Raw genomic sequence first — 56,439 nt, forward strand, 5'->3', positions numbered from 1 at the left:
GATACGCGCGGCGCTCCGAGTGCCCGACGATGGCAAACGTCGCGGCAAAATCCGTCACCATTTGCGCCGAGACTTCGCCGGTGTACGCGCCTTGCGTGAACGCGGAAACGTCCTGCACGCCCCACATCACCCGGCTGCCATCGAGCAACGACTGCGCTTGCGCGAGATACGGCGTCGGCACGCACACACCTACGCGCACATCAGCCGGCAGTTCACCCGCGCCTTTCGCTACGGCCTGCAGCAGCGCCGCGTTTTCGGCGAGGCGCCCATGCATCTTCCAGTTACCGACTACCAGTTTGGCTCGTTGTGTCGACATCGTCTCGTCTTGTCTTGGCGGCGGGCCGTATTGCGCTAGTCGTTCGCGCTTACAGTCCGCCTATCGGATTCATGCGGCGCGCGCAAAACGCGCAATTTTACTTCGTGGGGGAGATCGGGTCAAACAAACCGGCGCGCACCGACTCCCGCCGACGGCCGCGCATCAGGCGTCGTCGCCCCAGCTCAGCACGATCTTGCCGACGTGCGTGCTGCTCTCCATCAGCGCGTGGGCGTCGGCGGCCTGCGCGGCCCGAAACACGCGATGCACGACAGGCTTGATCCGCCCGCCCTCGAGATGGGGCCACACCTGCTCCTTGAGCTGTGCGGCGATTTTCGCCTTGAATTCGATTGGCCGCGGACGAAGCGTCGAACCGGTCACGGTCAGACGGCGGCGCAGCACCTCGTTCAGATTCAGCTCCGCCTTCGCGCCGCCCAAAAGGGCAATCAGCACGATGCGCCCGCCGTCCGCCAGCGCGGTCAACTCGCGCGACACATAGCTGCCCGCCACCATGTCGAGGACCACGTCGACGCCGCGGTCGTTGGTCAACGACTTGATGACTTCGACGAAATCTTCCGTCTTGTAGTTGATCGCCCGCTCGGCGCCCAGCGCTTCGCACGCGCGGCACTTGTCGTCCGAGCCGGCGGTCGCGAACACACGAAAGCCCAGCGCATGCGCGATCTGGATCGCGGTCACGCCGATGCCGCTCGAGCCGCCCTGCACCAGCAAGGTTTCGTTCGGCCCGCCCTCGCCCTTGCCGAGCTGCGCGCGATCGAACACGTTGCTCCAGACCGTGAAGAAGGTTTCCGGCAGCGACGCCGCCTCGACATCCGACAAACCGCCCGGCACCGGCAAGCATTGCAATAGGGGCGCGACGGCATACTCGGCATAGCCGCCGCCCGCCAGCAGCGCGCACACGCGATCGCCGATTTTCAGACCGAACGGATTATTCTTCCCGTCGATGTCGCCGCCGACGATTTCCCCCGCCACTTCCAGCCCGGGCAAGTCCGACGCGCCCGGAGGCGGCGCATACGCGCCCTTGCGCTGAAACACGTCGGGACGGTTGATGCCGGAAGCCGCCACCTTGATCAGCACCTCGCCCGCTTTCGGCTGCGGCGTGGGCCGCTCCGCGAGCTTGAGAACTTCCGGCGCTCCGAATTCCGTGATTTCGATCGCTTTCATCTGCGTCAACTCCAAGATTGGATTGCGTTGCCTACTGCGTTCGTCCGCGCTTGCCGGGACCTCATTCGCATTGTCGCCGGATCGCGGCAATCACGTGCGACACGCGCGAAAAGCGCGATTTTCGCGAGGCCGCGCGATGCAAGCAGCGTACCCCTTGCACCACGCTTCAGCATCCATTTGCAACGCAATCCACCCTGTCCACCATGAAAAACGGCCGGCGCGCATTCGCGCTGCCGGCCGTTGTCCCGCTACCGCTTTACTGCGGCGTCGGTTCGCCTTGCGGCGCGCTCGACGCGCCGTCGTTCAGCAACGCCTTCGCCGACAAACGCACACGACCCTTCTCGTCCGTCTGGATGACCTTGACCTTCACTTGCTGGCCGTCCTTCAGGTAGTCGTTGATGTCCTTGATGCGCTCGTTCGCGATCTCGGAGATATGCAACAGACCGTCCTTGCCCGGCAGAATGTTCACAATCGCGCCGAAATCCAGCAGCTTCAGCACCGTGCCTTCGTACACCTGGCCCACTTCGACTTCGAGCGTGATGTTCTCGATACGCTTCTTCGCTTCGGCCATGCCTTCGCTGCTCGTGCTGGCGATGGTCACAACGCCGTCGTCGGAAATATCGATCGTCGTGCCGGTTTCTTCCGTCAGCGCGCGGATCACCGAACCGCCCTTGCCGATCACGTCGCGGATCTTTTCCGGATTGATCTTGATGGTGATCATGCGCGGCGCGAACTCGGACAGTTGCGTGTTAGCACCCGACACGGCCGACGTCATCTTGCCGAGAATATGCATGCGGCCTTCCTTCGCTTGCGCGAGAGCGACCTGCATGATTTCCTTCGTGATGCCCTGGATCTTGATGTCCATCTGCAGCGCGGTCACGCCTTGTTCCGTGCCCGCCACCTTGAAGTCCATGTCGCCGAGGTGATCTTCGTCGCCGAGAATGTCGGTCAGCACGGCAAACTTGTTGCCTTCGAGAATCAGGCCCATCGCGATGCCGGCGACGTGCGCCTTCATCGGCACGCCGGCGTCCATCAGCGCGAGGCAGCCGCCGCACACTGAAGCCATTGACGACGAACCGTTCGATTCCGTGATTTCCGACACGACGCGAATCGAGTAGCCGAATTCGTCGGCGCTCGGCAGGCATGCGGCCAGCGCGCGCTTGGCGAGACGGCCGTGACCGATTTCACGGCGCTTCGGCGAACCGACGCGGCCCGTTTCGCCGGTCGCGAACGGCGGCATGTTGTAGTGGAGCATGAAGCGCTCGCGGTACTCGCCTTCGAGTGCGTCGATGTTCTGCTCGTCGCCCTTCGTGCCGAGCGTGGCCACCACCAGCGCCTGCGTTTCGCCGCGCGTGAACAGCGCCGAACCGTGGGTACGCGGCAGCACGCCGGTACGGATTTCGATCGGGCGCACGGTGCGCGTGTCGCGGCCGTCGATACGCGGTTCGCCGTTCAGGATCTGCGTACGGACGATCTTCGCTTCGATGTCGAACAGCACATTGCCGACCGTTGCCTTGTCGGCCGCCACGGTGCCGCTTGCCGCGGCGTCTTCTTCCAGCTTCGCCGAAACGGCTGCGTAGACTTCCTTCAGCTTGCTCGAACGTGCCTGCTTGTCGCGAATCTGGTAAGCCGCGAGCAGTTCGGCTTGCGCCAGTTCCGTCACGCGTGCGATCAGCGGCTCGTTCTTCGCGGCCGGCTGCCAATCCCATTCCGGCTTGCCGCCTTCGCGGACCAGATCGTGGATCGCGTCGATCGCGATCTGCATTTGCTCATGGCCGAACACCACGCCGCCGAGCATCACCTCTTCGCTCAGTTGCTGCGCTTCCGATTCCACCATCAGCACCGCGCGTTCCGTACCGGCGACGATCAGGTCGAGCGCCGATTCCTTCATTTGCGGACGCGTCGGGTTCAGCACGTATTCGTTGTTGATGTAAGCCACGCGCGCTGCGCCGACCGGGCCGTTGAACGGCAGGCCGGACACGGCGAGTGCCGCCGACGCGCCGATCAGCGCGGGAATGTCAGCGGGAACGTCCGGATTCAGCGACAGAACGTGAATCACAACCTGGACTTCGTTGTAGAAGCCTTCCGGGAACAGCGGACGCAGCGGACGGTCGATCAGGCGCGAGATCAGCGTTTCGCCTTCCGACGGACGGCCTTCGCGGCGGAAGAAACCGCCCGGAATCTTGCCGGCGGCGTAAGTCTTCTCGAGATAGTCGACGGTCAGCGGGAAGAAGTCCTGGCCCGGCTTGGCGGTCTTGGCGCCGACCACGGTCGCCAGGATAACGGTGTCTTCGACGTCGACGATCACCGCGCCGCTCGCCTGGCGAGCGATTTCGCCGGTTTCCAGGCGAACGTTATGTTGTCCCCACTTAAATTCTTTGACGATCTTGCTGAACATAGTCATTGCTTTTCCTCATCGTAATGCCGCGCGGACCAGAAGCGGCGCGGCAACGCCAGAACCGGCGCCGCATGGGAAGAGGTGTGTTATGCCATTCCAGAGAGCCACGCGCCGCGCCGCCTGCATGGCGAACGCGCGCGAACCGCTGGAATGACACAAAGCTCCGCCCTGAAGCCCGGCCATGTTTCTATTTCTGCTTCTTCTGCTTGCTCTACTGCTGCTTTTCTACTGCATTTATGCTGCTTATTGCTGCATTTACCGCTTCCTGCCCCGCCGCGCGAACCAGCACGCCGCCGAGGAATTCAGGCAGTGCGCGTCACACGAAGCGCACCGTGCAAAAACAAAATGCCTGCATCAGCGGAACTGACACAGGCATCTTGCTGAACGACTGGCCGATTACTTACGCAGACCCAGCTTCTCGATCAGTGCGCGGTAACGATCCGCGTCCTTACCCTTCAGGTAGTCGAGCAGCTTGCGACGGCGGCTCACCATGCGCAGCAGACCGCGGCGGCTGTGGTGATCTTTCGCGTGTGCCTTGAAGTGAACGGTCAGTTCGTTGATGCGGGTCGTGAGCAGCGCGACCTGAACTTCGGGGGAGCCGGTGTCGTTAGCTGCGCGTGCGAATTGCGCGACGACTTCGGACTTCTTGCTTGTATCAACTGCGGACATGTCGATTTCCTTGAGAACTAGACAGGCGGTCACGGAAGAAAGGCCGTGCCGTGGGTTACCCGTGCAACCGGCGCCGCAAAGCGCTCTTTTGGAGAGCTTGCCGACATCCAGCACCGCAACGGGACGCGTATTGTAGCACAGTGCGATCCCGCCGCGAATCCCGCAGCGCCGGGCTCAGTGGCGGTTCCAGACGGCCTCGCGACGACGCAGCGCAGCGGCCGATCTGGCCGCTCACGGCCTTTTCATCTTGCAGACGGTCGGCGGCACCGTGCGTTCCGCCGGCAACGCGAGCACCGTGCGAAACCCGAAACCCGAGCCTTCGTTATCGAAATGCACGCCGCGCGTGCCGGCTTTATCCATCTCCATCACGTAAAGGGGCTGGATCAGTTGATGATCGTCCGCCCTCATCCACGATGCGTGAAAGCCGTTGTCGAAGCGGATGCCTTCGAGCGCCCGCGCAACCGCCGTGGGATCGGCGCTCTGCGCGCGGTTCATCGCGGCGGCGAGCGTTTCGATCATCAGCGGCATGCGCAATACCGGGTAGTCGTCCTGCGCGGCCGGGAAACGCGCGCGGAACGCTTCGTACCACGCATCAGAGGCCGCGCCGCCCGCGTTCGGATGCCAGTCGGCCACGGCGATCACGCGTCCCACGCCCGCCTCGCCGAGCGCCGCCGGCGCGCCGAGACTGTTGCCATAGAACGTGTAGAACTTCGCATCGAAACCTTGTTCGCGCGCCGCCTTCACGAGCAGCGTCAGGTCGTTGCCCCAGTTGCCGGTGATCACCGCGTCCGCGCCGCTCGCGCGCATTTTCGCGACGTACGGCGCGAAGTCCTTGACGCGGCCAATCGGATGGAATTCGTCGCCGACCACGGCGATGTCCGGGCGCTTCGCTCTCAGCGCGGAACGCGCGAGGCTGCTGACGTCATGGCCGAAGCTGTAGTCCTGGTTCAGCAGATATACCTTCTTCACGGCCATGTCGCGCTGGATCACGTCGGCGAGCGCGTCCATGCGCATGCCCGCGTGCGCGTCGAAGCGAAAGTGCCAGAAACTGCAGTTGGCGTTGGTCAGCGCGGGGTCGTCGGCGGAATAATTGAGGAACAGCTCGCGGTTGCCCGGCTCGCGGCTGTTCTGCTTGTCGATCGCGCCGATGAGCGCCGCCGCCACCGCCGAGCTGTTGCCCTGCAGGATGTAGCCGATGTGACGATCCGCCGCCGCGCGCAGTTGCGTGAGCGCCTCTTCGGTGCCGCCCTTGCTGTCGAGCACGACGAGTTCCAACGGATGCGCGCCGTCGGCGAGCTTCACGCCGCCGCGCGCGTTGACCTGCTCGACGCCAAAGCGCAGATTGCGCTCCACGGCCGCGCCGGCGTTCGCGAACGGACCGGACATGCCCTCGATCAACGCGAGCTGGATCGGCGCGCCGGCTGGCCTGGGCGCGGTTTCGGCCGCGACGGCGCAGGTTGCCGACATCGCCGAGATCGCCGCCATCGCCACCGACATTGCCACCGATACCGCCGCCGTCTTGCTGTGCCAGTTCGCCATCGTCCGCGTCCGTCTGATTCGTCAAAGCGCGGATCATAGGGCGCGCGCGATGGAATAAGCAAGCCGCGCGAGCCGTTATCGTGCAAGCCGGCCAACCAGCGCGCGGGCGGGCACATGTTCCCGGCGCCGCGTGTCAAAATGTTCTGTATCGACAAGAAAAACCGCCACTCAAGCCATTGGAGGAAGTCATGTTCAACCGCCATCACCGCAAGGCGGCCTCGACCGGGGCGCCCGCTGACGCGCGCGGGCGCGTGCGCCGCGCGGCGCTCGTGTGCCTGAGCGTGCTCGCGCTCGCCGGCTGCGCGCAGCCCTGGCAGCAATATCAGGCCGGCGCGGATGAATCGACGATCGTCGCGCGCCTCGGCCCGCCGCGCGAAAGCTACGACCTGCCGAACGGCGGCAAGCGGCTGATGTGGCCCACGCAGCCGATGGGCGAAACCACCACCGCGGCCGACATCGACGCGTCCGGCAAGATCGTCAATGTGCGCCAGGTTTTGCAGCCGAACGAGTTCTACCGCGCCGAAGTCGGCAAATGGACGAGGGGCGAGGTGCTGGTGAATTTCGGCCGCCCGGTCGAAACGTCCTACTTTCCGTTGATGAAGCGCGAGGTCTGGACCTATCGCTATCTCGAGGACAACTACTGGTACATGATGTTCAGCTTCTATTTCGACGACCAGGGTGTGCTGCGTCTCACGCAGAAAACGCCCGATCCGCTGCACGATCCAGATCGCCGGAACCTGTTCTAGCCCGCGCTGTCATTCACTACGCACGAATCTCCAAAAGCCGCTCACCCAAGCGGCTTTTTTTTATTTATTTCGCATCACGACGAATTTTATTTCACACACAGACGATTAATTTTTTGATAGAAAGGCTTTTGTAAGCATTGAACCGGTGCTGGTCGATCTGCCCAACGACGAGCGCGACCACACGGCACGGCCGTGATTCCTGCACCGGACGATGCGCCCCTTTTTGGAGCCGCTATCGATGAATCGTCCTAAACGTCTTCTCGTCGCCAACGTCGCGTGGGCACACGACACCGCCGAGCGCAACCCCGAGTTCTTCCGTGAACTGGCGCGCGGTCAGAATCCGCATGTGCTGTGGATCGGCTGCTCGGACAGCCGCGTGCCCGCCGAAACCATCACGCATTGCGAGCCGGGCGACCTGTTCGTCCATCGCAATATCGCCAACCTCTTCAATCCCGACGACGACAACTCCGCCAGCGTTCTCGAATACGCGGTGCGCGTGCTGAAGGTCGCTCACGTGATCGTCTGCGGACATTACGGCTGCGGCGGCGTGCGTGCGTCGCTGCTGCCGCCCGATCCGAGCCTGCCGCATGTGAACCGCCGCATCGCGCCGCTCTGCTCGCTCGCGAGGACCCATCACGACGAACTGGACGCGCGCGCAAGCGAACGTGAGCGCGTCGACCGCCTGGCCGAACTGAACGTGCTCGAACAGGTGCGCCAGCTTCGCGCGAATCCGATCGTGCGCGACGCAGAGCAGGCGCCGCTTGTGCACGGCTGGATCTTCGCGCTCGAAGACGGACGCCTCAAAGTGCTCACGTCGGGCTACGAGGCCGACGACGCGATGACCTGCGAGACAGCCGCCCACAGCGCGGCGTAGCGCACAGCGCAAGCGTCGCACGCGTCCGTGCCGCCGCCGCGCGCATGCCTATCCGGTTCAGCCTTCGCCTCTTACCAGGCCTCACTTATTTCTGCACCGACACCATGAATCTTCGAGCTTATTTTCGACATTTCAGCGCGACATGCTTGCGGGCATCGTCGTTTTTCTGGTGGCTCTACCGCTATGCCTCGGCATTGCGAACGCGTCGGGCGTCGAGCCGTTTGCCGGGCTCGTCTCGGGCATCGTCGGCGGGCTGGTCGTCGCGGTTCTGAGCGGCTCGCGCCTCAGCGTGAGCGGACCGGCGGCGGGTCTTGTCGTGATCGTCGTCGACGGAATCGCGCAGCTCGGCAGCTTTTCCGCGTTCCTCGCGGCCGTGCTGTTGTCCGGCGCGATCCAGTTCGGCTTCGGCGTGCTCAAGGCGGGGCGCTTTGCCGCGTATGTGCCGTCGCCGGTCATCAAGGGCATGCTTGCCGCGATCGGTATCCTGCTGATCGTCAAGCAGTTCCCGCTCGCGCTTGGGCTCGTCAACGGCCAAGCGCCGGGCGCCGCGCCAGCAGGCGGCACGATCATGGCGCCGTTCGGCGCGGTGTCGCTGGTCGCGTGCGTGATCACGCTGCTGTCGCTCGCGATCCTGATGGCCTGGGAAACACGGCCGATGCGCCGCTTCGCGCTGGTGCGCATCGTGCCCGCGCCGCTTGCGGTCGTCCTGCTCGGGATCGGCGCGACGTTGCTGCTGACGATGCTCGCGCCATCGCTCGCGCCGGCCGCCGAGCATCGCGTGGCGTTGCCGTCGCTCGAATCGTTCGCGGCGTTGAGCGTCGCGCTCGAGTGGGCCGATTTCGGGCCGCATTTCGCGCAGCTCGTCAATCCGGACGTGTGGCGCGTTGCAATCACGCTCGCCATCGTCGCCAGTCTCGAAACCTTGCTGAGCCTCGAGGCGGTCGAGCAGATCGATCCCGAACGCCGTCCCGCGCCGCCGGATCGCGAGTTGAAGGCACAAGGCGTGGGCAATCTGATTGCCGGCGCGATCGGCGGACTGCCGATCACCGCAGTGATCGTGCGCAGTTCCGCGAACGTGCATGCCGGCGCGCAAAGCCGCCTGTCGGCGATCATTCACGGCGTACTGCTGCTGGTCAGCGTGTTTGCGTTGACGAGCGTCATCAACCTGATTCCGCTCGCCTGTCTCGCGGCCATTCTTATTTTCACGGGCGTGAAGCTCGCCAAGCCGTCGCTGTTCGTCGCGGTCGCGAAGCAAGGGTTCGCGCCCTTCGCACCGTTTATCGTCACGCTGGTCGGCGTGCTCGCGACCGACCTGCTGATCGGCATCGTGCTCGGCATTCTGTGCAGCGTGCTGCTCGCGCTGTATGCGAATCTGCGCCGCCCTATCGTGCTCGCGCAACACGGCGATCATTTTCTGCTGTCGTTTCGCAAGGACGTGTCGTTTCTCGGCAAGGTGCCGCTCAAACACTACCTGCAGCAGATTCCCGACGGCGCCACGCTGATCGTCGATGCGACGCGCGCGGATTTCGTCGATCACGACGTGCGTGAACTGCTCGACAGCTTCGTCGAGGATGCGCCTCGCCGCGGCATTTCCGTCGAAGTGCGGCATCAGGTGCGCACGCAGGCACGCGCGGCGCGCGGCTGGTCGATGCGGCGCCCGGCCACGGAGTAACGTGGGGAGACCGCGGCGTGCGAGCTGCATGCGCACGCCGCATTAAAAAAGCCCCGCGCCATTGAAGGCGCGGGGCTTCATCTTTCTATCTATCGACAAGCACTCTGTGCGAGCTCACTCCGACCGCTGCGGATTCAGCTTGTCCGAGTTCGAATGCAGTTTGTTGAGCGCCGAGATATACGCCTTCGCCGACGCAGCCACGATGTCCGGATCGGTGCCGACGCCATTGACGATACGCCCGCTCTTCGAAAGCCGCACCGTCACTTCGCCCTGCGCCTGCGTGCCGGTGGTGATCGCGTTCACCGAGTAAAGCAGCAACTCCGAACCGCTGCCGACTTCGGTTTCGATTGCGTTGAGCGTGGCATCCACGGGACCGTTGCCGCGCGCCTCGCCGGTGATCTCCTTGCCGTCCACCGCGAACACGATTTTCGCGTGCGGCTGCTCGCCGGTCTCCGAATGCTGCGACAGCGACACGAACTTGTAGTGCTCTTTCTGCTGCGCCGCAGCCGATTCCTCGGTGACGATCGCAATGATGTCCTCGTCGAAAATCTCCGACTTGCGGTCGGCGAGTTCCTTGAAGCGTGCGAATGCCGTGTTGAGTTCAGATTCGCTGTCGAGCGCGATACCCAGTTCCTGCAGACGCTGCTTGAACGCATTGCGGCCCGACAATTTGCCGAGCACGATCTTGTTCGCACTCCAGCCCACGTCTTCCGCGCGCATGATTTCGTAGGTGTCGCGCGCCTTCAGCACGCCGTCCTGGTGGATGCCCGACGCGTGCGCGAACGCGTTTGCGCCGACCACGGCCTTGTTCGGCTGCACGACGAAACCGGTGATTTGCGACACCAGCTTGGAAGCCGGCACGATCTGCGTCGTATCGAGGCCGAGTTCGAGCCCGAAATAATCCTTGCGCGTTTTCACGGCCATCACGATTTCCTCGAGCGACGTATTGCCCGCCCGCTCGCCGAGACCATTGATCGTGCACTCGACCTGACGCGCGCCGCCGATCTGCACGCCCGCGAGCGAATTGGCAACCGCCATGCCGAGGTCGTTATGACAATGCACCGAGAACACCGCCTTGTGCGAGTTCGGAATGCGCTCGCGCAGCGTCTTCACGAGATTGCCGTACAGCTCCGGCACGCCGTAGCCGACGGTATCGGCGATATTGATGGTGGTTGCGCCTTCCGCAATCACCGCTTCGAGCACGCGGCACAGGAAGTCCATGTCCGAGCGGCTGCCGTCTTCCGGCGAAAACTCCACGTCGTCCGTGAATTTGCGTGCGAAGCGCACGGCAAGCTTCGCTTGCTCGAACACCTGGTCGGGCGTCATGCGCAGCTTCTTTTCCATGTGCAACGGCGACGTCGCGATAAACGTGTGAATGCGGAAACGCTCGGCGGGCTTGAGCGCGTCGGCTGCGCGCTGGATGTCCTTGTCGTTCGCGCGGGCGAGCGAGCAGACGGTGCTCTCCTTGATCAACCCGGCGATGGTCTGGATCGAGTCGAAGTCGCCGTTCGAACTCGCCGCGAAGCCTGCCTCGATCACATCCACTTTCATCCGCTCGAGTTGCTTGGCGATGCGGATTTTTTCTTCTTTCGTCATCGATGCGCCAGGCGATTGTTCGCCGTCACGCAGCGTAGTGTCGAATATGATCAGTTTGTCGGACATGAGGAGTCTCCTGCGGAGTCGTTCGATTGTGGGAGTCGGATATTGGAATGGATGCGGTCGCCGTTAGCGCTCCGAGGCACTCGACCGGACCGCAGACCGCGAGCCGCGACTCTAGCGGTTGGCGCGTCGACACACGGCGCACGCACGGTTAGCTGACTTTATTCTGCGATTCAAACTGCGGCTTGCATTACGCTCGGCGCGCACTGCACTGCCATTCGCCGAACTACTGCCTGGCCTCGCGCCGTTGCTGCGGAAGAAAGCATCGCCGGCACAGTCATCCAACGACTATAGCGGCATTCCACCCGCCGTGCAATTCACGCCAGGCGCGGCTGGCAAGCGCCTCGCCGGTGTCCGCGGACAGCATCGCAATGGTGGCTTGCCAAAGAACAAACGGCGCCCCGAAGGACGCCGTTCTCTCATGCAGCACAAGCTTCGAGCGACAAGCGCGCGAGGCAGCGCGCTACCTGTCGTGCGCGACCGAACGAGCGGGATTGCCCCGGCCACGCAGCACCTGGTAACCCCAGAACACATACCCCGACAAACCGTACAGCACGAACAGGCCGAACAGCATCAGCGGCGGATCGGACGAAACCAGCACGAACGCGACCACCACGAGCAGAATCACGCCGAACGGCACGCGATGCCGCACGTCGAGCGCCTTGCCGCTATAGAACGGCGCGTTCGACACCATGGTCACGCCCGCGTAAATGGTCAGCACGAACGCGACCCACGGCAGCCAGACGAGTTTGAGCGGCACGCGGTTGTCGGTGGCGAGCCACACGAAGCCCGCGATCAGCGCCGCCGCCGCCGGGCTCGGCATGCCCTGGAAGAACCGCTTGTCGACCACGCCGATGTTCGTGTTGAAGCGCGCGAGGCGCAACGCCGCGCCCGAGCAATAGACGAACGCCGCGAGCCAGCCCCATCGGCCGAGGTCTTTCAGAATCCATTCATACATGACGAGCGCCGGCGCGACGCCGAACGACACCATGTCGGACAGACTGTCGAACTGCTCGCCGAATGCGCTTTGCGTATGCGTCATACGGGCGACGCGGCCGTCCATGCCGTCGAGCACCATGGCCACGAAGATCGCGATCGCCGCGATTTCGAAGCGCACGTTCATGGCCTGCACGACGGCGAAGAAACCGCAGAACAGCGCGGCCGTGGTGAACGCGTTCGGCAGCAGATAAATGCCGCGCTTCCTCAGGAATTGCTGACGCTGCGCGCGCCGGCTGTCCACGGCCGGCGACTCCGCGACAATCGGCTTGTTGCGACGGAACGGACGCGGCAGCGGTCCACTGTTGCGCGGTCGGCGCGGTTTGAATGCGGCCATTCGGACAATCTCCTTTGTGCCGCTTTACAGGTCAGCGAGAATCGTGGACGACGCCGACACCTTCTCGCCGATCGACACACGCGGACGGCTGCCCACCGGCAAATAAACGTCGACACGCGAGCCGAAGCGGATAAAGCCATACCGTTGACCGCGCGTAAGCGGCTCGCCTGCACGGACGTAGCAAAGAATACGCCGCGCGATCAAACCGGCAATCTGCACGGACGTCACCGTTTGCCCGCCGGCCATTTCGATCACGATTGCATTGCGCTCGTTTTCGAGCGAGGCCTTGTCCACCGCGGCGTTCAGATACGCGCCGGGGAAATATTCGACCTTCGAGATCGCGCCGTCCACGGGCGAGCGCTGCGAATGCACGTTGAATACGTTCATGAACACGCTGATTTTCAGCGCTTCACGATTGGCATACGGATCGTGTGCGGTTTCCACTGCGACGATGCGGCCGTCCGCGGGACACAGCACGGCATTCGCCTGAGTCGGAATCGGGCGCGCCGGGTCGCGGAAGAACTGCACGACGAAGATCAGGATCAGCCAGAAGATCCAAGCAAAGCCGAACCCCGCGAAAGCGTGAACCAGTAAGGCAACAACGGCCGCGATGGCGATAAACGGCCAGCCTTCTCGCGCGATGATCGGATGTGGGTAATTCATGGATGGCTTCGATATTTTTGTAAAACCGTAGGATAGCAAAAGCCGCCCGGGGTTCAGCACCCTCGGGCGGCTTTTTGCATGACCGGCGCATGCGGCGGTGCGCCGCGCCGGTTTCAGGCGATAAAACGGACTTCTTAGTTCTTCGACTGGTCGACCAGCTTGTTCTTCGCGATCCACGGCATCATGGCGCGCAGCTTCGAGCCGACCTGCTCGATCTGGTGCTCGGCCGTCAGACGGCGGCGCGATTGCAGCGTCGGTGCGCCGGCCTTGTTTTCGATGATGAAGCTCTTCGCGTACTCGCCCGTCTGGATGTCGGTCAGCACGGCCTTCATCGCCTTCTTCGTTTCAGCCGTCACGATGCGCGGACCCGTCACGTACTCGCCGTATTCGGCGTTGTTCGAGATCGAGTAGTTCATGTTCGCGATGCCGCCTTCGTAGATCAGGTCGACGATGAGCTTCAGTTCGTGCAGGCATTCGAAGTACGCCATTTCCGGCGCGTAGCCCGCTTCCACCAGCGTTTCGAAGCCGGCCTTGATCAGGTCGACCGTACCGCCGCACAGCACGGCCTGTTCGCCGAACAGGTCGGTTTCCGTTTCTTCGCGGAAGTTCGTTTCGATGATGCCGGCACGGCCGCCGCCGTTCGCCGCCGCATACGACAGCGCGATGTCACGTGCTGCGCCCGACTTGTCCTGCGCAACCGCGATCAGGTGGGGCACGCCGCCGCCTTGCGAGTAGGTGCCGCGAACCGTGTGGCCCGGCGCCTTCGGCGCGATCATGATGACGTCGAGGTCGGCGCGCGGAATCACCTGGCCGTAGTGCACGTTAAAGCCGTGCGCGAATGCCAGCGCAGCGCCTTGCTTGGCGTTTGCGTGCACTTCCTTTGCGTAGACTTCTGCGATCTGCTCGTCGGGCAGCAGCATCATGACGACGTCCGCGCCCTTCACGGCTTCCGCCACTTCCTTCACTTGCAGGCCGGCATTCTCAGCCTTGCTCCACGATGCGCCGCCCTTGCGCAGACCGACCGTGATGTTCACGCCGCTTTCCTTCAGATTCAGCGCGTGCGCATGGCCTTGCGAGCCATAGCCGATGATGGTGACCTGCTTGCCCTTGATGAGGGAGAGATCGGCGTCCTTGTCGTAGAAAACTTTCATGTCGGTTCCTTGGCTAAATTCGATGATTCGAGAGATTCAGATACTGCGAATGTTGTGCTGCAAGGCCGGATAGTGATGAGCGCCACCGGCCAGGATCGGACGCTGCGCGTTACACCTTCAGAATGCGCTCGCCGCGGCCGATGCCCGAACTGCCCGTGCGGACCGTTTCGAGAATTGCCGTGGAGTCGAGTCCTTCGATGAAGGCGTCGAGCTTGTCGCTCGCGCCCGTCAGTTCGATCGTGTAGGTCTTTTCGGTGACGTCGATGATGCGGCCGCGGAAAATATCCGACATCCGCTTCATCTCTTCACGTTCCTTGCCGACCGCCCTCACCTTGATCAGCATCAGCTCGCGCTCGATGTGGGCGCCCTCGGTAAGGTCGACCACTTTCACCACCTCGATCAGGCGGTTCAGATGCTTCGTGATCTGTTCGATCACGTCGTCCGAGCCAATGGAGACGATGGTCATGCGCGACAGCGAACGGTCTTCGGTCGGAGCCACCGTCAAGGTTTCGATGTTGTAGCCGCGTGCCGAGAGAGACCGACGACGCGCGACAACGCGCCCGGTTCGTTTTCGAGCAGACGGAAATATGTGTCTCATGATCGCTTCTCCAGATGTTTGTCGATGTCTGCGACAGTCAGCGCCGCTCGTCGACTGCGTCTTTTTGAGACGTTCGTGACGAAGCCGGCGCTACAAACCGTCGTTATAGATCTTCCGAACCCATGAGCATCTCGGTGATGCCCTTGCCGGCCTGGACCATCGGCCAGACGTTTTCGGTGGGGTCGGTCTGGAAGTCGAGAAACACGGTGCGATCTTTCAGGCGCAGCGCTTCCTTGAGCGCCGGCTCGACGTCGGCCGTGCGTTCGATACGCATGCCCACGTGACCGTACGCTTCGGCGAGCTTCACGAAATCGGGCAGCGCGTCCATGTACGAATGCGAATAGCGCTTGCTGTACTCGATCTGCTGCCACTGGCGCACCATGCCCAGATAGCGGTTATTCAGCGAGATGATCTTCACGGGCGTCGCGTACTGCTTGCAGGTGGACAGCTCCTGAATGCACATCTGAATGGAGCCTTCGCCCGTGATGCACAGCACGTCGTCGTCCGGGTGCGCCATCTTCACGCCCATCGCCGCCGGCAGGCCGAAGCCCATCGTGCCCAGGCCGCCCGAGTTGATCCAGCGGCGCGGCTTGTTGAAGCGATAGAACTGCGCCGCCCACATCTGATGCTGGCCGACGTCGGAGCAGACGAACGCGTTGCCGTCGGTCAACTCCCACGCCTTTTCCACCACGTACTGCGGCTTGATGATGTCGCTCTTGCGGTCGAACTTCAGGCAGTCTTTCGCGCGCCAGGCTTCGATGTCCTTCCACCAGTCGGCGAGCGCCGCGGTATCCGGGCCATGCTCGGCTGTTTGCAACTGCTCGATCAGTTCCTTCAACACTTCCTTCACGTCGCCGACGATAGGAATGTCGACCTTGACGCGCTTGGAAATGGAAGAAGGATCGATGTCGATATGGATGATCTTGCGCGGACGCGACGCGAAGTGCGCCGGGTCGCCGATCACACGGTCGTCGAAGCGCGCGCCGATGGCGATCAGCACGTCGCAGTGCTGCATGGCCATGTTGGCTTCGTACGTGCCGTGCATGCCGAGCATGCCGAGGAATTTCTTGTCGCTCGCGCGGTAGCCGCCCAGACCCATCAGCGTGTTGGTGACCGGATAGCCGAGCAGATCGGCGAACTGGTTCAACTCACGCGATGCGTCCGCGAGAATGATGCCGCCGCCAGTGTAGATGTACGGGCGCTTCGCCGACAGCAGCAGCGACACGGCCTTGCGAATCTGACCGGAGTGGCCCTTCGTGACCGGGTTGTACGAGCGCAGCGACACGCTCTTGAGCGGCTCGTACTGGCAAGGCGCTTTCGACACGTCTTTCGGAATGTCGATCAGCACCGGGCCGGGACGGCCGGTACGGGCAATATAGAAAGCTTTCTTGACGGTGGCGGCGAGGTCGCGCACGTCCTTCACGAGGAAGTTGTGCTTCACGCAAGGACGCGTGATGCCGACCGTATCGCACTCCTGGAACGCATCCTGGCCGATCGCGGCAGTCGGCACCTGGCCGCTGATCACGACCATCGGGATCGAATCCATATAGGCGGTGGCGATGCCGGTCACCGCATTGGTGACGCCGGGGCCGGAGGTCACGAGGCACACACCGACCTTGCCGGTGGAACGCGCATACGCGTCGGCGGCGTGAACCGCGGCCTGTTCGTGGCGCACGAGGATGTGCTCGAACTTGTCCTGCTTGTACAGCTCGTCGTAAATGTAGAGTACCGAGCCGCCGGGATAGCCCCAAACAAATTCGACGTCTTCGTCGGCCAGTGCCTTCATGAGCACGGTGGCGCCGATAGAGTCAGCTTCGTGTTGTGGAGTGGTATCCGACGTGGAGAATTCCGCGCTGGGCATATTCATTTGATTCACCTTTCGAATTTTCGGCAAAAAATTGATCGGGTGCTCTCTGCCGGGCTTGTGGCTCGGGTTCAAGCGGCGCGTCCAGTTGACAGGTGAGCTTCTTGGGCCACACCTCAATGAGACAAGTCACTTATATTGCGAACCAGCGACGATAGCGGCAGACGTCCGCGCGGTCAAGCAAATATTGCCCCAACGCCCGCCGGGACGCCCTTTAATGACCGACGCGCCGCCTCGCGACGACAGCGGCGGTCCCACGTTTCGCCCCTGCTCGCGCAAAAATTTGTTAGCATCCGCGGGTTTTACGACATTTTTCGACCGATTACGCGCACGCTCGCTGCGCCGACCCCCAAACGGATGGCATCAGACAAGGAACTCGCCGACTTTCTGGCGGGCGTCGAAAGGCGCGCATTCAAGCAGACGGTCTACGCCGTGCGGGACGACGACGCCTCGCTGGATATCGTGCAGGACGCGATGATCAAGCTCGCCGAAAAATACGGCGACCGTCCCGCGGCCGAGCTTCCGCTGCTGTTTCAGCGTATTCTGCAGAATGCGATGCACGACTATTTCCGTCGTGCGAAAGTGCGCAATACGTGGGTGAGCCTGTTTTCGTCGTTCGGTAATGCCGACGACGACGAATTCGATCCGCTCGAAACCTTCGAGGCGCAGCAAGGCTCGGCCGGCGCCGAGAGCAACGAGCAGAAACTCGAGCGCGAACAGGTCTTGCAAATGATCGACGACGAGATCCAAAAGTTGCCGGCACGTCAACGGGAGGCGTTTCTCATGCGTTATTGGGAAGATATGGATGTCGCCGAGACTGCCGCCGCCATGGGCTGCTCCGAAGGCAGTGTGAAGACGCACTGCTCGCGGGCCACCCACACGCTGGCGCAAGCGCTCAAGGCCAAAGGAATCACGCTATGAGCTCCCTCGAAACAAAAGAACTTGAGTTCGCCCGCCAGGTGCGCCGCGCGCTCGACGAAAACGCGGCCGGCATTCCGTCCGCCGCCGTCGACCGGCTGGCCGCCGCCCGCCGTGCCGCGCTTGCCCGCAAGAAGCCCGAAACCGCCGCCGCGCCGGTGTTCGTCCCGTCGTTCGCGGGCGTGCCGTCCGGTCTGCCGGATGAACAACGCCCAGAGCGCCGCCGTTCGCCGCTGCGCCGCTTCGCGCTGGCGTGGCCGCTCGCCGCGCTGGTCGTGAGCCTCGTCGGCATTGCCTACTGGGAAGACCAGCAACGCACGGCCGAACTCGCCGATATCGATGCCGCCATGTTAAGCGACGACCTGCCGCTCAATGCCTATCTCGACCACGGCTTCAACGCGTATCTTTCGCGCGCCCACTGAGCGGGAGATCGTTCGGGTGAGCTACAAGCGCGGTCTGGCCGTTGTTTTCGGATGTGCGATAGCGGCGCTCGTGTCGTTTGCCGCCACGTATCCGCGCTTCTACCCGAGCCCCTCGCCCGCCGGCGCGCCCGTTGCGAACAGCAACGGCGCGGCGCCCGCGCCCGCACCCACGCTCGGCGTCGAATTGCCGAGCCTGCCCGGCAGTAAAAGCCCGATGGCCTGGTCGCGCCTGAGCGCGGCCGAACATATCGCGCTCGCGCCGTTCGAGGCGCAGTGGGATTCGTTCAGCGACGAGCGCAAGCGCAAGTGGCTGAAAATCGCGTCGCGTTACTCGAAGCTGTCGCCCGAAGCACAAAAACGCCTGCACGACCGGATGACCGAATGGGTCCGCATGACGCCCGATCAGCGGCGCGTTGCGCGCGAGAACTATCAGGTCTCGAAGCAGTTGCCGCGCGAAGCGCGTCAGAACGCGTGGAAGGCGTATCAGGAACTGCCCGAGGAACAGAAGCAGCGGCTCGCCGCAAGTGAGCATAAGCGGCGTCCGAGCGTGGTCAGCGCGCCGCCGTCGGGCCGCAGCGAGATCAAGGGACTCGACCGGCTGGTGAATGCACGTGAGCGCGCCGCGAGCGGCACGCCGTCGGCCAGCGCGGCCGCTGCGGCCGCGTCGTTGCCGAGCCCGGCGTCGCTGCCGGGCATTCCGGCGGCCGGCAGCTTCGTGCCGGCCACGCCGCTGCCGGTTTCGCCGGCGGAAGCGCCGTCCATCTTCAACGGTTCGTAAGCGGCGCTGCCCGTGTCCGAGTCGCGCGCCACTTCCGCCACCGTCAATCCCGACTCGGGCACCGCGTCCAGCGCGAGTTCGCCCGTTGCCGTGTCCACTTCACCAGGCAATTCCCCGAGCGTTCGCCGCCGCCTCGCCGCGCTGCTTTACGAAGCGCTGCTGCTGTTCGGCGTCGTGTTTATCGCGGGGTATCTGTTCAGCACGCTCACGCAGCAGCGCAACGGGCTCACGCATCACAACGTGATGGCGGCGTGGATCGGGCTCGTCGTCGGCCTGTATTTCGTCTGGTTCTGGACCCACGGCGGCCAGACGCTGCCGATGAAAACCTGGCGCCTGCGCGTCGTCACAGCGAATGGCGCGCCGCTCTCCGCGTGGCGCGCCGTCGGCCGCTATCTGCTGGCGTGGCTATGGTTTCTGCCGCCGCTCGCGCTTCATCCGCTGCTCGGGTTGCGCTTACCGCAAACTCTTGCGATCGCCGGAATCTGGTTCGTACTGTGGGCGGCCACGGGGCGCCTCGGCGCGAGCCGCCAGTTTCTGCATGACCGGCTCGCCGGCACGCGCGTGATCGAAGTCGCGCGCTAGACATTGCGAGCCGCGCGTCGCGCAGTCAACGGCGCACCGAACCGCGCATCCACCACGCGAAGCAAACGCTTCGCTATCGCCTCATCTCGCATCACATCGCCTCACCTCCCATCGCTCCCGCAGTAATAAGAACTTCTCGTGACTGTCACGGCACCGTCACGCGTGGTAGGCCCAATACGGGCACTGCAACTCGACGCGTGAGCCATGGACTCCAAAACGTCCGCGACTTCCCTGTTCCGCCAGACCGGCCCGAGCGTCGACCCTGTCGCGTTCCGTCCGGAATCCAGCCCGAGCCACGGCTTTGCGCTGCCCGCCGTGCCCCAGCCGATCGACACCGAGACGCCGCAACACGACGACGAGCACGCCGAGCCGCACCGCTACCGCACGATCTGGCTGTCGGACATCCACCTCGGCTCGAGCGGCTGCCAGGCGCCGTATCTGCTCGACTTCCTGCGCCATAACGAGTCGGAATACCTCTATCTGGTGGGCGACATCATCGACGGCTGGCAGTTGAAAAAAGGCTGGTACTGGCCGCAGGCGCACAACGACGTCGTGCAGAAGGTGCTGCGCAAGGCGCGCAAAGGCACGCAAGTGATCTACGTGCCCGGCAATCACGACGAAGCCGCGCGTCAGTTCTGCGACCTCGCGTTCGGCGACATCCACGTGCGCGGCGAGGCGTTTCACACGACGCTCGCCGGCAAGCGCCTGTGGATCGTCCACGGCGATCTGTTCGACGGCGTGATCCAGCACGCGAAATGGCTCGCGTATCTCGGCGACACGCTCTACACGATGATCCTGATCCTGAACCGCTGGTTCAACCGGATCCGCAGCCGGCTCGGCTTTCCATACTGGTCGCTGTCGCAATACCTGAAGCACCAGGTCAAGAACGCGGTGAACTTCATCTCGTCGTTCGAACGTGTGATGACCGACGAAGCGCGCCGCCGCGGCTGCGACGGCGTGGTCTGCGGACACATCCACAAAGCCGAGATTCGCGACATCGACGGCGTGCTGTATTGCAACGACGGCGACTGGGTCGAAAGCCTGTCGGCGCTCGTCGAAACCTATGAAGGCGAACTCAAGGTGATCTACTGGACCGCGATGCGCAGCCCGCAAGCCGGCGTGCAAAAAGCCCGGGCGACCGCCTGACGCAACGCCGCTCTCCAGTCCGCTGGGCCGAATCGACGAACCATCCGAGGAGCAAACCGATGAAGATCATGATCGTCACCGACGCATGGGAACCGCAGGTCAACGGCGTCGTGCGCACGCTCAAGAACACCACGCGCGAGCTGACCGAACTCGGCCATCGCGTCGATCTGCTGACGCCGCTCGAATTCAGGACGATTCCGTGCCCGACGTATCCGGAGATCCGGTTGTCGCTGATGCCGCGCCGCAAGCTGCGTCAGCGTATCGGCGAGTTCGAACCGGACGCGCTGCATATCGCCACCGAAGGTCCGCTCGGCATGGCCGCGCGCGCCTACGCGATCCAGCACAAGCTGCCGTTCACGACCGCTTATCACACGCGCTTTCCCGAGTATGTGCAGGCGCGCTTCGGCATTCCGCTCGCCGCGACGTACAAGTTCCTGCACTGGTTCCACAAGCCGTCGCTCGCGGTGATGGCGCCGACGCCCGTGGTCAGGAACGACCTCGAGAAATTCGGCTTCACGAACGTCGTGCTGTGGACACGCGGCGTCGATCTCGAGATTTTTCATCCGATGGACTCGAAGGTGCTCAACACCGCGCGGCCGATCTTTCTGTATGTGGGGCGTGTGGCCGTCGAGAAAAACGTCGAGGCATTCTTGAAGCTCGATTTGCCGGGCTCGAAGTGGGTCGCCGGCGAAGGCCCCGCGCTCGCGGAACTGAAGTCGCGCTATCCGCAAGCGAATTATCTCGGCGTGCTCTCGCAGGCTGAACTCGCAAAAGTCTACGCGGCAGCCGATGTATTCGTGTTCCCGAGCCGCACCGACACGTTCGGTCTCGTGCTGCTCGAGGCGCTCGCCTGCGGCACGCCGGTAGCGGCGTATCCGGTCACCGGCCCGATCGACGTGCTCGGCGACGGCGGCGCCGGCGCGATGGACGAAGACCTGCGCGAAGCCTGTCTCGAAGCGCTGAAAATCGACCGCGCGCATGCACGCGCGTGGGCCGAGCGCTTCTCGTGGGCCGCGGCCTCCGAGCAGTTCGCCGCGCATCTAAAGCCGTTGCCGCGCGCGTCGTATCGCGAGGAAAGCGCAGCCGCGTGACGCGGCGCGCCGGGTTGTCCATGCGAAGCCGATCTTCTCCTGCAAGCCGCGCGTCCGTGAACGGCGCGCTGCGCGCCGCGCACGCCGGCAGCGATGCTCACGACGCTCGCGTCAACCATGATGACCGCGACGACCACGAAGCCGCGAGCGTCGAGCCGTTCGATAGCATTAGCGAGTCCGCCGTCATGAACCATGCAGAAGCCCATCGCATGAGCGGCCACGAAGGCCACGCTCGCCACGGCCGCCTTGACGGCGAAGGCGACGAAAACGCCGGCATCAACCGGCACGGCTCACACGCCGCAGCCGAGATCCAACACGAGCCGCTCAGCCCCGACGATCCGCTCGCGCCGCTGCCGTTCAATCCGTACAAGGGCAATCGCGGCCTCACCCGCGCGTGGCACGCGATGAAAAACTCGCTCGCGGGTTTTCGCGTGGCGATCCGCGAGGAAAGCGCGTTTCGTCAGGAGCTGACGCTGGCCGCGATTCTGCTGCCGTGCGGCGTGCTGGTTCCGGTTGAGCCCGTCTCGCGCGTGTTGCTGCTCGGCTCGGTGCTGCTCGTGCTGATTGTCGAACTGCTGAATTCGAGCGTGGAAGCGGCCATCGACCGTATCTCGCTCGAGCGGCACGAGCTGTCGCGCCGTGCGAAAGACCTGGGCAGCGCCGCGGTGATGGTCGCGCTCGGCATGTGCGTGATGACGTGGGGGCTGATCGTCGGCCCGCTCGGCGTTGATTGGGTAAAAGCGTGGCTGTGAAGCTCATGGAAACCCTGAGTACCCGCTAGAGATTCGAACGCTCGGTTTATAATCGTCCGGCAGTCTTAAAAAACAGCAACCGCGTCCGGGTGGACCTACAGCAGCGGCACGCCGCCGCGCGCCCAACCCGGCGTAACCAGGGCCGGACGACATGGAAGCCAAACCTCCCCGCCGCACGCGCGAACGGATACTCGAACTGTCGTTGAAACTGTTCAACGAAATCGGCGAGCCGAACGTCACGACGACGACGATCGCCGAGGAAATGGAAATCAGTCCAGGCAACCTGTACTACCACTTCCGCAACAAAGACGACATCATCAACAGCATCTTCAGCCAGTTCGAGCAGGAGATCGAAAAGCGTCTGCGTTTTCCCGACGACCATCGCGCGACCATCGACGAAATGTGGTCCTATCTGCAGTACATGGTCGATTTCACGTGGCGCTACCGCTTCCTGTATCGCGATCTGAACGATCTGCTCGCACGCAACCGCACGCTCGAAACGCACTTCAAGCAGATCATCAGCCATAAGGTGCGCTTTGCGAGCCAGTTCTGCGATCAGCTCGTGGCCGACGGCGAAATGGTCGCCACGCCGGACGAGTTGCAGGTGATCGCCACGAACATCGGTGTGATCGCAACGTACTGGCTGTCGTATCAGTTCGTGATGAATCCGCGCAAATACAACGAGCAGGAGACGATTCGCGCGGAACTGCATCAGGTGAGCGTGCAGATCGTGTCGTTGATGGCGCCTTATCTGCGCGGCCGCTCACGGCAAATTTTCGACGATCTCGTATCGGGCAAGCTCGAGAAACGCGAGTTCTACGACTATCTGCCGCCGAAGGAAGGCGCCGCGCCTCGCAACGAATAGGACGTTTTTCATGAAGTCGGTGTGTGTGTATTGCGGCTCCGCGAATGGAGCCAAACCGTTGTATGCGGAGGCCGCGCGTGCGTTCGGCCGCGCGCTGGTCGAAGCCGACCTGGCGCTTGTGTATGGCGGCGGCAAGGTCGGGCTGATGGGCGTGATCGCCGACACGGTGATGGCCGAAGGCGGCCGCGCGATCGGCGTGATTCCCGAGCTGCTGGTCAACAAGGAAGTCGGTCATAACGGCCTGACGGAGTTGCACGTCGTGCCCGACATGCATCATCGCAAGAAGATGATGGCCGATCTCTCGGATGCGTTTGTCGCGATGCCGGGCGGCGCGGGCACGCTCGAAGAGTTCTTCGAGGTCTACACGTGGGCGCAGCTCGGCTACCACCACAAACCGGTGGCGCTGCTCAATATCGACGGCTTTTACGATCCTTTGATGAAGCTCTTGCAGCACACCGTGGACGAAGGCTTCATGCGGCAGACGTATGTCGATATCCTGCAGATCGACTCCGATGCGGCCACGCTGATCGGCAAGCTGCAACGGTATCAGCCGCCGGTTGCGGATAAGTGGGCGGTTAAGCGGGAAGCGGTTTGAGCGGGGGCGGTTGCTGCGGCTGCGGCTGCGGCTGAGAGCGCCGCGGGTTTCTCCGTGCGTTCTCCGCTTTGCTCTCGTTTTTTGGCTTCGCTTTCTGCCTTGCTTTTCGTTGGGTTTTTCCCGCTGCGTTTTTTCCCGCTGCGTTTCCAGCGCTCACTCTGCTTTGCATGTCGAGGTTGCGATGACTCAAACCGTTCTCATCACTGGCGGCAGCCGCGGCATCGGCCGCGCGACCGCGCGCTTGCTCGGCGCGCGCGGCTGGTCGGTGGGCGTGAACTACGCGCGGAATCTCGCGGCCGCCGAGGAAACCGTCGCTGAAGTCGAGCGAGCCGGCGGACGCGCGCTGCCGATTGCCGGCGACGTCGCAAACGAAGCCGACGTCATCGCCATGTTCGACGCGGTCGTGCAGAAATTCGGCCGGCTCGACGCGCTCGTCAACAACGCGGGTATCGTCGCGCCGTCCATGCCGCTTGCCGACATGGATCTCGCGCGCCTCACGCGCATGTTCGACGTCAACGTGCTCGGCGCCTATCTGTGCGCGCGCGAAGCCGCGCGGCGCATGTCGACGGATCGCGGCGGCGTGGGCGGCGTGATCGTGAATGTGTCGTCGGCGGCGGCGCGTTTGGGTTCGCCCAACGAATACGTCGACTACGCAGGCTCCAAAGGCGCAGTCGATACGATGACGCTCGGCCTCGCGAAGGAACTCGGGCCGCGCGGCGTGCGTGTCAATGCAGTGCGGCCTGGTCTCATCGATACCGAAATCCACGCGAGCGGCGGCAAGCCCGAGCGTGCGGCGCAACTCGGCGCGGCGACGCCATTGGGCCGTCCGGGCCGGGCTGACGAAGTGGCTGAGACCATCGTGTGGTTGTTGAGTGACGCCGCGTCGTATGTCACTGGGGCGCTTGTGGATGTCGCTGGGGGGCGTTAGGCGGCGGGGGTTGGTCTGCTGTTGTTCGGCGTTCGTTCTTTCGCCTTCGTTCTTTCGCCTTCGTTCTTTCGCGTTCGTTCTTTCGCCTTCGTTCTTTCGCCTTCGTTCCGCATTTCTTCCGCGTTTCGTTGCAATCTTTCCGGTTTTTTTTCGCCTTACTTCGGCGCTCTTTCTGCAATGCATCCGGCTTTTCTCCGCCTCCGTTAAGCGCTCCTTCCTCATCCCTTCCGCCCTCTTTCCGCTCTCCGTCCGTCGGCTCACGCGGCGCTCCTAGATAAGCCTCGCGTTGCTTCCACTGCCCGCTATATCCACCGCCACGGCAGGCGCAATCGCCGCATCCGTGCGCCGTCGCACGTGTAATCGGTCGTAATAATCGGAGACTACAATCGCGGGAATCGCGCGGCCTCGTGCGACGCAAGCCAGAACATCGTGCGCGCGATGCTGCCGCGCACCGCGACCAGAGATTCGTTTCATGCAAGAAAAACCTTCCGCACCGTGGCGCAACGGGAACGCCGCGGCAGCGGTGTCCGCGCCGGCCGGCGTTGTCGATAGCGCGCAGCAAGCGCGCGTGGCCGGCCTGATCGATAGCGCGCCGCAAGCGCGCGTGGCCGGCCTGATCGATAGCGCGCAGCAAGCGCACATGACCGGCGCCATCGACAGCGCACAGCAGGCGCACATGGCCAGCCTCATCGACAACGCGCCGCAAGCGCACATGGCCGGTCTCATCGACAGTGCCGAGCATGCGCGCTCGGCCGACCTTGCCGCAAACAGTCCCAATACGGCCCAAGCCCTGACCGCCGAGGCCGCGGCCCCAGCCCGACCAGCCAAGCCCTCCAAACCTCACGCACCCGCCGCAGGCAACGAACCCACCATCGGCTCACCGCCTGCGGACCACTCAAACGACAGCAACAGCAACGGCAACAGCCGCGCCCCGCGCTGGCACGCGCTCAGCGCCTCACGCCCGCTAACGTACCTGATCGCGCTCGCCATCCTCTGCGCGTGGCTGCTGCCCGGCACCCTGGGACACGATCCCTGGAAACAGGACGAGACGTACACGTTCGGCATCGTCCAGCACATGCTCGACACCGGCGATCTCGTCGTGCCGACCAACGCCGGGCAGCCGTTCGTCGAAAAACCGCCTGTCTACGACTGGGTGGCCGCGGGCCTCGCATGGATGTTCGGCCGCTACCTGCCCTTGCACGACGCGGCGCGGCTCGCGAGTGCGCTGTTCGCGGGCCTGACGGTCTACTACACGGCCCGCGTCGCGCGCCGCGCGGTGAATGCGCCGAGCTGGTTCGACCTGCGCGTGATCGGCACGCTGGCGCTGTTCGGCGGCACGCTCGTCGTCGTCAAGCACGTGCACGACATGATGACCGATGTCGCGTTGATGGCCGGCGCGGCGATCGGCTTCTGCGGATTGTTCGAACTCGTGCTCGCGCATCTTCGTTACGACGGCCATCAAGAGCGCCTTTCCGCCCACGCCGCACGCGAGCGCCGGCACGCGATTCTGAGCGGCGCGGCGATGTTCGGCGCGGGCGTCGGCGTATCGTTTCTCGCCAAGGGCCTGTTCGTGCCGCTGGTTTTCGGCGCGACCGTCTGCGCGGTGCTCGCGCTCTATCCAGTTTGCCGCAGCCGCAGTTTCGCCGCCGCGCTCGGCGTCGCCGCGCTCGTCTGCGCGCCGTTCGCGCTAATCTGGCCGATCTGCTTCTATCTGCGCTCCGAGGCGCTCTTGAAGGTGTGGCTGTGGGATAACAACGTCGGCCGCTTTTTCGGTTTCTCGGTTGCCGAACTCGGCTCCGAAAGCGAAAGCCGGCTGTTCGTGCTGCGCACGGTCCTAAGCGTCGGATTTCCGGTCGCACCGCTTGCGCTGGCCGCGCTCGGCGGCGGCGCATGGCGGCGCTGGCGCGATCCGCGCGTCGCGCTGCCGGCGATCTTCGCGGGTGTCGGCTTCGCCGTGCTGCAAAGCTCGGCGACGATCCGCGAGCTGTACATCCTGCCGTTCATCGCGCCGCTCGCATTGCTGGCGATGCAGGGCGTCGAGCGCCTGCCGCCGCGTCTGCATGTAGTGTGGGACATGGCGAGCCGCGTGCTGTTCGGCAGCGTGGCGGCGCTCGCGTGGATCGTGTGGTCGATCATGAGCAGTCCGGCGAACACGCATGCTTCGCTGCACCGGCTCGGCCGATGGCTGCCGCTCGACTGGGTATTGCCGATGAAACCCGCGCTGATCGCGGCTGCCTTGTTGATGACGCTCGGCTGGCTATGGCTGCTGCCCGCCTTCAAGTACGCGGGCAAATGGCGCGGTGTGCTGAGCTGGTGCGCGGGCGCGATCGTCGCGTGGGGACTCGTGAGCACGCTGCTGCTGCCGTGGCTCGACTACGCGAAAAGCTACCGCTCGGTGTTCGAGAACCTCGGCGCCGCGCTGAGCGCGCAATGGAACGACGGCGATTGCATGGCGAGCGTCGGGCTCGGCGAATCCGAGGCGCCGATGCTCGACTACTACACGGACATCGAGCATCAGCCGACCGCGAACCCGCGCACGACTGAGTGCACATGGCTGATCGTCGAAAGCCGCCGCAACAACGCACTTCAACCGACGGGCGACTGGCGGCTATTCTGGTCGGGCGCGCGTCCCGGCGATACCGACGAGTTGTTGCGCGTCTTTGTGCGCACGCCGACGGTGCCGGCTGCGGTTGACGGTCGGTAACCAGACGCCGGGCGGCGCTGTGCGGCACGCCGCTAACTACCGCGCGCCCGCTTCCTCGCCCGCCGCGACTGAAACGACGATCCCGGCTCGCGCAAAAACGCGATTTCCTCCGCCGTCGATTCCCGTCCAAGCAGCGCATTGCGATGCGGAAAGCGCCCAAAGCGCTCGACGATCTCCGCATGCCTCACCGCGAACGAATAATACGACTCGCCACCGGGCTCCCCGGCGAGCGCTTTAAAAAGATGCAGCGACTCCCGCTGGCTCGCCGGCGCCTCGTCGTGTTCGAACGGCAGATAGGCAAACGCGCGATGATGCGCGCTCGGCAACTGCCGATCCGCGCCGCTCGCCACCATCTGCTGCGCGATCTCCAACGCTTTGTGATCGGCGGCAAACGCACGCGCCGTGTCGCGATGGCAGTTGCGCGAAAACTGATCGAGCACGATCACGAGCGCAAGCGCGCCGAGCGGCGTGGCCGTCCAACTGTCGAGGCGCGAGTCGCGCGCCGCATCGATAAGGGTTCCGAAACGTTCGCGCAGCATTGCGTCGAACGATTCGTCGGCGGAAAACCACTGCTTGCGCGCCTCGCCGAAGCCCGGCGCATCGGGCGCGCCGAACCAGCAGTCGAGCACCTCGCGCGCTCGCGGATCGAGCGCGCTGTAAGCGGCGAGATCCGCCGGCGTGCGAGGCGGCGCCGCGCGTTCAGCGTCAACCATTGCGGTTGCGCATCCAGTCGGCCGTCTCAAAGAACGAACCAAGCAGGCGCTCTCTGAGCGGCTCGTCAAGCCCGATGTCTTCCATCGCCCAGGCCATGCAGCGCAGCCACTGATCGCGTTCGCTCGATGCAATCGCGAACGGCAAATGCCGCGCGCGCAACCGCGGATGCCCGAAGCGGCTGATGTAATGATCGGGGCCGCCCAGCCATCCGCACAGAAACCAGAACAGCTTGTCGCGCGAACCGTCCATCGATTCGGGATGCAGCGCGCGAATGCCGGCGAACTCTGCTTCAAGGTCCATCAGGTCGTAAAAACGGTCGACGAGTTCGCGCACGCGCGCTTCGCCGCCGACCAGTTCGAAGGCCGTCGGCTGCGCCGCGGAGACTTCGTTGTCGATCTCACTCATAACCACTCATCAACGGAAAATAATCAGGCGTCGCGCAGCGATTGCAACGCGGGACGCGACAACACATGCCGCAAGCTCAGCCAGCCGCCGACCGCCGCACACGCGATGCCGGCCGCGACTCCCGCCGGCAGCAGCCACGGGTTGAAGTCCAGATAGAACTGGAACACGCGCGTGGCCAGAATCCAGCCGATCACCTGCGCGCCGATCGCGGCCATCAGGCCGGCAAGCGCGCCGACCGCGACGAACTCGGCGATCTGCACCGCGCGCACCTGACGATGCGACGCACCGAGTGCCCGCAGCAGCGCGGATTCTCGCATACGCTCGTCGCGCGTGCCGGCGAGCGCGGCGTACAACACCAGCACGCCCGCGGCGAGCGTGAACGCGAACAGGAACTGCACCGCGCCGATCACCTGCTGCAGCACGCGCTGCACCTGCGCGAGAATCGGACCGGTGTCGATGGCCGTGAGGTTCGGATAGGCGGCGATCAGACCGTCGATGGTCGCGCGTTTTTCCGGGGGCAAATGGAAACTGGTGATGAACGTAGCCGGGAAATCCTGCAACGCGGCGGGCGGCATCAGCACGAAGAAGTTGACCTTGAACGAACCCCAGTCGAGCTTGCGCACACTCGTCACCGGTGCATCGATCTGCAAGCCGGTCACGTCGAAACGCAGCACATCGCCGGGCTTCACGTTGATGAGCTTGGCGAGCCCCTCTTCGATCGAAATCTGCGGAGCCTTCGTGTCGCCATACCAGGTGCCGGCGGAAATGCGATTGTCGTCCGGCAACTGCGTCGTGTACGACAGATTGAATTCGCGATCGACGAGCCGTCGCGCGTCGTCGCCCTTGAACGAATCCGGGTTGACCGGCTTGCCGTTGATCGCGGTCAGCCGGCCGCGCACCATCGGCGAGAGCACGGTGCCGGGCACGCCGTGCGTGTCGAGATAATGCGTGACGGCTTCGCGCTGATCCGGCTGAATGTCGATGATGAATTCGTTCGGCGCATCGGGCGGCGTCGATTTGCGCCAGCCGGCCACGAGGTCGTTGCGCGTCATCGCGATCAGCAGCAGGCACATCAGGCCGATGCCGAGCGCCGTGATCTGCAACGCGCTCGCGCCGCTGCGCCGCTCCAGCGACGCCAGCGCGTAACGCCAGCCGATTCCCGCATTCACGCGCTCGCTGCGCACCGCGCGCGCCGCCGCCCACAACGCGAGCCGCGCGATGCACGCAAACACCAGCAGCCCGCCCGCGAACCCGCCCGCGACGATGCCGCCGAGCTTCAGCTCGCCCGCCGCGACGATCAGCAGCGCCGCGAACAACACGATGCCGAGCGCGTACGCGGCCCACGCGGTGCGCCCCGCTTCGCCCCACTCGCGGCGCAGCACGCGCACCGGCGGCACGCGCGTCAGCGGCAGCAGCGGCGGCAGCGCGAAACCGAGCAGCAGCACGAGACCGGCCGCAATGCCCTGGAGCGCGGGCCATGCCGTCGGGTACGGCAATTCGACGTCGATCAGACTGCCGAGCGACGTCAGCAACGCGAGATGGCCGAGAAAGCCGAGCGCCACGCCGAGCGCGCCGCCCGCCACGCCGACACCGACGAATTCCAGCGTAAACAGCGCCCGCAGTGTGGACTGACTGACGCCGAGACAGCGCATCGCCGCACAGCCGTCCAGATGCCGGCGCATGTACCGATGCGCGGCCATCGCAATCGCCACGGCCGCGAGCAGCGCGGTCAACAGCGACACGAGCGTGAGGAAATGACCGGCGCGATCGAGCGTCTGACGCACTTGCGGCTGGCCGTCCTGCAACGATTCGAGCGCGACGCCGCGCATCTTGCCGCCGTCCACCCTGCCGTGCGCAAACTGCGCGAAACGTGCGACCGATGGATCCGCACCGGCCACCAGCAGCCGGTACGTCACGCGGCTGCCGAACGTGATCAGGCCGGTGGACTGCACGTCATCGGCGCGCATCATCAGGCGCGGCGAAAAATTGACGAACGAGAAGCCGCGGTCGAGTTCGCGCGTGATCATCGCGCCGATCGTGAAGCTGCGGTTGCCGACCTTCACAGTGTCGCCAACGCGCACCTTCAGCGCGTCGAGCAATTGCTGATCGACCCAGACGGTGCCAAGCGGCGGAATGGATTGCGCGGCTCGATCCGGAGCGCCCGGCCCGGGCGCGATGCGCAGCGCGCCGCGCAACGGATAACCCGGCGACACCGCCTTGATCGCGGCAAGCCGCGACACCGGCTGCGCGCCGCTCGAGTTGATCATGCTGGGGAAAATCGCCGTGGTGGCGGTGTTCAGGCCGAGCGCCGCGGCCTCGCGCGCGAACTGCGGATCGACCGGATGATCGGCGCGCACGATGAAGTCGGCGGCGATCATGCGTCTCGCGTCGCGCTCCAGGCCCTGATGCAAGCGGTCGGCGAGAAAGCCGACGCTCGCGAGCGCCGCCACGGCGAGCACGAGCGCGAGCAGCAGCATCGTGAGTTCGCCGGCGCGCCAGTCGCGCGCCGTCATGCGCAGCGCCTGGCGCAGCAGATCGCCGACGCTAAAGCGGCGCGCCGCGGGGACGGCGACCCGCGCCGTGGAACGTCCGGCTGTATCGCTCAATCGTGCCTGCTCCTCGCAAGGCGCGACACCATATGCGTCGCCATGCCGCGAAAGCCGCCCTGCACGCCGCGCCACAGACGCGGCAAGACCCAGCCGGCGAGCACCAGAAAGCCCACGATCAGCACCAGAAACAGCAGCGGCACGAACAGCGCGAGCAGAATGCCGCCGAACACGAAACCGTCTTCAGCCGTCGACGTGACGACGTTCGACACCGGTTCCGGCGACAGATTGATGAGCGCGCGCGTGCCCGCTTTCGTCAGATGCGCGGTGCCCGCCAGTGTGCCGCCCGCGAGCGCGGCGACCGTCAGCAGCGCCGGATCGGCATGGCCCAACGCGCCGGCTGCGAGCACGGCGCCGGCCGGAATGCGGATGAAGGTGTGAATCGCGTCCCATAGCGAATCGAACGCGGGAATCTTGTCGGCGAGAAATTCGGTGACGGTCAGCACGCCCGCCACGCCGATCACCCACGGCGAGGACAGCGCGGACAACGTATCGGGAAGATGAATCAGACCGAGGCGCTCGAACACGCCGGCCAGCAGGACCGTCAGATAGAGGCGCAGGCCGCTGCCCCATGAGAGCCCCGCAGCAAGCGAAAGTGATTCAAGCATGGCCGCCTCCAGGCGCGCTGTGCGTGCCGGGCGCTTCGGGGGCAATCAGGGATGAGCCGCCGCACCGAAGTCGTCAGACCCGCGCCAAGCCGGCCGCGCCGGGCAGGCCGCGGGCAATTTCAGATTGGTTTCCATCTCATTATAGCCACGTTAATTCGCAGAACGCAGAGTGGCTTGCAAATTGGCGGACTATGCAGCAGAGGCAAAGGCCGCGCCGGTAGCGACCGGCGCGTGAGTATGCCGATGCGCGTGCTGATGCCGCGCGCTTAATGCCCGGACGAGAGCTTGAGCCCGATCAGCCCGACGACGATCAGCGCCGCGCTCGCCACGCGCGCGGCCGTCAGCGCTTCACCCATCATCACGATGCCGAAAACGAAGGCGCCGACGGCGCCGATGCCGGTCCAGACCGCGTAGGCCGTGCCGAGCGGCAACTGCCGCATCGCCATCGCAAGCAGGATAAAGCTGCCGAGCGCCGTGACGATGGTGAAGACAGAAGGCCACAGCCGGGTGAAACCGTCGGAACTCTTGAGACCGGCCGCCCACGCGACTTCGAGCAGACCGGCGATGAACAGAAGAATCCAGGACATGAAACAGCTCCATGATCAGATGGGGCCGTCCCCGTTTGTAAATGCCGTAAGGTCGTCCTTACGCTCCGTAATTATAACGACGCCTGCACCATCTTGCTGCGCCCTGCTCACACGACGCCGACCAGCCGATAGCCGACGCCCGTCTCCGTGACGATATGCTCGGGCTGCGCCGGATCGCGCTCGAGCTTGCCGCGCAGATGCGCCATGTAAATGCGCAGATAGTGATAACTCTCGACGTGCGACGGCCCCCACACGTCGCGCAGCAGTTGCCGGTGCGTCAGCACGCGGCCGGCGTGGCGCACGAGCGTCGCGAGCAGCCGGTATTCGATCGGCGTCAGATGGATCGCCGCGCCGTCGCGCGTGACCTGGCGCAACGCGAGGTCCACGCTCACCGCGCCGAAGCGCACTTGCGACGATTCGTTCGCGCCGCCCTGATTGCGCCGCCGAAGGTGCGCGCGAATCCGCGCGAGCAGTTCCGAGACGCCGAACGGCTTGGTCAGGTAATCGTCGGCGCCGGCATCGAGCGCCGCGACTTTCTCGCTTTCCTGCGTGCGCGCCGACAGCACGATCACCGGCAGTTCGCTCCAGCCGCGCAATTCGCGGATCACGTCGAGGCCGTCGGTATCGGGCAGGCCGAGATCGACGATCACGAGGTCGGGCTTGCGCGTCGCGGCCTCCACGAGACCCTGCTTGCCGGTCTCCGCGTCATGCACGACGATGCCCTCGTCTTCGAGCGCCGTCCGCACGAAACGGCGGATCTGCTTTTCGTCTTCGATCAGAACGACGGTGATGCTCGGGTCACTCATGGGTCGGTTTGGCAAGCGGGTTCGGGTTCATGTTGTCGGCGGATTGGTCTTGCAGCGCATTTGGCGCGTCGGCGGCGTCGGCGGCTTCGGGCAGGTCGGGCACGTCCGGCGGCGTTTCAACCGGCAGCGTAAACCAGAAACGCGCGCCTTCGACGCGGCTTCTAGCCGCCTCGTCCGTTGCTGCCGACATGCGATTCACCGCCCCGATGCTGCCGCCATGCGCTTCGACAATCGCGCGGCAAATCGCGAGACCGAGCCCGATGCCCGGCTTCGCCGATTCCTTCTCGCCGCGCGTGAACTTCTCGAACACGCGAGTCTCCATGCCGGCGGGCAAACCCGGCCCATTATCGTCGATGGTCACGCGCACGAACGACTTGCCGTCCGCGTCGAAACGCTGCGCGCCGATCGTCAACGGCGTGCCCGTCGACGTATATTTGGCCGCGTTCTCGAAGAGGTTCGAGAAGAGCCGCTCCATCAGCACGGCGTCGAGCTGCAGCAGCGGCAAATCCGCGGCGAGTTCGACCCGCACCGGATGCCCGCTCAGCACGCGCTTGCACGCACGCAGCGCGGCGCCCACGGTTTCCTCCAGCAGCGTCCATTGCCGGTTCAATTGCAGACTGCCCGCCTGCAAGCGCGCCATGTCGAGCAGATTGGTCACGATGCCGGTCATGCGCAGCGCTTCTTCATGGATCGCGTCCACGAGCTCGTCGTCGCGCCGCGCGTCGGCCGCGTGTTCGCGCGATTGCGCCAGCATCGACGAAAAGCCGACGATGGTCGTGAGCGGCGTACGCAAATCGTGCGAAATCGCGGACAGCAACGAGTTTCGCAAACGTTCGGATTCCATATTGACGAGCGCGTCGCGTGCGATGTCCACGTAATGCACGCGCTCGAGCGCGAGCGCGATTTGCGCGGCGAACGCGTCGAGCATGCGCTGCTGCTCGGGCGCGTTAAGCTCGCGCTCGTCGCGCAGCACGGCCGCGAGCACACCGCGCGTGCGCATCGGCGCCTTCAGCGGCAGATACAGCGCGGCTGCGGCCGGCAGCGTGTCGGTGCCGTGACCGGCCGGCTTCTCGTGATCGTAGACCCACTGGCCGACGTCGGTATCGAGCAGTTCGCCTTCGAGCGTGATGGCCGCGTCCGGGTCCTCGATCTTCTGCTTCACGCGGTCCGCGCTGTCCGGCAACAGGATCGCGACGCGCGCGCCGAACACTTCGCTCACGTGACGGCTGCCGATGCCGACGATCTGCTCGGTAGTCAGCGCCGCCGCGAGTTCGCGCGCCATCGCATACATCGCGCCGGTGCGCTGCTCGCGACGCCGCGCGATCCGCGCTTCGCGCCGCAAGCTCGACGTGAGATGGCTGATCACGAGCGAAGTCAGCAACATGCCGAAGAACGTCAGCAGATATTGCGTATCCGATACCGACAACGACAGGCGCGGCGGCACGAAGAAAAAGTCGAACGCGGCGACGCTCATGAACGACAGCAGCACGCCTGGCCCTCGCCCGAGTTTCACCGCCGCGAAGATCACGCCGAGCAGATACAGCATGACGAGGTTCGTCAGATCGATGCGCTCGTTCAGTTGGCTCGCCACCGCGGTGATGCCCGCGCATATCGCGAGCGCCCAACCGTACGCACGCGGCGGCGAGCGGCGCTCGCGCGCGGCGCTCAACGCGTCGCGCCATGCGTTGGCCGTCGTACTCAGCAGGCGGCGCTCGTGGTCGCCGCCGCTATCGGACGAAGCGCGGATCAGCGTGACGTCCGCATGACCGCCGTGTTCGGCGAGACGCTCGCCAAGCGGCCGGCGCAGCCAGCGCCGGATGCCGGTGCGTGCCGATGCGCCCGCCACCAGCTTCGACACATTGCGCGCCTGCGCATAACCGGTCAGCGCGGCCACGGCGTCCGCGCCCGCGAGCGTCGCCGTTTCCGCGCCGAGTTCCGCGGCGAGCTTCAATGCGTTGAGCGTGCGTTCGCGGCGCGCGTCGGGCAAACGCTGCAACGCGGGCGTTTCGACATAGACGGCGATCCAGTCGGCCTTGAGGCTCGCGGCAAGACGCGCCGCCGCGCGCACCAGCATCGGCGCTTCGGGACCGGGGCCGACGCACGCCAGCAAGCGCTCGCGCGCCTGCCAGATTCGCTCGATCGAACGGTCCGCGCGATATTCACGCATTTGCGCGTCGACGCGATCGGCCGTACGGCGCAAGGCAAGCTCGCGCAGCGCGATCAGATTGCCTTTGCGAAAGAAGTTGCGCACCGCGCGCTCGGCCTGCTGCGCGAGATACACCTTGCCGTCGCGCATGCGATCGAGCAATTCCTCGGCGGGCAGATCGACCAGCGTGACTTCGTCGGCGCGATCGAACACGCGGTCAGGCACCGTCTCCCACACGCGAATGCCGGTGATCTGCCCCACCACGTCGTTGAGACTCTCGAGGTGCTGAACGTTGACGGTCGTGTAGACATCAATGCCGGCGTCGAGCAGTTCATACACGTCCTGCCAGCGCTTCAGATGCCGCGCGCCTTGCACATTCGAATGCGCGAGTTCGTCGACGAGTATCAGTTGCGGCTTGCGGGCCAGCGCCGCGTCGAGATCGAACTCGCCGAGCTTGCGGCCGCGATACTCGATGTGCGCGAGCGGCAGCACGTCGAGACCTTCGAGCAGCGCCGCCGTTTCGCCACGCCCATGCGTTTCGGCGATGCCGACCACCACGTCCGCACCTTCGTCGCGACGGCGACGCGCCGCCTGCAACATCGCATACGTCTTGCCGACGCCCGCCGATGCGCCGAAGAAAATCTTCAGCTTGCCGCGCTGACGCTTTTGTTCGTCGCGCTGCAGCTTGTCGAGCAGTTCGTCAGGATCGGGGCGGTTCATGCGTGAATGCTTTGATGTTTTGATGGTGGGCGCGCGGCGGTGCGTGCAATGGTGGCACGGCGGCGGCCCGGCCGCAAATCAGATGCGAATGGGCTTGGGCGACGCCGCGTGCAACCGCCGGCATTGTGCTTCAGCGACGCGCTCAGCCGCGCTTCATCTCATCCAGCGCGAGATTCAGTTGCAGCACGTTCACGCGCCGCTCGCCGAGCATGCCTAATTGCCGCCCGCTCGTATAACGGTCGACCAGCGCCTCTACTTCGTTCGGCGCAAGTCCGCGCGCTTTCGCGACGCGTCCGATCTGATACGCGGCAGCCGCCGGGCTGATCTCAGGATCGAGTCCGCTTCCCGACGATGTCACGAGATCGACCGGCACAGGTGCCGACATGTCGGTGCCCGCTGCCTTCAACGCGTCGATGCGGCCTTTGACTTCATCGAGCAACGCCGGATTCGTCGGCCCGAGATTCGAGCCGCCCGAAGCCTGCGCGTTATACGGCATCGGGCTGGTCGCCGACAGACGTCCCCAGAAGTACTGCGGCGCGTCGAACTGCTGACCGATCAGCTTCGAGCCGACGACCTTGCCGTCGCGCTCGATCAGACTGCCGTTCGCCTGGTCGCGAAAGAGCGTTTGACCGACTGCGGTCATCACCGCCGGATAAGCGAGACCGGTCACGGCGCTCAGCACCGCAAAAATAACGAGCAACGGACGCAACAAATTTTTCATGACGATCACTCCTTCAAGACAAGCCGCTTCAAACCCAGCCGAATGCGGCCAGCACCATATCGATCAACTTGATGCCGATGAACGGCACCACGATTCCGCCGAGTCCGTACACGAGCAGATTGCGTCGCAACAGAACGGCCGCGCCGAGCGCGCGATAGCGCACGCCCTTTAGCGCGAGCGGAATCAGCAGCACGATGATCAGCGCATTGAAAATCACCGCCGACATGATCGCGGACGCGGGCGTCGCGAGATGCATGACGTTCAGCGCATTGAGCGCCGGGTAGGTGGTCGCGAACGCGGCCGGAATGATCGCGAAGTACTTCGCGAGATCGTTCGCAATCGAGAACGTGGTGAGCGAGCCGCGCGTCATCAGCATCTGCTTGCCGATCTCGACAATCTCGATCAGCTTGGTCGGATTCGAATCGAGGTCGACCATGTTGCCCGCTTCTTTCGCGGCCTGCGTGCCGGTGTTCATCGCGACGGCGACGTCGGCCTGCGCGAGCGCAGGGGCGTCGTTGGTGCCGTCGCCGTCATCGCGACGAGCCGGCCTTCCGCCTGGTGCGCGCGAATCGTCGCGAGCTTCGCCTCGGGGGTGGCTTCCGCGAGGAAATCGTCGACGCCGGCTTCCGCCGCAATCGCCGCAGCCGTCAGCCGGTTGTCGCCCGTCACCATCACGGTCTTGATGCCCATTTTGCGCAGCTCGGCAAAGCGCTCCTTGATGCCGCCTTTGACCACGTCCTTCAACTCGATCACACCGAGCACGCGCGCGCCCTGCTCGCCTTTCTCCGCGACCACGAGCGGCGTGCTGCCGCGCCGCGCGACTTCGGCCACCGCCTGACTCACTTCGTTCGGAAAACGGCCACCGTTGGCTTCGACGTAATGCTTGACCGCGTCCGCGGCGCCCTTGCGAATCTCGCGGCGCGACGTGTCCGAAGACGTTCCCTTCGGCGCAAGATCGACGCCGCTCATCCGTGTTTGCGCGGTGAACGCGAGAAACTCCGCGTGCAGCGAGGCCATATCGCGTTGCCGGATATTGAAGCGCTGCTTCGCCAGCACGACGATGCTGCGGCCTTCAGGCGTTTCGTCGGCCAGCGACGAAAGCTGCGCCGCGTCCGCGAGCGCTTCTTCGGTCAAACCCGGCGCAGGAATAAAGAGCGACGCCTGACGGTTGCCGAGCGTGATCGTGCCGGTCTTGTCGAGCAGCAGCACGTCGACGTCGCCGGCCGCTTCGACCGCGCGGCCCGAGGTCGCGATCACGTTCGCCTGCATCATGCGGCTCATGCCGGCCACGCCGATGGCCGACAACAATCCGCCGATGGTGGTCGGAATCAGGCACACGAGCAGCGCGACCAATGCGGTAATCGTCACCACATGGCCCGCCGAATTGGTCAGATGCGCGGCTTCCACGGAGAAGATCGAGAACGGCAACAGCGTCGCGGTTGCGAGCAGCATCACGATCGTCAGCGCGACGAGCAGAATGGTCAGCGCGATTTCGTTCGGCGTCTTCTGACGCTTCGCGCCTTCGACCATTGCGATCATGCGGTCGAGAAACGCCTCGCCGGGATTCGCGGTGACGCGCACGACGATCCAGTCGGACAGCACGCGCGTGCCGCCCGTCACCGACGAAAAGTCGCCGCCCGACTCGCGAATCACGGGCGCGGATTCGCCGGTAATCGCGGATTCGTCGACGGATGCGACGCCGTCGACCACTTCGCCGTCGGCGGGAATCACGTCGCCGGTTTCGATCAGCACCACGTCGCCGCGGCGCAAGTCCGAGGCCGTGACAATGCGGATCGGCGACTTCGGATGCGGCTCGTTGAGCTTTTTCGCCATCACGTCTTTCTTCGCGCTGCGAAGCGACGCGGCCTGCGCTTTCGAGCGGCCTTCCGCGAGGGCTTCGGCGAAGTTCGCGAACAGCACCGTGAACCACAGCCACAGCGTGACCGCGAGAATGAAACCCGCGGGCGCCTCGGCCTGGCCGGCGAGCGCGGCGATCCAGAGAACCGTCGTCAGAATACTGCCCACGTACACGCAGAACATCACCGGGTTGCGGAATTGCGTGCGCGGCGTGAGCTTCCTGAATGAATCCGCGATCGCCGGGCGCAGCAGCGCCGGGTCGAACATGGACATCGTTGCATTGTGTTCAGTCATTGAATCCTCGAATGTCGCGTTGACTCATGGCCGCGTCAATGCGCGCCCATCATCATCAGATGTTCGACGCCGGGCCCGAGCGCAAGCGCGGGCACGTACGTCAGCGCGCCGACCAGCAGCACCGTGCCGAGCAGCAGCACGACGAAAAGCGGCCCATGCGTCGGCAATGTGCCGCCCGTCACGCCGATGCGCTTCTTTGCGGCGAGCGAGCCGGCAATCGCGAGCACCGGAACGATCGTGCCGAAGCGGCCGAACCACATCGCGATGGCGGTCAGCCAGTTGTAGAACGGCGTGCCCACCGTGAGGCCCGCGAACGCGCTGCCGTTGTTGTTCGCCGCCGAGCTGAACGCGTAGAGGATTTCGGAGAAGCCATGCGGGCCCGGATTGGCGATACCGGCCTTGCCCGCTTCGCTCAGCACCGCGATCGACGTGCCCACCAGCACGAGCAACGGCGTCAGCAGCACGACGATGGAGACCATCTTCATCTCATACGCTTCGATCTTCTTGCCGACATACTCGGGCGTGCGGCCGATCATCAAACCCGCGACGAACACCGCGAGCAGCGCGAACACGAGCATGCCGTACAGACCCGAGCCGACCCCGCCGAAGATGACCTCGCCAAGCTGCATCAACAGCAGCGGATAGAGGCCGCCGATCGGCGTCAACGAGTCGTGCGTGTTCGCCACCGCGCCGCACGAAGCCGCCGTCGTCGCAATCGTGAAGATGCCGGATTGCGCGATGCCGAAGCGCGTTTCCTTGCCTTCCGCGTTGCCGCCCGACTGCATCGCGTTCGCCGACTGATCGACGTGCAACGCGGCAAACGCCGGATTGCCGCTCTGTTCAGCGCCGATTTCGCCGAACACGCAGACGCCGAATGCAATCGTCATCGCGGCGAGCACCGCGACGCCCTGCTTGCGATCCGCGATCATGCGGCCGAACACCAAAGCGAGCGCCGACGGAATGATCAGGATGGCGAATATTTGCAGGAAGTTCGATAACGGCGTCGGGTTTTCATACGGATGCGCCGAGTTGCCGTTGAAGAAACCGCCGCCATTCGTGCCGATCATCTTGATCGCTTCCTGCGACGCAACCGGGCCCATCGCGATAGTCTGCGTTTTAACCGGCGTGTCGACCGTCAGCGCATTGCCCTTGGCATCCTTCAACGGATTGCCTTGCGCGTCGAGTTTCGGCGCGGCGTAAGTCGTCGTCTGCAACGTGGGAATGTCTTCGTAACTCTTGAAGTTCTGGATCACGCCCTGGCTCATCAGCAGCGCTGCAAACACGACCGACATCGGCAGCAGCACGTAAAGCGTCACGCGCGTCAGGTCGACCCAGAAGTTGCCGATGGTTTGCGCGGTATGGCGCGCGAAGCCGCGAATCAGCGCGATCACCACCACGATGCCGGTTGCCGCCGACAAGAAGTTCTGCACGGTCAGGCCGAGCATCTGCGTGAGATAACCGACTGTCTGCTCCGGCGTGTAGTCCTGCCAGTTCGTGTTGGTCACGAAACTGACCGCCGTATTGAACGCACCGTCGACGGTCATCGCGCCAAGCTGCTGCGGATTGCCGGGCAGCCAGCCCTGCACGCGCAACAGCGCATACAGAAACACGACGCCCAGCACGTTGAACGCGATCACGGCGACCGCGTAATGCTTCCAGCTCATTTCGCTCGACGGATCGACGCCGGCCGCGCGATACAACAGGCGCTCGATCGGTCCGCCGACGCGCAGCACGCGCGAACTCCCGTCCATCACGCCGCAGAGATAGCGCGACAGCGGCACGGCCGCAGCGAGCAGCACGACGATAAAGAGCCCGGCTTGCAGGACATTGCTCGAATTCATTCGATGTCCTCCGCGCGCAACAGCGCATAGACCAGGTACGCGAACAGCAGCGCGGTCGCCGCACCCGACATCCACAGCATCCAGTTCATGAGCGCGCTCCCTGTCTGCGGGAGAGCAGCAGCTTCTCGCAACCGGCGATCAATGCAAAGGTCAGCGCGGCAAAGAGCGCGATGGCTCCGACGTACAGCACATCCATTGTTGTTCTCCATTGACGGACTTTGGATAGCCGCAACGATAGGCGCGCGCGCGTAAAGGCCCGATCAAAGCTTGTACAGGCCGTATAAAAATCGCGTAAACGGAGAGACTCGCAATGCAAAAGGGCCGTTCCATCGCGAGATGGAGCGGCCCTTCCTGTGAAACGCGAAACTTCGGGAAAACTAAAACTACGGCAGCAGTATCGTCGAACCCGTGGTCTTGCGCGCCTCGAGCTCCGCATGCGCCTGACCGACGTCGGCAAGCGCGTAGCGCTGGTTGATGTTCGTCTTCACCTTGCCGGAGACCAGCACGTCGAAGAGTTCGGCGGCCATCGCTTCGTAGTCGCTGCGTTTGCCCATATACGTGAACAACGTCGGGCGCGTGAAGAACAGCGAGCCGCGTCCGGCGAATTCCGACGAGTCGATCGGCGGCAACGGCCCCGACGCATTGCCGAAGCTCACGAACATGCCGAGCGGCGCGAGGCAATCGAGCGAGCCGGCAAACGTATCTTTACCGATGGAGTCGTACACCACCGGCACGCCCGCGCCGTTGGTGATCTCGCGCACGCGCTTCGTGAAGTTTTCGCGCGTATAGACAATCGCGTGGTCACAGCCGTGCGCTCTCGCGATCTCCGCTTTTTCGTCCGAGCCGACCGTGCCGATCACCGTCGCGCCGAGCGCCTTCGCCCACTGGCACACCAGCAGGCCGACGCCGCCCGCCGCGGCCTGGATCAGGATCGTGTCGCCGGCCTTAACCCGATATGTGCGGCGCAGCAGATATTGCGCGGTGAGACCTTGCAGCATCACCGAGGCGGCCTGTTCGTCGCTGACGGCATCCGGCAGTTTGATGACCTGCGCCGCCGGCAGCACGCGCTCCTGCGCATACGCGCCGGGCGGCCTCGCCACATACGCGACGCGGTCGCCCGTTTTCAGATCGCTCACGTCCGAGCCGAGCGCGATCACTTCGCCGGCGGCTTCCATGCCGAGGCCGCCCGGCAACGGCAGCGGGTACAGGCCGGTGCGGAAGTACACGTCGATATAGTTGAGCCCGACCGCCGTTTGACGAATGCGAATCTCGCCGGGGCCGGGGTCGCCCACTTCGACGTCGACCCATTTCATGACCTCGGGACCGCCGGTTTGATCGAATCGGATTGCCTTGACCATTCACGTCTCCTTGATGGAATGCCGGCTATTTATGCTGCCGTTGAATGTTGCCGTTGAATGTTGCCAATGAGTGTTTGCCGATCAGCCGCGCGCGTGCGGCGTCAAACCTGCTGCGTGATACGCAGCGTGAGCGCGTCGAGCACCATGCGCGCCGTCGAAATGTTCGTCGCGCACGGAATGTTGTGCACGTCGCACGCGCGCACGAGCGCGTTGATGTCCGGCTCGTGCGGTTGCGGCGTCATCGGATCGCGCAGAAAGATCACCATGTCCACGCGCCCTTCCGCGAGTTGCGCGCCGATCTGCAGGTCGCCGCCGTGCGGGCCCGACAGCATGCGCTCGACCTGCAGCCCATGCGCGTCGCTGATGCGTCCGCCCGTCGTGCCGGTCGCGATGATGTCGCAGCGCCGCAGCGTGTCGACGTATTCGCCGGCCAGCGCGACGATGTCGTCCTTCTTGTGATCGTGCGCGATCAGCGCAATGCGGGTGGTCATGTCGTAAGACTCCTGAAACCGTTGTGATTGTCGTTGTTGTGATGCTGCTGGAATTGCTGACTGCTGGGCTGCTTGTCGGGCAGGCGCTGCGAAGAAGACGACTGCACGCGTCTAGAAAGTGCCCGGATACGCGCCGCCGTCGATCAACCAGTTCTGTCCCGTGATGTAGCCCGCATGCACGCTGCACAGGAACGCGCAGGCGCGGCCGAACTCGTCGCGCGTGCCGAAGCGGCCTGCGGGAATCGCTTTCATGCGCTGCTCGCGCGCCTGATCGACGGAAATGTTTTGCGATTTTGCGGTCGCCGCCATCGTGACGGCGATGCGATCCGTGTCGAACATGCCCGGCAGCAGGTTGTTGATCGTGACGCCGGTCGGCGCCATCTTGCGCGCGAGGCCCGCGACGAAACCGGTCAGGCCCGAACGCGCGCCGTTGGAGAGGCCCAGCACGTCGATAGGCGCCTTCACCGCCGAACTCGTGATGTTGACGATGCGCCCGAAGCCGCGCGCGCTCATCGAGTCGATGGTCGCGCGGATCAGTTCGATCGGCGTCAGCATGTTGCTTTCGAGCGCGCGAATCCAGTCGTCGTGCGTGAAGTTGCGGAAGTCGCCCGGCGGCGGGCCGCCCGCATTGTTGACGAGAATGTCGGGCTGCGGACAGGCGGCGAGCGCGGCGGCCCGGCCTTCGGGCGTGGTGATGTCGCACGCGACCGTGTTCACCTGCACGCCGCTTTGCCGGCGAATCTCGTCGGCCGTCGCCTCGAGCGTCTCGGCGGTGCGCGCGACGATCGTCAGGTTGACGCCTTCGGCGGCGAGCGCTTCCGCGCAGCCGCGCCCCAGGCCCTTGCTCGCCGCGCAAACCAGCGCCGTGCGTCCTGCGATTCCCATGTCCATGTGTGCGTTCTCCTCGCTGGCGTCTTGCCGATGGTTGCAAAGTTTCCCCCGATTCTAGAAGAATCGGTGCCAGGCTGCGCCGGCCCGCTGCAATCTTCGGTATCTTCGGGTGGCACTCTTTCGGTAAACTTGCGCCGTGGCGCGTTCGCCGGTCGTCGCAAGTTGTGTTCGCCGGCCGGGCGAAGCGCCGAACCGATCTCCGAATCGGCCTCGAATCGATCTCTTACCCGCCGCGTGTGCCCCCGCCATGACTCAGGACAGCCGTTTCCCCAATCTTTTCATCCTCGATCACCCGCTGATCCAGCACAAGCTGTCGCACATGCGCGACCGGGACACGTCCACGCGCACGTTCCGCGAGCTGCTGCGCGAGATCACGCTCCTGATGGGCTACGAAATCACCCGCAATCTGCCGATGACCACGCGCCGCCTGAACACGCCGCTCGTCGAGATCGACGCGCCGGTGATCGCCGGCAAGAAGCTCGCGATCGTGCCGGTGCTGCGCGCGGGCATCGGCATGTCGGACGGTTTGCTCGAACTGGTGCCGTCGGCGCGCGTCGGCCACATCGGCGTGTATCGGGCCGAGGACCACCGGCCGGTCGAATATCTGGTGCGCCTGCCCGATCTCGAAGACCGCGTGTTCATTCTGTGCGATCCGATGGTCGCGACCGGCTACTCGGCCGTGCATGCGGTCGACGTGCTCAAGCGCCGCAACGTGGCCGGCGAGAACATCCTGTTCCTCGCGCTCGTCGCCGCGCCCGAGGGCGTGCAGGTGTTCCAGGACGCGCATCCCGACGTGAAGCTCTTCGTCGCGTCGCTCGATTCGCATCTGAACGAGCACGCGTACATCGTGCCGGGCTTGGGCGACGCGGGCGACCGGTTGTTCGGCACGAAGAACTGAGCGTTGTCGAAAAGCCGGTGTGCGGCGCCTGGTTCGCGCCGCGCACGCATACTTTTCCCGCAATGTCGGGCAATCTCAGGCCACGCCCGCCTCTGCCGCACCCCCGCGGCGTGATAAAATTCGAATCCACTCGAAGCACGGCCTCGCGCGCAGCGCGAGGCGCGGCGGGCATTCCGGTGCGCCATGCAGCGCAGGCAATCAGCCAGGACCGGCGGCGCGCAGCCGGGCAGAACGGCCGGCACGAATTTGACATCGAGGCGCCTTGACGAGCGCCTGAAAAATCGCAACGACAATTGCACACTGCGCGCCCCGCTGGCGCGCGCGACGGAGAAAGGTATGGCGGGTCATTCGAAATGGGCCAACATCAAGCATAAGAAAGCAGCGGCCGATGCCAAGCGCGGCAAGGTCTGGACGCGGCTCATCAAGGAAATTCAGGTCGCGGCGCGCATGGGCGGCGGCGACATCGACTCGAATCCGCGTCTGCGGCTCGCCGTCGAAAAGGCGTACGACGCCAACATGCCGAAAGACAACGTCAACCGCGCGATCCAGCGCGGCGTGGGCGGCGTCGACGGTGCGAACTACGAAGAAATCCGCTACGAAGGCTACGGCATCGGCGGTGCGGCGGTGATCGTCGACACCATGACCGACAACCGCACGCGCACGGTCGCGGAAGTGCGTCACGCGTTCTCGAAGAACGGCGGCAACATGGGCACTGACGGCTCGGTGTCGTTCATGTTCGACCACGTCGGCCAGTTCCTGTTTGCGCCGGGCACGCCCGAAGACAAGCTGATGGAAGCGGCGCTCGAAGCCGGCGCCGACGACGTGGTGACGAACGAGGACGGCAGCATCGAAGTGGTCTGCCCGCCGAACGATTTCCCGAAGGTGAAGACTGCGCTCGAAGCCGCGGGCTTCAAGGCCGAAGTGGCCGAGGTCACGATGAAACCTCAGACGGAGGTCGAGTTCACCGGCGACGACGCCGTGAAAATGCAGAAGCTGCTCGACGCGCTGGAAAATCTGGACGACGTGCAGGAAGTCTATACAAACGCCGCGATCGCCGACGAATGAAGCCGCTGGCCGGGCAAGCCGCCTTTGTGCGCATGCCGCCGGCCGGTTTCAACGTTGCTGCTGAACGGGCCTGGCCGGGACGGCGCTGAGGCGTCCTGTCGCGCTGCCCTCGTCCGGGTTCGCCATGCGTTGCGCCGCCACAACCGGCTGCGAACATGGCGGAACTCACTGTTATTGCACGGCTCGCCGCCGCACAGGGCGGCCGCCGTTTTTGGTTTTTAAGTCTCGGGGATTCACATGAAGTTACTCGTCGTCGGTTCCGGCGGTCGCGAACATGCGCTCGCATGGAAGCTCGCGCAATCGCCGCGGGTCCAGCTCGTCTACGTGGCTCCTGGCAACGGCGGCACCGCCCAGGACGAGCGCCTGCGCAACGTCGACATCACCGAGCCGGCTGCGCTCGCCGATTTCGTCGAGAAGGAACAGATCGCCTTCACGCTGGTCGGGCCGGAAGCGCCGCTCGCCGCGGGCATCGTCAATCTGTTCCGCTCGCGCGGTCTGAAGATTTTCGGACCGACGAAGGAAGCGGCGCAGCTCGAAAGCTCCAAAGACTTCGCGAAGGCATTCATGAAACGCCACGCGATTCCGACGGCCGAGTACGAAACGTTCGCCGATGTCGCCGCCGCGCACGCGTATCTCGATGCGAAGGGCGCGCCGATCGTCATCAAGGCCGACGGCCTGGCTGCCGGCAAGGGCGTGGTCGTCGCGCAGACGCTGGAAGAAGCGCATGCCGCCGTCGACATGATGCTGTCGGACAACAAGCTCGGCGACGCCGGCGCGCGCGTCGTGATCGAAGAGTTTCTGGCGGGCGAGGAAGCGAGCTTCATCGTGATGGTCGACGGCAAGCATGTGCTGCCGCTTGCGTCGAGCCAGGACCACAAGCGTCTGCTCGACGGCGATCAGGGTCCGAACACCGGCGGCATGGGCGCGTACTCGCCCGCGCCTATCGTCACGCCGCAACTGCACGCGCGCGTGATGCGCGAAATCATCCTGCCGACAGTGCGCGGCATGGAGAAGGAAGGCATCCGCTACACGGGTTTCCTGTACGCCGGTCTGATGATCGACGCGCAAGGCAATCCGAAGACGCTCGAGTTCAACTGCCGCATGGGCGACCCGGAAACGCAGCCGATCATGGCGCGTCTGAAGGGCGACTATTCGAAGGTGGTCGAGCAGGCGATTGCCGGCACGCTCGATACGGTCGAACTGGAGTGGGACCGCCGCACCGCGCTCGGCGTGGTGCTCGCCGCGTACAACTATCCGGACACGCCGCGCAAGGGCGACCGCATCAACGACATTCCGGCGGAAACGGCGGATTCGGTCACCTTCCATGCGGGCACGACTTACGCGGACGGCAAGCTGGTCACGTCGGGCGGCCGTGTGCTGTGCGTGGTGGGTCTGGCCGATTCGGTGCGCAGCGCGCAGTCGGTCGCGTACGAAACGATCAACCAGATTTCGTTCGACGGCATGCAGTACCGGCGCGACATCGGCTATCGCGCATTGAACCGCAAGCACGACGCCAGGACCGAAGGCAAGCACTGAAGCGCCAGTCCGCCATGCCGCCCTGCCCGTGTGCCGCGCCAACGGCGCTACACTGCGGGTTGGCGGCGGCTCGTTGCCGCGCGGCGGCAATCCGCACTGAACGGCCGCACCTTTGCGGCAACCTCCGCCCCACCCAGCGCGGCGCTTCACGACGAACCCGCGGCACCGGCGTGCCGCCTTCAGCACCTGCATTGATGACCGATTCGAGCTACGACGCACAAGCCGTGCGCACCTGGCTGCAAGGCCTGCAAACGCAGATTGCGGACACCCTGGGCGCCTTCGACGGCAAGCCCTTCGCCACCGACGCATGGCAGCGCACGCCCGGCGAAAAGCTGCGCGGCGGCGGCTGCACGCGGATTCTCGAAGGCGGCGACTTCTTCGAGCGCGCGGGCATCGGCTTTTCGGACGTCGCCGGCGACGCGTTGCCGGGCTCCGCGAGCGCGGCGCGTCCGCAACTGGCCGGGCGCGGCTTCGAGGCAATGGGCGTGTCGCTCGTGCTGCACCCGCACAATCCACACTGCCCGACCGTGCATATGAACGTGCGCCTGCTGATCGCGACCAAGCCCGGCGAAGAGCCGGTGTTCTGGTTCGGCGGCGGCATGGACCTGACGCCGTACTACGGTTACGAAGAAGACGCGCGGCACTTTCATCGCGTGTGCCGCGATGCGCTCGAGCCTTATGGCGCCGACCTCTATCCGAGTTTCAAGCGCTGGTGCGACGAGTATTTCTTCCTCAAGCACAGGAACGAGCCGCGCGGCATCGGCGGGATTTTTTTCGACGATTACTCGGCGCCGGGCTTCGATCAATCGTTCGCGATGATGAGAAGCGTGGGCGAGGGATTCCTCAAAGCGTACCTGCCAATCATCGAAAAGCGCCGCAACATTCCGTACGGCCAGGCCGAGCGCGATTTCCAGGCTTACCGGCGCGGACGCTACGTCGAGTTCAATCTGGTCTTCGACCGTGGCACACTGTTTGGGCTGCAGAGCGGCGGACGCACCGAATCGATTCTGATGTCGATGCCGCCTGTGGCGAACTGGCGCTACAACTGGCAGCCCGAGCCGGGCACGCCGGAAGCGCGCCTTTACAGCGATTTTCTCGTGCCGCGCGAGTGGGTTTGAGTGCTGTGAGCGCCCCGGAATTCCGGAAGCCCGCACTGCCCGCCACCTGGCCACGACAAAGGATCTTTACCTGAAGCCGAACGCTCATCCCGTTGCGCTGCCTCGCCGGATCGGTCTGCTCGGCGGCACCTTCGACCCGATCCACGACGGCCACCTCGCGCTCGCGCGGCGTTTCGCCCACGTGCTGCGTCTGACCGAGCTCGTGCTGCTGCCGGCCGGCCAGCCGTGGCAGAAAGCGGACGTGTCGCCGGCCGTGCATCGGCTTGCAATGACGCGCGCGGCGGCAAGCGAACTGAAGCTGCCCGGCGTCGAGGTGCGAGTCGCCACCGACGAAATCGAGCACGAAGGCCCGACGTACACCGTCGACACGCTGCAACACTGGCGCGAACGTGAAGGCAACGAGACGTCCATTGCGTTGCTGATCGGCGCGGATCAACTGGTGAAGCTCGACACATGGCGCGACTGGCGGCGCCTGTTCGAGTTCGCGCACATCTGCGCGGCCACGCGGCCCGGCTTCGATCTCGCGTCGATTCCGCCCGCTGTCGCGCAGGAAATCGACGCGCGCCGCGCCGGCGCCGAGGTCTTGCAAGCCACGCCTTGCGGCCACTTGCTGATCGACACGACGCTCGCGTTCAACGTTTCGGCCACCGACATTCGCGCGCATCTGCGCGAACAGGTGAGCCAGCGGCTTGCCCATGTAGGCGGCGAACAGCACGGCGAGGCCGCAAGCCACGTCCCCACCGCGGTGTGGGACTACATTCTTCAACATCATCTGTACCACCGGTAACCTCATGGATATTCGCAAACTGCAACGCGTGATCGTCGACGCTCTCGAAGACGTCAAGGCGCAAGACATCAAGGTGTTCAACACCAGCCACCTGACCGCGCTGTTCGATCGCGTGATCGTCGCGAGCGGCACGTCGAACCGGCAAACCAAGGCGCTCGCCTCGAGCGTGCGCGAAGGCGTGAAGGAAGCCGGCGGCGACATCATCAGCACCGAGGGCGAGGACATCGGCGAATGGGTGCTGGTGGATTGCGGCGACGCGATCGTCCACATCCTGCAACCGGCGCTGCGCCAGTACTACAACCTCGAGGAAATCTGGGGCGACAAGCCGGTGCGTCTGAAGCTGTCGACGCCCGATCCGTTCGGCGGCGCGCGTTCGAGCGAGCCCGACGAAGAAGACGAGGACGACGAAGCGCCGGCCGTCAAAAAGCCCGCGCGCAAGACCGCCACGCGACGCAAGTGAGCGGGCTTTGCCCGGTTCTCTTCGATCCGTTCACTGTAGACGTCCGCGAGCAGCGCACTAAAGCTCGATGAAACTGCACATTCTCGCCGTCGGCCACAAGATGCCGGACTGGATCGCGACGGGCTTCGACGAATACGCGAAACGCATGCCGCCCGAGTTGCGCATCGAACTGCGCGAGATCAAGCCGGAGCAGCGTTCGTCGGCGCGCTCGGCCGAAAGCGTGATGGCCGCCGAGCGCGTGAAGATCGAAGCCGCGCTGCCGAAGAACGCGCGCATTGTCGCGCTCGACGAACGCGGCAAGGACTGGACCACCATGCAGCTTGCGGGCGCCCTGCCCGGCTGGCAGCAGGACGGCCGCGACGTCGCGTTTCTGATCGGCGGCGCTGACGGACTCGACCCCGAACTGAAGGCGCGCGCCGATCTGCTGCTGCGCGTGTCGAGCCTCACGTTGCCTCACGCGATGGTGCGCGTGCTGCTCGCCGAACAGCTTTACCGCGCGTGGACCATCACGCAAAATCACCCCTATCATCGCGTGTGAGCAGACGCGGACGGTGACGCGCCACGTCCCGCGCCGCATCGTATTGCATCACCACTCGACGCATGCGACGCATTGCTTCAATGGCGTCCGTCCCCGCGCCTTTGCACGCGAGCGCAGCGCGATAACGCCTGTCCGCACCTCGCGCCCGACATCATCGCGCTACCGCTAATCCGTTCCAACGAGACTCGTTATGCCAACGTCCGCTGCCTCGCTGCATCCTTTCGTCTATCTCGCGTCGCAGAGTCCGCGCCGCCAGGAGTTGTTGCAACAGATCGGCGTGCGCTTCGAGTTGCTGCTGCCGCGCCCCGACGAAGATGCCGAAGCCCTCGAAGCCGAACTGCCAGGTGAGCGTGCGCGCGACTATGTGCAGCGCGTGTGCGTGGCTAAAGCGCGCGCCGCGCATGCGCGTCTCGTAGCCGGCGCTCATGCCGCGCGGCCGATTCTGGTTGCGGATACAACGGTCACCATCGACGACGCGATTCTCGGCAAACCGCTCGACGCCGACGATGCCGCCGCGACGCTCACGCGCCTCGCGGGCCGCGATCACGAAGTGCTGACCGCGGTTGCCGTCGTCGATGCACAGGGTGAGTTGTTGCCGGCCGCGCTGTCTGTGTCGAAGGTGCGCTTTGCTGCGCTGCACGCGGACGCGATTCGCCGCTACGTGGCGAGCGGCGAACCGCTCGGCAAGGCGGGCGCCTATGGCGTGCAAGGGCGCGCCGCGGAGTTTATCGAGCATATCGACGGGTCCTATTCAGGTATCATGGGTTTGCCGCTTTTTGAAACCGCTGCCCTTCTGCGTGCAGCGCGCATCGACTTCTAGAACAACACCATGAATGAAGAAATCCTGATTAATGTCACGCCGCAGGAAACGCGCGTCGCGCTCGTCCAGCAAGGCGCCGTCCAGGAACTTCACGTCGAACGAACGCTGTCGCGGGGCCGCGTCGGCAACGTCTATCTCGGCAAGGTCGTGCGCGTGTTGCCGGGTATGCAATCGGCGTTTATCGACATCGGTCTCGAACGTGCCGCGTTTTTGCATGTCGCGGATATATGGCATCCGCGCATTGCCGGTGAGCCGCAACATCAAACGCCGCATCAGCCCATCGAAAAGATCGTGTTCGAAGGTCAGACGCTGATGGTCCAGGTGGTGAAGGACCCGATCGGCACCAAGGGCGCGCGGCTTTCCACGCAAGTGAGCATTGCCGGCCGCACGCTCGTTTATCTGCCGCAGGAACCGCATATCGGCATTTCGCAAAAGATCGAGAGCGAAGCCGAGCGCGAAGCGGTGCGCGCGCGTTTGACCGCCGTGCTGCCCGCCGATGAGAAAGGCGGCTACATCGTTCGCACCATTGCCGAAGATGCGACGAGCGAAGAGCTTGCCGCGGACGTCGCGTATCTGCGCAAGACGTGGGCGACGATTCTGTCGCAAGGTCAGCGCATGCCGCCGACCAGTTTGCTCTATCAGGATCTGAATCTCGCGCAACGCGTGCTGCGCGATTTCGTCAACGACGAGACGTCGCGCATCCAGGTGGATTCGCGCGAGACGTATCAGATGCTGGCCGACTTTGCGGCCGAGTTCACGCCTGCCGTGTCCTCGAAACTGCACCACTACACGGGAGAGCGGCCGCTCTTCGATCTGTACAACATCGAGACGGAGATTCAGCGCGCGCTATCGCGCCGTGTCGACCTGAAGTCGGGCGGCTACCTGGTGATCGACCAGACCGAGGCGATGACCACCATCGACGTGAATACGGGCGGCTACGTCGGCGCGCGCAATTTCGACGACACGATCTTCAAGACCAACCTCGAAGCGGCGCATACCATTGCGCGCCAATTGCGGCTGCGCAATCTGGGCGGCGTGATCATCATCGACTTCATCGACATGGAAAACGTCGAGCATCGCGACCAGGTGCTGAGCGAGCTGAAGCGAGCGTTGTCGCGCGACCGTACGCGCGTGACGGTGAACGGTTTTTCGCAACTTGGGCTCGTTGAGATGACGCGCAAGCGCACACGCGAGTCGCTCGCGCATGTGCTGTGCGAGCCCTGCCCCGTTTGCCAGGGCAAGGGCCAGGTCAAGACGCCGCGCACGGTCTGCTACGACGTGCTGCGCGAGATTTTGCGCGAGTCGCGGCAGTTCAATCCGCGCGAGTTTCGCGTGGTGGCGTCGCAGCAGGTGATCGATCTTTTCCTCGAGGAAGAGTCGCAGCATCTGGCGATGCTGATCGACTTTATCGGCAAGCCGGTGTCGTTACAGGTGGAGTCGAATCTGAGTCAGGAGCAGTACGATATCGTGCTGATGTAGCTTCGCCTAAGGCCGAGGCGTTCCGCGCAGACATCGAAAAACTGCGCGCACTGCGGCCAGCGCAACAGTTCCAGCAAGGCTGCCCGCTCGCGAGCCTCCACACTGACACACTGTGCCGCGTTTCAATCGTCGGTCAGAAAGTCCGGATGACTGGTGCGAATCTGCTCGATCTGATGCAGGGTTCCCGACAGATGCCCGCGCAGCGCCGCCTGCGCCGCGGTCGCGTCGCCGCGTTCGATAGCATCGACAATTTCTGTGTGCTCCTGCACCACCGCCATCGTCTTGCCCTCGACGGGCAAATGCAAACGACGCAACCGGTCGATATGGCCGCTCAGCCTGCGCACCAGGTCCCACAACTGCGGCACGCCCGCGGCCTCGTACATCTGACGATGAAACGTCTGGTCGAACAACGCGAAGCGCTCATAGTTGTTCAGGTCCAGTAGTTCGGTTTGCCTCGCGATGGTGGCGCGCAACGCCGCGATAAGCGCGGCATCGTGCTGCTCGGCGAGGGTCCGCACCACTTCCAGTTCTATCGAACGGCGCAGGAAATGCGCCTGCAACGCGGAGCTCACGTTGATCTGACTGACGACGGTCGCATGCTGGGGAAAGATGTCGACGAGGCCTTCTTCACCGAGCTTCATCAGCGCGTCGCGCACCGGCGTCTGGCTCAAACCATAGCGGTTTGCGAGCTCAGCGCGCGAGAGCACCGTGCCCGGTGTCAGTTCGAGTGAAAGGATCATTTCGCGCAGTCGTTCGAATACTTGCGGCGCGGCATGGCGGGACCGGTCGAGCCGGGTCACCACGGAAGAGCTGGCGTTGTTTTTCATGGCAAACCGAAGCGCTAAAAGCGGGAAAGCGGGCGCAGCCGGCAAAGGACACTGGCTAAGACATTAGTACTATAGCCGACGCCCGCCCCTTCCAGTAAGGCCTCGGCGCGTTGCCGCGCCGGCCGCGCCTGAGTAGTTACCCTACTGACGCACTAATACATTAGTGCTTTACCATCGCGTCACCTTGTTCGCTTTCTTCATTGAAGACCTTCACGCCATGACTCGCGACATCACCATCACGCAGGTTCGAATCACTCCGATCGCCTTTCGCGACGGCCCGCTGCTGAACGCCGCCGGGATTCACGAACCTTGGGCGTTGCGCGCCATTCTGGAACTGGAAACGAGCGACGGCCGCGTCGGCATCTCCGAAACTTACGGCGACGAGCCGATGCTGCGCGTGCTCGAAGAGGCCAGGGCGCTCGTGACCGGCCTCTCGCCGTTCGACCTGAACCGCATGGAAGAACGCGTGCGAGGCGCGATCAAGGCGAGTCCCGGCGCGGTTGAGTTCGAACTGGCGCCCGGCTCCCATTCGGCGAAGAACGCGCCCAAAGTAATCAGCGCGCTCGAAGTCGCCATGCTCGACCTGCAAGGGCAGATTGTCGGCGCGCCGGTCGTGGATCTGCTGGGAGGCAAGGTTCGCGATGCCGTCCCGTACAGCGCCTACCTCTTCTTCAAGTACGCGGAGCACGTCGATAAACCCTATGCGCCCGACGCCTGGGGCGAAGGCCTGAGCCCGGAGCAGATCGTCGCGCAGGCGCGCCGCATGATCGGCCTGTACGGTTTTCAGAGCATCAAGCTGAAGGGCGGCGTATTCGAGCCGAAGCACGAAATAGCATGCATGCGCGCGCTGCACGACGCGTTCCCCGGCATGCCGCTGCGGCTCGACCCGAATGCGAACTGGACGCTCGAAACGAGCATCGCGGCCGCGCCTGAACTCGACGACCTGCTCGAGTATTACGAAGATCCGTGCCCCGGCCTCGCCGGCATGGCGGAACTCGCCAGGCACACGCGCCTGCCGCTCGCGACCAACATGGTGATCACGACCATGGAAGATTTCCGGCTCGGCGCCGAAATGGGCTCGGTCAAGGTGCTGCTGTCGGACCATCACTACTGGGGCGGGCTGCGCGCAACCCAGACGCTCGCGCGCATGTGCAAGCTGTGGGATCTCGGCATGTCGATGCACTCGAACTCGCATCTCGGCATTAGCCTGATGGCGATGACGCATGTCGCCGCAAGCATCCCGAACCTGACCTACGCGTGCGATACGCACTATCCGTGGCAGGAAGAAGAAGTCATCAAGGGCGGCCGCGTGAAGTTCGATAACGGCACGGTCCGCGTACCGGACACGCCGGGCCTTGGCGTCGAACTCGACTGCGAGCGGCTCGCGGAGTTGCACGCGCAGTACCTGTCGTGCGGCGTGCGCAATCGCGACGACCTGGCGCAGATGCGAAAGTACGACCCGGCCTTTAGCGGCAAGAACCCGCGCTTTTAAAGGACCGTTCGCACCGCGCGTTAAGCGGCTTTCCCGACCGCGCGCCGGCGCAACCATCCTCAAAATCTCCGGAGACACAATGAAAATAATGGAAGCCCAAGCCGCCGGCGCGCAAAGCGCGGTCGGCCGCTATAGATGGACGATCTGCGCGCTGATCTTCTTTGCGACGACGATCAACTACATGGATCGTCAGATGCTCGGCCTGCTCGCGCCGCTGCTGCAGAAGGACATCGGCTGGAATCAGGTTCAGTATGCGCAGACGGTCATGGTGTTCACTGTCGCCTATGCGGTCGGCCTCGCGATTTTTGGCCGGATCGCGGACCGCTTCAGCACGAAGGCCGTGTACGGCAGCGCAATGGCAATGTGGAGTCTCGCCGCAATGCTGCACGCGGTGGCGTCGAGCGTACCGGGCTTTGCGGCTGTGCGAGGTCTGCTCGGTTTTGGCGAAGCGGCCAACTTTCCGGTCGCGATCCGCACCACGGCCACGTGGTTTCCGAAGAAAGAACGCGCGTTGGCGACGGGCCTCTGGAACATGGGCGCCACCATCGGCGGAATCGTCGCGCCGGCTTTCGTGCCGATCGCGGCGGTCATGTGGGGCTGGCGTGCGACCTTCATCGCGGGCGGCGCCACGGGTTTCATCTGGCTCGCGGTGTGGCTGTTCGTGTACCGGCAGCCTGCGCAGCATCCGTCGGTGTCGAAGAGCGAACTCGATTACATCAATTCGGACCGCGACGAAGCCGTCGAACAATCGGTCAGTTGGCTTTCCGTACTGAAGTATCGGGAGACATGGGCTTTTATCGTCGGCAAGCTGCTGACCGATCCCGTGTGGTGGTTTTATCTGTTCTGGCTGCCCAAGTGGCTCAATGAATCGAGGCACATCGACATCCGCAATCTGGGCTTGCCGCTGATCGCGATCTACACGATGGCGTCGGTCGGCAGCGTGGCCGGCGGGTGGCTCTCGTCGCACCTGATGGCGCGATATAACAAGCCCAACTTTGCGCGCAAGATCTCGATGGGAATCTGCGCGGTGTGCGTCGTGCCGATTGCCACCCTCTCACATTTCCAAAGCCTTTGGTACGCGGTCTTCGCAGTCGGTCTGGCCGCCGCGGCGCACCAGGGATGGTCGGCGAACCTCGTCACGCTGGTAGGCGATGTGTTCCCGCGCCGCCTGGTGGGCACGGTGGTCGGCATCGGCGGCGTCGCGGGCATGGTCGGCTCGTTCTTCTACTCGGGCGTGATCGGCGAGACGCTGCAGCGCACCGGCCAGTATTGGGCGCTCTTCGCGGTTGGCGCATCGGCCTATCTGGTCGCGCTCGGCATCATCCATCTGCTCATGCCACGCATGGCGCCGGTGAAATTGCGCGATTGAAAAACCCTTTGCAGTAAAACGCGGAGCCTGTGCGGCATGTCGATTCCCGCACTGGTTCCGTTTCGTGACTGGTCAGCAAGCGGCGCGCATATCGAGCGTGCGCGCCGTCGCCTGAATGAATGGCAGCGTCAGATCGCGAGCCCGCCTGACACCTCGATGCGTTGAGCGTTGATCCAGCGATTGTCCTCCGACAGAAGCGAGGCAATCATCGGGCCGATGTCGTCGGGCACGCCGGGGCGGCCGAGCGCGGTCATCTCCCCGATGCGCCGGTTCATCTCCGGGTTGTCACGCACGATGCCGCCGCTGAAATCCGTCTCGACAGCGCCCGGCGCGACCACATTGACCGCGATGCGGCGCGGCCCGAGTTCCTTCGCCAGATACCTGGTCAGCGTTTCGACGGCGGCCTTCATCGAACCGTAAGGCCCGCTCTCCGGTACGATGATGCGCGTGAGTCCGCTCGAAACATTGACGATTCCGCCTCCATCGCGAATCAGCGGCAGCAGCTTCTGCGTCAGAAAGAACACGCCCTTGAAGGGGATGTTGTAGAGTGCGTCCAGCTCGGC

General features: G+C 64.4%; 52 protein-coding genes and 2 pseudogenes (1 of these 54 only partly in view). 26 read left to right on the top strand and 28 right to left on the bottom strand.

Translation table 11 applies throughout. From position 1 onward, the window contains the following. The 5 genes from BGRAMDRAFT_RS08050 to BGRAMDRAFT_RS08075 form a co-directional block, all read right to left on the bottom strand. On the bottom strand, window positions 1-316 hold a 316-nt coding region (locus BGRAMDRAFT_RS08050; protein ID WP_044020721.1), incomplete at its 3' end, for a triose-phosphate isomerase. Between the two features lie 162 nt (window positions 317-478). Continuing rightward, window positions 479-1,495 carry an NAD(P)H-quinone oxidoreductase gene (locus BGRAMDRAFT_RS08055; RefSeq protein WP_006048209.1) on the bottom strand — a complete coding sequence of 339 codons (1,017 nt, stop codon included), beginning with the start codon at window positions 1,493-1,495 and terminating at the stop codon, window positions 479-481. A gap of 256 nt (window positions 1,496-1,751) precedes the next feature. Beyond that, entirely contained in the window at window positions 1,752-3,899 is a 2,148-nt protein-coding gene (pnp, locus tag BGRAMDRAFT_RS08060; RefSeq protein WP_006048210.1) for a polyribonucleotide nucleotidyltransferase, read from the bottom strand. 390 nt (window positions 3,900-4,289) lie between these two features. Continuing rightward, complete coding sequence (rpsO, locus tag BGRAMDRAFT_RS08070; protein WP_006048211.1) at window positions 4,290-4,562, bottom strand: 30S ribosomal protein S15; 273 nt, start codon at window positions 4,560-4,562, stop codon at window positions 4,290-4,292. Between the two features lie 231 nt (window positions 4,563-4,793). Beyond that, a complete protein-coding gene (locus BGRAMDRAFT_RS08075) occupies window positions 4,794-6,047 on the bottom strand; it encodes a branched-chain amino acid ABC transporter substrate-binding protein (protein WP_374710151.1) in 1,254 nt (417 codons plus the stop codon). Here BGRAMDRAFT_RS08075 and BGRAMDRAFT_RS35285 point away from each other — a divergent pair. The 4 genes from BGRAMDRAFT_RS35285 (at window position 5,947) to BGRAMDRAFT_RS08090 (ending at window position 9,393) form a co-directional block, all read left to right on the top strand. Next, window positions 5,947-6,159, top strand: a complete 213-nt coding sequence (locus BGRAMDRAFT_RS35285; protein ID WP_232292251.1) for a hypothetical protein — start codon at window positions 5,947-5,949, stop codon at window positions 6,157-6,159. The two genes, BGRAMDRAFT_RS08075 and BGRAMDRAFT_RS35285, sit on opposite strands and share 101 nt — an antisense overlap. 130 nt (window positions 6,160-6,289) lie before the next feature. Beyond that, the gene (locus BGRAMDRAFT_RS08080; RefSeq protein ID WP_006048213.1) at window positions 6,290-6,847 is read left to right on the top strand and encodes a hypothetical protein; all 558 of its coding nucleotides are present in this window, start codon (window positions 6,290-6,292) and stop codon (window positions 6,845-6,847) included. Between the two features lie 238 nt (window positions 6,848-7,085). Beyond that, window positions 7,086-7,721, top strand: coding sequence for a carbonic anhydrase (locus BGRAMDRAFT_RS08085; RefSeq protein WP_006048214.1), 636 nt, complete (start codon window positions 7,086-7,088; stop codon window positions 7,719-7,721). Between the two features lie 142 nt (window positions 7,722-7,863). Then, window positions 7,864-9,393, top strand: a complete 1,530-nt coding sequence (locus BGRAMDRAFT_RS08090) for a SulP family inorganic anion transporter (protein ID WP_006048215.1) — start codon at window positions 7,864-7,866, stop codon at window positions 9,391-9,393. A 114-nt stretch (window positions 9,394-9,507) separates the two neighbouring features. On the opposite strand, the gene BGRAMDRAFT_RS08095 is transcribed toward BGRAMDRAFT_RS08090, so the two are convergent. The 6 genes and pseudogenes from BGRAMDRAFT_RS08095 to BGRAMDRAFT_RS08120 all read right to left on the bottom strand — a co-directional run bounded on the left by BGRAMDRAFT_RS08095 (window position 9,508) and on the right by BGRAMDRAFT_RS08120 (window position 16,664). Beyond that, window positions 9,508-11,055, bottom strand: a complete 1,548-nt coding sequence (locus tag BGRAMDRAFT_RS08095) for a 2-isopropylmalate synthase (RefSeq protein ID WP_006048216.1) — start codon at window positions 11,053-11,055, stop codon at window positions 9,508-9,510. 460 nt (window positions 11,056-11,515) lie between these two features. Then, window positions 11,516-12,385, bottom strand: a complete 870-nt coding sequence (gene pssA, locus BGRAMDRAFT_RS08100) for a CDP-diacylglycerol--serine O-phosphatidyltransferase (RefSeq protein ID WP_006048217.1) — start codon at window positions 12,383-12,385, stop codon at window positions 11,516-11,518. Between the two features lie 24 nt (window positions 12,386-12,409). Beyond that, a complete protein-coding gene (locus tag BGRAMDRAFT_RS08105; RefSeq protein WP_006048218.1) occupies window positions 12,410-13,048 on the bottom strand; it encodes a phosphatidylserine decarboxylase in 639 nt (212 codons plus the stop codon). Between the two features lie 134 nt (window positions 13,049-13,182). Beyond that, window positions 13,183-14,199, bottom strand: a complete 1,017-nt coding sequence (ilvC, locus tag BGRAMDRAFT_RS08110) for a ketol-acid reductoisomerase (RefSeq protein WP_006048219.1) — start codon at window positions 14,197-14,199, stop codon at window positions 13,183-13,185. A gap of 109 nt (window positions 14,200-14,308) precedes the next feature. Beyond that, window positions 14,309-14,797: pseudogene (ilvN, locus tag BGRAMDRAFT_RS08115) on the bottom strand (acetolactate synthase small subunit). A gap of 103 nt (window positions 14,798-14,900) precedes the next feature. Further along, window positions 14,901-16,664, bottom strand: coding sequence for an acetolactate synthase 3 catalytic subunit (locus BGRAMDRAFT_RS08120; protein ID WP_006048221.1), 1,764 nt, complete (start codon window positions 16,662-16,664; stop codon window positions 14,901-14,903). A 354-nt stretch (window positions 16,665-17,018) separates the two neighbouring features. Here BGRAMDRAFT_RS08120 and BGRAMDRAFT_RS08125 point away from each other — a divergent pair, with 354 nt between their 5' ends. The 11 genes from BGRAMDRAFT_RS08125 to BGRAMDRAFT_RS08180 all read left to right on the top strand — a co-directional run bounded on the left by BGRAMDRAFT_RS08125 (window position 17,019) and on the right by BGRAMDRAFT_RS08180 (window position 27,442). After that, window positions 17,019-17,582 carry an RNA polymerase sigma factor gene (locus tag BGRAMDRAFT_RS08125; RefSeq protein ID WP_006048222.1) on the top strand — a complete coding sequence of 188 codons (564 nt, stop codon included), beginning with the start codon at window positions 17,019-17,021 and terminating at the stop codon, window positions 17,580-17,582. Then, the gene (locus tag BGRAMDRAFT_RS08130; protein WP_006048223.1) at window positions 17,579-18,001 is read left to right on the top strand and encodes a DUF3619 family protein; all 423 of its coding nucleotides are present in this window, start codon (window positions 17,579-17,581) and stop codon (window positions 17,999-18,001) included. Before BGRAMDRAFT_RS08125 ends, BGRAMDRAFT_RS08130 begins: the two co-directional genes overlap by 4 nt. A 16-nt stretch (window positions 18,002-18,017) precedes the next feature. Then, the gene (locus BGRAMDRAFT_RS08135; protein ID WP_006048224.1) at window positions 18,018-18,779 is read left to right on the top strand and encodes a DUF3106 domain-containing protein; all 762 of its coding nucleotides are present in this window, start codon (window positions 18,018-18,020) and stop codon (window positions 18,777-18,779) included. Between the two features lie 90 nt (window positions 18,780-18,869). After that, complete coding sequence (locus BGRAMDRAFT_RS08140) at window positions 18,870-19,361, top strand: RDD family protein (protein WP_044020725.1); 492 nt, start codon at window positions 18,870-18,872, stop codon at window positions 19,359-19,361. Window positions 19,362-19,565: 204 nt separating this feature from the next. Beyond that, window positions 19,566-20,507 (top strand): UDP-2,3-diacylglucosamine diphosphatase, encoded by a 942-nt coding sequence (locus tag BGRAMDRAFT_RS08145; protein ID WP_006048226.1) that lies wholly within the window; start codon window positions 19,566-19,568, stop codon window positions 20,505-20,507. Between the two features lie 59 nt (window positions 20,508-20,566). Next, a complete protein-coding gene (locus tag BGRAMDRAFT_RS08150) occupies window positions 20,567-21,598 on the top strand; it encodes a glycosyltransferase family 4 protein (RefSeq protein WP_006048227.1) in 1,032 nt (343 codons plus the stop codon). A gap of 20 nt (window positions 21,599-21,618) precedes the next feature. Then, on the top strand, window positions 21,619-22,350 hold the full coding sequence (locus BGRAMDRAFT_RS08155; protein ID WP_006048228.1) for a diacylglycerol kinase: 732 nt from the start codon (window positions 21,619-21,621) through the stop codon (window positions 22,348-22,350). 151 nt (window positions 22,351-22,501) lie between these two features. Then, window positions 22,502-23,215: a TetR/AcrR family transcriptional regulator gene (locus BGRAMDRAFT_RS08160; RefSeq protein WP_006048229.1), complete on the top strand. Its 714-nt coding sequence runs from the start codon at window positions 22,502-22,504 to the stop codon at window positions 23,213-23,215. Window positions 23,216-23,225: 10 nt separating this feature from the next. Then, a complete protein-coding gene (locus BGRAMDRAFT_RS08165) occupies window positions 23,226-23,810 on the top strand; it encodes an LOG family protein (RefSeq protein WP_006048230.1) in 585 nt (194 codons plus the stop codon). A gap of 181 nt (window positions 23,811-23,991) precedes the next feature. Then, a complete protein-coding gene (locus BGRAMDRAFT_RS08170; protein WP_006048231.1) occupies window positions 23,992-24,738 on the top strand; it encodes an SDR family oxidoreductase in 747 nt (248 codons plus the stop codon). A 472-nt stretch (window positions 24,739-25,210) separates the two neighbouring features. Then, complete coding sequence (locus BGRAMDRAFT_RS08180) at window positions 25,211-27,442, top strand: ArnT family glycosyltransferase (RefSeq protein ID WP_006048232.1); 2,232 nt, start codon at window positions 25,211-25,213, stop codon at window positions 27,440-27,442. 32 nt (window positions 27,443-27,474) lie between these two features. On the opposite strand, the gene BGRAMDRAFT_RS08185 is transcribed toward BGRAMDRAFT_RS08180, so the two are convergent. The 15 genes and pseudogenes from BGRAMDRAFT_RS08185 to BGRAMDRAFT_RS08255 form a co-directional block, all read right to left on the bottom strand. Then, the gene (locus tag BGRAMDRAFT_RS08185) at window positions 27,475-28,155 is read right to left on the bottom strand and encodes a DUF924 family protein (RefSeq protein WP_006048233.1); all 681 of its coding nucleotides are present in this window, start codon (window positions 28,153-28,155) and stop codon (window positions 27,475-27,477) included. Continuing rightward, complete coding sequence (locus tag BGRAMDRAFT_RS08190; RefSeq protein ID WP_006048234.1) at window positions 28,148-28,561, bottom strand: group II truncated hemoglobin; 414 nt, start codon at window positions 28,559-28,561, stop codon at window positions 28,148-28,150. The genes BGRAMDRAFT_RS08185 and BGRAMDRAFT_RS08190 overlap by 8 nt, the downstream gene beginning before the upstream one ends. A gap of 23 nt (window positions 28,562-28,584) precedes the next feature. After that, window positions 28,585-31,167: an ABC transporter permease gene (locus BGRAMDRAFT_RS08195; protein WP_006048235.1), complete on the bottom strand. Its 2,583-nt coding sequence runs from the start codon at window positions 31,165-31,167 to the stop codon at window positions 28,585-28,587. Continuing rightward, window positions 31,164-31,775, bottom strand: coding sequence for a DUF4126 domain-containing protein (locus BGRAMDRAFT_RS08200; RefSeq protein ID WP_006048236.1), 612 nt, complete (start codon window positions 31,773-31,775; stop codon window positions 31,164-31,166). Before BGRAMDRAFT_RS08200 ends, BGRAMDRAFT_RS08195 begins: the two co-directional genes overlap by 4 nt. Window positions 31,776-32,041: 266 nt before the next feature. Beyond that, a complete protein-coding gene (sugE, locus tag BGRAMDRAFT_RS08205) occupies window positions 32,042-32,362 on the bottom strand; it encodes a quaternary ammonium compound efflux SMR transporter SugE (RefSeq protein WP_006048237.1) in 321 nt (106 codons plus the stop codon). A 107-nt stretch (window positions 32,363-32,469) separates the two neighbouring features. Beyond that, window positions 32,470-33,168, bottom strand: a complete 699-nt coding sequence (gene kdpE, locus BGRAMDRAFT_RS08210; RefSeq protein ID WP_006048238.1) for a two-component system response regulator KdpE — start codon at window positions 33,166-33,168, stop codon at window positions 32,470-32,472. Then, window positions 33,161-36,034, bottom strand: a complete 2,874-nt coding sequence (locus BGRAMDRAFT_RS08215; RefSeq protein ID WP_006048239.1) for a sensor histidine kinase — start codon at window positions 36,032-36,034, stop codon at window positions 33,161-33,163. The genes kdpE and BGRAMDRAFT_RS08215 overlap by 8 nt, the downstream gene beginning before the upstream one ends. A gap of 142 nt (window positions 36,035-36,176) precedes the next feature. Then, window positions 36,177-36,755, bottom strand: a complete 579-nt coding sequence (gene kdpC / locus BGRAMDRAFT_RS08220; RefSeq protein ID WP_006048240.1) for a potassium-transporting ATPase subunit KdpC — start codon at window positions 36,753-36,755, stop codon at window positions 36,177-36,179. A 28-nt stretch (window positions 36,756-36,783) separates the two neighbouring features. Next, a pseudogene (gene kdpB / locus BGRAMDRAFT_RS08225) lies at window positions 36,784-38,906 on the bottom strand (potassium-transporting ATPase subunit KdpB). 35 nt (window positions 38,907-38,941) lie between these two features. Next, window positions 38,942-40,747, bottom strand: coding sequence for a potassium-transporting ATPase subunit KdpA (gene kdpA, locus BGRAMDRAFT_RS08230; RefSeq protein WP_006048243.1), 1,806 nt, complete (start codon window positions 40,745-40,747; stop codon window positions 38,942-38,944). Beyond that, the gene (gene kdpF / locus BGRAMDRAFT_RS08235) at window positions 40,744-40,836 is read right to left on the bottom strand and encodes a K(+)-transporting ATPase subunit F (protein ID WP_006048244.1); all 93 of its coding nucleotides are present in this window, start codon (window positions 40,834-40,836) and stop codon (window positions 40,744-40,746) included. The genes kdpA and kdpF overlap by 4 nt, the downstream gene beginning before the upstream one ends. Next, a complete protein-coding gene (locus tag BGRAMDRAFT_RS08240; RefSeq protein WP_006048245.1) occupies window positions 40,833-40,943 on the bottom strand; it encodes a hypothetical protein in 111 nt (36 codons plus the stop codon). Before BGRAMDRAFT_RS08240 ends, kdpF begins: the two co-directional genes overlap by 4 nt. A gap of 187 nt (window positions 40,944-41,130) precedes the next feature. Beyond that, window positions 41,131-42,105, bottom strand: coding sequence for a quinone oxidoreductase family protein (locus BGRAMDRAFT_RS08245; protein ID WP_006048246.1), 975 nt, complete (start codon window positions 42,103-42,105; stop codon window positions 41,131-41,133). A gap of 101 nt (window positions 42,106-42,206) precedes the next feature. Beyond that, entirely contained in the window at window positions 42,207-42,596 is a 390-nt protein-coding gene (locus BGRAMDRAFT_RS08250) for a methylglyoxal synthase (RefSeq protein WP_006048247.1), read from the bottom strand. 111 nt (window positions 42,597-42,707) lie between these two features. Further along, complete coding sequence (locus tag BGRAMDRAFT_RS08255; protein ID WP_006048248.1) at window positions 42,708-43,487, bottom strand: SDR family oxidoreductase; 780 nt, start codon at window positions 43,485-43,487, stop codon at window positions 42,708-42,710. 247 nt (window positions 43,488-43,734) lie between these two features. Between BGRAMDRAFT_RS08255 and upp the strand changes: the two genes are divergently transcribed. The 9 genes from upp (at window position 43,735) to rng (ending at window position 52,188) form a co-directional block, all read left to right on the top strand. Next, entirely contained in the window at window positions 43,735-44,385 is a 651-nt protein-coding gene (upp, locus tag BGRAMDRAFT_RS08260; RefSeq protein ID WP_006048249.1) for a uracil phosphoribosyltransferase, read from the top strand. 336 nt (window positions 44,386-44,721) lie between these two features. After that, window positions 44,722-45,450, top strand: a complete 729-nt coding sequence (locus tag BGRAMDRAFT_RS08270) for a YebC/PmpR family DNA-binding transcriptional regulator (protein ID WP_006048250.1) — start codon at window positions 44,722-44,724, stop codon at window positions 45,448-45,450. 237 nt (window positions 45,451-45,687) lie between these two features. Further along, complete coding sequence (purD, locus tag BGRAMDRAFT_RS08275) at window positions 45,688-46,986, top strand: phosphoribosylamine--glycine ligase (RefSeq protein ID WP_006048251.1); 1,299 nt, start codon at window positions 45,688-45,690, stop codon at window positions 46,984-46,986. Between the two features lie 194 nt (window positions 46,987-47,180). Further along, window positions 47,181-48,104 (top strand): oxygen-dependent coproporphyrinogen oxidase, encoded by a 924-nt coding sequence (gene hemF, locus BGRAMDRAFT_RS08280; protein WP_006048252.1) that lies wholly within the window; start codon window positions 47,181-47,183, stop codon window positions 48,102-48,104. Between the two features lie 46 nt (window positions 48,105-48,150). Continuing rightward, complete coding sequence (locus tag BGRAMDRAFT_RS08285; RefSeq protein ID WP_082366961.1) at window positions 48,151-48,891, top strand: nicotinate-nucleotide adenylyltransferase; 741 nt, start codon at window positions 48,151-48,153, stop codon at window positions 48,889-48,891. 4 nt (window positions 48,892-48,895) lie between these two features. Next, a complete protein-coding gene (rsfS, locus tag BGRAMDRAFT_RS08290; RefSeq protein ID WP_006048254.1) occupies window positions 48,896-49,351 on the top strand; it encodes a ribosome silencing factor in 456 nt (151 codons plus the stop codon). Window positions 49,352-49,418: 67 nt separating this feature from the next. After that, window positions 49,419-49,889, top strand: a complete 471-nt coding sequence (gene rlmH, locus BGRAMDRAFT_RS08295) for a 23S rRNA (pseudouridine(1915)-N(3))-methyltransferase RlmH (RefSeq protein ID WP_006048255.1) — start codon at window positions 49,419-49,421, stop codon at window positions 49,887-49,889. A gap of 190 nt (window positions 49,890-50,079) precedes the next feature. Then, window positions 50,080-50,709, top strand: a complete 630-nt coding sequence (locus tag BGRAMDRAFT_RS08300; RefSeq protein WP_006048256.1) for a Maf family protein — start codon at window positions 50,080-50,082, stop codon at window positions 50,707-50,709. 9 nt (window positions 50,710-50,718) lie between these two features. Continuing rightward, a complete protein-coding gene (gene rng / locus BGRAMDRAFT_RS08305; RefSeq protein ID WP_006048257.1) occupies window positions 50,719-52,188 on the top strand; it encodes a ribonuclease G in 1,470 nt (489 codons plus the stop codon). Between the two features lie 122 nt (window positions 52,189-52,310). Here rng and BGRAMDRAFT_RS08310 read toward each other — a convergent pair whose 3' ends face one another. Beyond that, window positions 52,311-53,015, bottom strand: a complete 705-nt coding sequence (locus BGRAMDRAFT_RS08310) for a GntR family transcriptional regulator (RefSeq protein WP_006048258.1) — start codon at window positions 53,013-53,015, stop codon at window positions 52,311-52,313. Window positions 53,016-53,232: 217 nt separating this feature from the next. On the opposite strand from BGRAMDRAFT_RS08310, the gene BGRAMDRAFT_RS08315 reads away from it, so the two are divergent. Together BGRAMDRAFT_RS08315 and BGRAMDRAFT_RS08320 are read left to right on the top strand one after the other, a co-directional pair. Beyond that, the gene (locus tag BGRAMDRAFT_RS08315) at window positions 53,233-54,507 is read left to right on the top strand and encodes a glucarate dehydratase family protein (protein WP_006048259.1); all 1,275 of its coding nucleotides are present in this window, start codon (window positions 53,233-53,235) and stop codon (window positions 54,505-54,507) included. A 79-nt stretch (window positions 54,508-54,586) separates the two neighbouring features. Then, window positions 54,587-55,876, top strand: coding sequence for an MFS transporter (locus BGRAMDRAFT_RS08320; protein WP_006048260.1), 1,290 nt, complete (start codon window positions 54,587-54,589; stop codon window positions 55,874-55,876). A 128-nt stretch (window positions 55,877-56,004) separates the two neighbouring features. Here the strand turns inward: BGRAMDRAFT_RS08320 and BGRAMDRAFT_RS08325 are convergent, their stop codons facing one another. Beyond that, on the bottom strand, window positions 56,005-56,439 hold the 3' portion of the coding sequence (locus BGRAMDRAFT_RS08325) for an SDR family NAD(P)-dependent oxidoreductase (protein WP_006048262.1). It continues 324 nt past the right edge of the window; only the last 435 of its 759 coding nucleotides appear in the window; its start codon lies beyond the right edge, outside the window — the gene reads right to left on this strand; the stop codon is at window positions 56,005-56,007.

It is taken from the genome of Paraburkholderia graminis C4D1M (assembly GCF_000172415.1).
Lineage (GTDB): Bacteria > Pseudomonadota > Gammaproteobacteria > Burkholderiales > Burkholderiaceae > Paraburkholderia > Paraburkholderia graminis.

What these genes read in the sequence shown, in the direction of transcription:
- BGRAMDRAFT_RS08055 (WP_006048209.1), bottom strand. Translation starts at nt 1,495, where the DNA reads ATGAAAGCGATCGAAATCACGGAATTCGGAGCGCCGGAAGTTCTCAAG.
- pnp (WP_006048210.1), bottom strand. Translation starts at nt 3,899, where the DNA reads ATGACTATGTTCAGCAAGATCGTCAAAGAATTTAAGTGGGGACAACAT.
- rpsO (WP_006048211.1), bottom strand. Translation starts at nt 4,562, where the DNA reads ATGTCCGCAGTTGATACAAGCAAGAAGTCCGAAGTCGTCGCGCAATTC.
- BGRAMDRAFT_RS35285 (WP_232292251.1), top strand. Translation starts at nt 5,947, where the DNA reads ATGCCCTCGATCAACGCGAGCTGGATCGGCGCGCCGGCTGGCCTGGGC.
- BGRAMDRAFT_RS08075 (WP_374710151.1), bottom strand. Translation starts at nt 6,047, where the DNA reads ATGGCGGCGATCTCGGCGATGTCGGCAACCTGCGCCGTCGCGGCCGAA.
- BGRAMDRAFT_RS08080 (WP_006048213.1), top strand. Translation starts at nt 6,290, where the DNA reads ATGTTCAACCGCCATCACCGCAAGGCGGCCTCGACCGGGGCGCCCGCT.
- BGRAMDRAFT_RS08085 (WP_006048214.1), top strand. Translation starts at nt 7,086, where the DNA reads ATGAATCGTCCTAAACGTCTTCTCGTCGCCAACGTCGCGTGGGCACAC.
- BGRAMDRAFT_RS08090 (WP_006048215.1), top strand. Translation starts at nt 7,864, where the DNA reads ATGCTTGCGGGCATCGTCGTTTTTCTGGTGGCTCTACCGCTATGCCTC.
- BGRAMDRAFT_RS08095 (WP_006048216.1), bottom strand. Translation starts at nt 11,055, where the DNA reads ATGTCCGACAAACTGATCATATTCGACACTACGCTGCGTGACGGCGAA.
- pssA (WP_006048217.1), bottom strand. Translation starts at nt 12,385, where the DNA reads ATGGCCGCATTCAAACCGCGCCGACCGCGCAACAGTGGACCGCTGCCG.
- BGRAMDRAFT_RS08105 (WP_006048218.1), bottom strand. Translation starts at nt 13,048, where the DNA reads ATGAATTACCCACATCCGATCATCGCGCGAGAAGGCTGGCCGTTTATC.
- ilvC (WP_006048219.1), bottom strand. Translation starts at nt 14,199, where the DNA reads ATGAAAGTTTTCTACGACAAGGACGCCGATCTCTCCCTCATCAAGGGC.
- BGRAMDRAFT_RS08120 (WP_006048221.1), bottom strand. Translation starts at nt 16,664, where the DNA reads ATGAATATGCCCAGCGCGGAATTCTCCACGTCGGATACCACTCCACAA.
- BGRAMDRAFT_RS08125 (WP_006048222.1), top strand. Translation starts at nt 17,019, where the DNA reads ATGGCATCAGACAAGGAACTCGCCGACTTTCTGGCGGGCGTCGAAAGG.
- BGRAMDRAFT_RS08130 (WP_006048223.1), top strand. Translation starts at nt 17,579, where the DNA reads ATGAGCTCCCTCGAAACAAAAGAACTTGAGTTCGCCCGCCAGGTGCGC.
- BGRAMDRAFT_RS08145 (WP_006048226.1), top strand. Translation starts at nt 19,566, where the DNA reads ATGGACTCCAAAACGTCCGCGACTTCCCTGTTCCGCCAGACCGGCCCG.
- BGRAMDRAFT_RS08150 (WP_006048227.1), top strand. Translation starts at nt 20,567, where the DNA reads ATGAAGATCATGATCGTCACCGACGCATGGGAACCGCAGGTCAACGGC.
- BGRAMDRAFT_RS08155 (WP_006048228.1), top strand. Translation starts at nt 21,619, where the DNA reads ATGCGAAGCCGATCTTCTCCTGCAAGCCGCGCGTCCGTGAACGGCGCG.
- BGRAMDRAFT_RS08160 (WP_006048229.1), top strand. Translation starts at nt 22,502, where the DNA reads ATGGAAGCCAAACCTCCCCGCCGCACGCGCGAACGGATACTCGAACTG.
- BGRAMDRAFT_RS08165 (WP_006048230.1), top strand. Translation starts at nt 23,226, where the DNA reads ATGAAGTCGGTGTGTGTGTATTGCGGCTCCGCGAATGGAGCCAAACCG.
- BGRAMDRAFT_RS08170 (WP_006048231.1), top strand. Translation starts at nt 23,992, where the DNA reads ATGACTCAAACCGTTCTCATCACTGGCGGCAGCCGCGGCATCGGCCGC.
- BGRAMDRAFT_RS08180 (WP_006048232.1), top strand. Translation starts at nt 25,211, where the DNA reads ATGCAAGAAAAACCTTCCGCACCGTGGCGCAACGGGAACGCCGCGGCA.
- BGRAMDRAFT_RS08185 (WP_006048233.1), bottom strand. Translation starts at nt 28,155, where the DNA reads ATGGTTGACGCTGAACGCGCGGCGCCGCCTCGCACGCCGGCGGATCTC.
- BGRAMDRAFT_RS08190 (WP_006048234.1), bottom strand. Translation starts at nt 28,561, where the DNA reads ATGAGTGAGATCGACAACGAAGTCTCCGCGGCGCAGCCGACGGCCTTC.
- BGRAMDRAFT_RS08200 (WP_006048236.1), bottom strand. Translation starts at nt 31,775, where the DNA reads ATGCTTGAATCACTTTCGCTTGCTGCGGGGCTCTCATGGGGCAGCGGC.
- sugE (WP_006048237.1), bottom strand. Translation starts at nt 32,362, where the DNA reads ATGTCCTGGATTCTTCTGTTCATCGCCGGTCTGCTCGAAGTCGCGTGG.
- kdpE (WP_006048238.1), bottom strand. Translation starts at nt 33,168, where the DNA reads ATGAGTGACCCGAGCATCACCGTCGTTCTGATCGAAGACGAAAAGCAG.
- BGRAMDRAFT_RS08215 (WP_006048239.1), bottom strand. Translation starts at nt 36,034, where the DNA reads ATGAACCGCCCCGATCCTGACGAACTGCTCGACAAGCTGCAGCGCGAC.
- kdpC (WP_006048240.1), bottom strand. Translation starts at nt 36,755, where the DNA reads ATGAAAAATTTGTTGCGTCCGTTGCTCGTTATTTTTGCGGTGCTGAGC.
- kdpA (WP_006048243.1), bottom strand. Translation starts at nt 40,747, where the DNA reads ATGAATTCGAGCAATGTCCTGCAAGCCGGGCTCTTTATCGTCGTGCTG.
- kdpF (WP_006048244.1), bottom strand. Translation starts at nt 40,836, where the DNA reads ATGAACTGGATGCTGTGGATGTCGGGTGCGGCGACCGCGCTGCTGTTC.
- BGRAMDRAFT_RS08240 (WP_006048245.1), bottom strand. Translation starts at nt 40,943, where the DNA reads ATGGATGTGCTGTACGTCGGAGCCATCGCGCTCTTTGCCGCGCTGACC.
- BGRAMDRAFT_RS08245 (WP_006048246.1), bottom strand. Translation starts at nt 42,105, where the DNA reads ATGGTCAAGGCAATCCGATTCGATCAAACCGGCGGTCCCGAGGTCATG.
- BGRAMDRAFT_RS08250 (WP_006048247.1), bottom strand. Translation starts at nt 42,596, where the DNA reads ATGACCACCCGCATTGCGCTGATCGCGCACGATCACAAGAAGGACGAC.
- BGRAMDRAFT_RS08255 (WP_006048248.1), bottom strand. Translation starts at nt 43,487, where the DNA reads ATGGACATGGGAATCGCAGGACGCACGGCGCTGGTTTGCGCGGCGAGC.
- upp (WP_006048249.1), top strand. Translation starts at nt 43,735, where the DNA reads ATGACTCAGGACAGCCGTTTCCCCAATCTTTTCATCCTCGATCACCCG.
- BGRAMDRAFT_RS08270 (WP_006048250.1), top strand. Translation starts at nt 44,722, where the DNA reads ATGGCGGGTCATTCGAAATGGGCCAACATCAAGCATAAGAAAGCAGCG.
- purD (WP_006048251.1), top strand. Translation starts at nt 45,688, where the DNA reads ATGAAGTTACTCGTCGTCGGTTCCGGCGGTCGCGAACATGCGCTCGCA.
- hemF (WP_006048252.1), top strand. Translation starts at nt 47,181, where the DNA reads ATGACCGATTCGAGCTACGACGCACAAGCCGTGCGCACCTGGCTGCAA.
- rsfS (WP_006048254.1), top strand. Translation starts at nt 48,896, where the DNA reads ATGGATATTCGCAAACTGCAACGCGTGATCGTCGACGCTCTCGAAGAC.
- rlmH (WP_006048255.1), top strand. Translation starts at nt 49,419, where the DNA reads ATGAAACTGCACATTCTCGCCGTCGGCCACAAGATGCCGGACTGGATC.
- BGRAMDRAFT_RS08300 (WP_006048256.1), top strand. Translation starts at nt 50,080, where the DNA reads ATGCCAACGTCCGCTGCCTCGCTGCATCCTTTCGTCTATCTCGCGTCG.
- rng (WP_006048257.1), top strand. Translation starts at nt 50,719, where the DNA reads ATGAATGAAGAAATCCTGATTAATGTCACGCCGCAGGAAACGCGCGTC.
- BGRAMDRAFT_RS08310 (WP_006048258.1), bottom strand. Translation starts at nt 53,015, where the DNA reads ATGAAAAACAACGCCAGCTCTTCCGTGGTGACCCGGCTCGACCGGTCC.
- BGRAMDRAFT_RS08315 (WP_006048259.1), top strand. Translation starts at nt 53,233, where the DNA reads ATGACTCGCGACATCACCATCACGCAGGTTCGAATCACTCCGATCGCC.
- BGRAMDRAFT_RS08320 (WP_006048260.1), top strand. Translation starts at nt 54,587, where the DNA reads ATGAAAATAATGGAAGCCCAAGCCGCCGGCGCGCAAAGCGCGGTCGGC.